At 57.7% G+C, this 51,080-nt stretch carries 60 protein-coding genes and 1 tRNA gene; 25 read left to right on the forward strand and 36 right to left on the reverse strand.

Going from position 1 to position 51,080, the window contains the following annotated elements; genetic code table 11:
• Nucleotides 1-278 precede the first annotated feature (278 nt).
• Nucleotides 279-551 (forward strand): sigma-70 family RNA polymerase sigma factor, encoded by a 273-nt coding sequence (locus HY308_08300; GenBank protein MBI3898284.1) that lies wholly within the window; start codon nt 279-281, stop codon nt 549-551.
• Between the two features lie 614 nt (nt 552-1,165).
• Here the strand turns inward: HY308_08300 and HY308_08305 are convergent.
• The 3 genes from HY308_08305 to HY308_08315 all read right to left on the reverse strand — a co-directional run bounded on the left by HY308_08305 (nt 1,166) and on the right by HY308_08315 (nt 2,155).
• Nucleotides 1,166-1,366, reverse strand: a complete 201-nt coding sequence (locus HY308_08305; GenBank protein MBI3898285.1) for a hypothetical protein — start codon at nt 1,364-1,366, stop codon at nt 1,166-1,168.
• A gap of 126 nt (nt 1,367-1,492) precedes the next feature.
• The gene (locus HY308_08310; protein MBI3898286.1) at nt 1,493-1,813 is read right to left on the reverse strand and encodes a transcriptional regulator; all 321 of its coding nucleotides are present in this window, start codon (nt 1,811-1,813) and stop codon (nt 1,493-1,495) included.
• Between the two features lie 3 nt (nt 1,814-1,816).
• Nucleotides 1,817-2,155 carry a type II toxin-antitoxin system RelE/ParE family toxin gene (locus tag HY308_08315; GenBank protein MBI3898287.1) on the reverse strand — a complete coding sequence of 113 codons (339 nt, stop codon included), beginning with the start codon at nt 2,153-2,155 and terminating at the stop codon, nt 1,817-1,819.
• A 167-nt stretch (nt 2,156-2,322) separates the two neighbouring features.
• On the opposite strand from HY308_08315, the gene HY308_08320 reads away from it, so the two are divergent.
• Nucleotides 2,323-2,823 (forward strand): tyrosine-type recombinase/integrase, encoded by a 501-nt coding sequence (locus tag HY308_08320; protein MBI3898288.1) that lies wholly within the window; start codon nt 2,323-2,325, stop codon nt 2,821-2,823.
• A 72-nt stretch (nt 2,824-2,895) separates the two neighbouring features.
• Here HY308_08320 and HY308_08325 read toward each other — a convergent pair.
• Nucleotides 2,896-2,971, reverse strand: a tRNA-Lys gene (locus tag HY308_08325).
• 743 nt (nt 2,972-3,714) lie between these two features.
• Here HY308_08325 and HY308_08330 point away from each other — a divergent pair.
• From HY308_08330 to HY308_08340, 3 genes are all read left to right on the forward strand, one after another.
• Complete coding sequence (locus HY308_08330; GenBank protein ID MBI3898289.1) at nt 3,715-5,247, forward strand: carbohydrate-binding protein; 1,533 nt, start codon at nt 3,715-3,717, stop codon at nt 5,245-5,247.
• Between the two features lie 236 nt (nt 5,248-5,483).
• On the forward strand, nt 5,484-7,061 hold the full coding sequence (locus HY308_08335; protein ID MBI3898290.1) for a carbohydrate-binding protein: 1,578 nt from the start codon (nt 5,484-5,486) through the stop codon (nt 7,059-7,061).
• Between the two features lie 510 nt (nt 7,062-7,571).
• Complete coding sequence (locus HY308_08340; GenBank protein ID MBI3898291.1) at nt 7,572-7,799, forward strand: hypothetical protein; 228 nt, start codon at nt 7,572-7,574, stop codon at nt 7,797-7,799.
• Between the two features lie 79 nt (nt 7,800-7,878).
• Here the strand turns inward: HY308_08340 and queC are convergent, their stop codons facing one another.
• The 14 genes from queC to HY308_08410 form a co-directional block, all read right to left on the reverse strand.
• Entirely contained in the window at nt 7,879-8,568 is a 690-nt protein-coding gene (gene queC, locus HY308_08345; GenBank protein MBI3898292.1) for a 7-cyano-7-deazaguanine synthase QueC, read from the reverse strand.
• Nucleotides 8,549-9,241 carry a 7-carboxy-7-deazaguanine synthase QueE gene (gene queE / locus HY308_08350; protein MBI3898293.1) on the reverse strand — a complete coding sequence of 231 codons (693 nt, stop codon included), beginning with the start codon at nt 9,239-9,241 and terminating at the stop codon, nt 8,549-8,551. Before queE ends, queC begins: the two co-directional genes overlap by 20 nt.
• A 106-nt stretch (nt 9,242-9,347) precedes the next feature.
• The gene (gene ybgF, locus HY308_08355; protein ID MBI3898294.1) at nt 9,348-10,154 is read right to left on the reverse strand and encodes a tol-pal system protein YbgF; all 807 of its coding nucleotides are present in this window, start codon (nt 10,152-10,154) and stop codon (nt 9,348-9,350) included.
• On the reverse strand, nt 10,155-10,682 hold the full coding sequence (pal, locus tag HY308_08360; GenBank protein ID MBI3898295.1) for a peptidoglycan-associated lipoprotein Pal: 528 nt from the start codon (nt 10,680-10,682) through the stop codon (nt 10,155-10,157).
• Between the two features lie 21 nt (nt 10,683-10,703).
• Nucleotides 10,704-12,005, reverse strand: coding sequence for a Tol-Pal system beta propeller repeat protein TolB (gene tolB, locus HY308_08365; GenBank protein ID MBI3898296.1), 1,302 nt, complete (start codon nt 12,003-12,005; stop codon nt 10,704-10,706).
• A 9-nt stretch (nt 12,006-12,014) separates the two neighbouring features.
• Entirely contained in the window at nt 12,015-12,770 is a 756-nt protein-coding gene (gene tolA / locus HY308_08370) for a cell envelope integrity protein TolA (GenBank protein MBI3898297.1), read from the reverse strand.
• Nucleotides 12,771-12,908: 138 nt separating this feature from the next.
• The gene (tolR, locus tag HY308_08375; GenBank protein MBI3898298.1) at nt 12,909-13,325 is read right to left on the reverse strand and encodes a protein TolR; all 417 of its coding nucleotides are present in this window, start codon (nt 13,323-13,325) and stop codon (nt 12,909-12,911) included.
• Between the two features lie 2 nt (nt 13,326-13,327).
• The gene (gene tolQ / locus HY308_08380; GenBank protein MBI3898299.1) at nt 13,328-14,026 is read right to left on the reverse strand and encodes a protein TolQ; all 699 of its coding nucleotides are present in this window, start codon (nt 14,024-14,026) and stop codon (nt 13,328-13,330) included.
• A complete protein-coding gene (ybgC, locus tag HY308_08385) occupies nt 14,027-14,455 on the reverse strand; it encodes a tol-pal system-associated acyl-CoA thioesterase (protein ID MBI3898300.1) in 429 nt (142 codons plus the stop codon).
• A gap of 13 nt (nt 14,456-14,468) precedes the next feature.
• A complete protein-coding gene (gene ruvB / locus HY308_08390; GenBank protein ID MBI3898301.1) occupies nt 14,469-15,515 on the reverse strand; it encodes a Holliday junction branch migration DNA helicase RuvB in 1,047 nt (348 codons plus the stop codon).
• A 206-nt stretch (nt 15,516-15,721) separates the two neighbouring features.
• A complete protein-coding gene (gene ruvA / locus HY308_08395) occupies nt 15,722-16,315 on the reverse strand; it encodes a Holliday junction branch migration protein RuvA (GenBank protein MBI3898302.1) in 594 nt (197 codons plus the stop codon).
• The gene (gene ruvC, locus HY308_08400; protein MBI3898303.1) at nt 16,312-16,827 is read right to left on the reverse strand and encodes a crossover junction endodeoxyribonuclease RuvC; all 516 of its coding nucleotides are present in this window, start codon (nt 16,825-16,827) and stop codon (nt 16,312-16,314) included. Before ruvC ends, ruvA begins: the two co-directional genes overlap by 4 nt.
• Before the next feature lie 175 nt (nt 16,828-17,002).
• On the reverse strand, nt 17,003-17,752 hold the full coding sequence (locus HY308_08405; protein ID MBI3898304.1) for a YebC/PmpR family DNA-binding transcriptional regulator: 750 nt from the start codon (nt 17,750-17,752) through the stop codon (nt 17,003-17,005).
• 192 nt (nt 17,753-17,944) lie between these two features.
• Complete coding sequence (locus HY308_08410; protein ID MBI3898305.1) at nt 17,945-18,223, reverse strand: hypothetical protein; 279 nt, start codon at nt 18,221-18,223, stop codon at nt 17,945-17,947.
• A 142-nt stretch (nt 18,224-18,365) separates the two neighbouring features.
• Here HY308_08410 and HY308_08415 point away from each other — a divergent pair, with 142 nt between their 5' ends.
• Entirely contained in the window at nt 18,366-19,079 is a 714-nt protein-coding gene (locus tag HY308_08415; protein MBI3898306.1) for a hypothetical protein, read from the forward strand.
• Nucleotides 19,080-19,141: 62 nt separating this feature from the next.
• On the opposite strand, the gene HY308_08420 is transcribed toward HY308_08415, so the two are convergent.
• Genes HY308_08420 through HY308_08430 form a run of 3 tightly spaced genes read right to left on the reverse strand, consistent with a single transcriptional unit; the run spans nt 19,142 to nt 21,674 of the window.
• On the reverse strand, nt 19,142-19,822 hold the full coding sequence (locus tag HY308_08420; protein MBI3898307.1) for an alpha/beta hydrolase: 681 nt from the start codon (nt 19,820-19,822) through the stop codon (nt 19,142-19,144).
• Entirely contained in the window at nt 19,807-20,259 is a 453-nt protein-coding gene (gene nudB, locus HY308_08425; GenBank protein MBI3898308.1) for a dihydroneopterin triphosphate diphosphatase, read from the reverse strand. The genes HY308_08420 and nudB overlap by 16 nt, the downstream gene beginning before the upstream one ends.
• The gene (locus tag HY308_08430; protein ID MBI3898309.1) at nt 20,256-21,674 is read right to left on the reverse strand and encodes a PLP-dependent aminotransferase family protein; all 1,419 of its coding nucleotides are present in this window, start codon (nt 21,672-21,674) and stop codon (nt 20,256-20,258) included. The genes nudB and HY308_08430 overlap by 4 nt, the downstream gene beginning before the upstream one ends.
• A gap of 192 nt (nt 21,675-21,866) precedes the next feature.
• Here HY308_08430 and HY308_08435 point away from each other — a divergent pair, with 192 nt between their 5' ends.
• From HY308_08435 to HY308_08450, 4 genes are all read left to right on the forward strand, one after another.
• Nucleotides 21,867-22,250: a DUF1127 domain-containing protein gene (locus tag HY308_08435; protein ID MBI3898310.1), complete on the forward strand. Its 384-nt coding sequence runs from the start codon at nt 21,867-21,869 to the stop codon at nt 22,248-22,250.
• Nucleotide 22,251: 1 nt separating this feature from the next.
• Entirely contained in the window at nt 22,252-23,172 is a 921-nt protein-coding gene (gene ilvE / locus HY308_08440; protein MBI3898311.1) for a branched-chain-amino-acid transaminase, read from the forward strand.
• Nucleotides 23,173-23,256: 84 nt separating this feature from the next.
• A complete protein-coding gene (locus tag HY308_08445) occupies nt 23,257-24,168 on the forward strand; it encodes an alpha/beta hydrolase (GenBank protein MBI3898312.1) in 912 nt (303 codons plus the stop codon).
• Nucleotides 24,169-24,268: 100 nt separating this feature from the next.
• Nucleotides 24,269-24,745, forward strand: a complete 477-nt coding sequence (locus tag HY308_08450; protein ID MBI3898313.1) for an SRPBCC family protein — start codon at nt 24,269-24,271, stop codon at nt 24,743-24,745.
• On the opposite strand, the gene HY308_08455 is transcribed toward HY308_08450, so the two are convergent.
• Complete coding sequence (locus HY308_08455; protein ID MBI3898314.1) at nt 24,742-25,194, reverse strand: hypothetical protein; 453 nt, start codon at nt 25,192-25,194, stop codon at nt 24,742-24,744. The genes HY308_08450 and HY308_08455 overlap by 4 nt on opposite strands.
• Before the next feature lie 45 nt (nt 25,195-25,239).
• A complete protein-coding gene (locus HY308_08460; protein ID MBI3898315.1) occupies nt 25,240-26,181 on the reverse strand; it encodes a LysR family transcriptional regulator in 942 nt (313 codons plus the stop codon).
• A gap of 118 nt (nt 26,182-26,299) precedes the next feature.
• Between HY308_08460 and HY308_08465 the strand changes: the two genes are divergently transcribed.
• The 3 genes from HY308_08465 to HY308_08475 all read left to right on the forward strand — a co-directional run bounded on the left by HY308_08465 (nt 26,300) and on the right by HY308_08475 (nt 27,955).
• Nucleotides 26,300-26,839: a peroxiredoxin gene (locus HY308_08465; GenBank protein MBI3898316.1), complete on the forward strand. Its 540-nt coding sequence runs from the start codon at nt 26,300-26,302 to the stop codon at nt 26,837-26,839.
• Between the two features lie 78 nt (nt 26,840-26,917).
• Complete coding sequence (locus HY308_08470) at nt 26,918-27,454, forward strand: carboxymuconolactone decarboxylase family protein (GenBank protein ID MBI3898317.1); 537 nt, start codon at nt 26,918-26,920, stop codon at nt 27,452-27,454.
• Between the two features lie 33 nt (nt 27,455-27,487).
• Nucleotides 27,488-27,955: a DNA starvation/stationary phase protection protein gene (locus HY308_08475; GenBank protein MBI3898318.1), complete on the forward strand. Its 468-nt coding sequence runs from the start codon at nt 27,488-27,490 to the stop codon at nt 27,953-27,955.
• 37 nt (nt 27,956-27,992) lie between these two features.
• On the opposite strand, the gene HY308_08480 is transcribed toward HY308_08475, so the two are convergent.
• Nucleotides 27,993-28,904: an AraC family transcriptional regulator gene (locus HY308_08480; protein MBI3898319.1), complete on the reverse strand. Its 912-nt coding sequence runs from the start codon at nt 28,902-28,904 to the stop codon at nt 27,993-27,995.
• A 157-nt stretch (nt 28,905-29,061) separates the two neighbouring features.
• Between HY308_08480 and HY308_08485 the strand changes: the two genes are divergently transcribed.
• Entirely contained in the window at nt 29,062-29,832 is a 771-nt protein-coding gene (locus tag HY308_08485; GenBank protein ID MBI3898320.1) for an SDR family oxidoreductase, read from the forward strand.
• Nucleotides 29,833-29,876: 44 nt separating this feature from the next.
• Here the strand turns inward: HY308_08485 and HY308_08490 are convergent, their stop codons facing one another.
• A complete protein-coding gene (locus HY308_08490) occupies nt 29,877-31,229 on the reverse strand; it encodes a DUF1835 domain-containing protein (protein MBI3898321.1) in 1,353 nt (450 codons plus the stop codon).
• A 280-nt stretch (nt 31,230-31,509) separates the two neighbouring features.
• Here HY308_08490 and HY308_08495 point away from each other — a divergent pair, with 280 nt between their 5' ends.
• Together HY308_08495 and HY308_08500 are read left to right on the forward strand one after the other, a co-directional pair.
• On the forward strand, nt 31,510-31,983 hold the full coding sequence (locus HY308_08495) for a tetratricopeptide repeat protein (protein MBI3898322.1): 474 nt from the start codon (nt 31,510-31,512) through the stop codon (nt 31,981-31,983).
• Between the two features lie 164 nt (nt 31,984-32,147).
• Nucleotides 32,148-32,567: a hypothetical protein gene (locus HY308_08500; protein MBI3898323.1), complete on the forward strand. Its 420-nt coding sequence runs from the start codon at nt 32,148-32,150 to the stop codon at nt 32,565-32,567.
• On the opposite strand, the gene HY308_08505 is transcribed toward HY308_08500, so the two are convergent.
• On the reverse strand, nt 32,558-33,109 hold the full coding sequence (locus HY308_08505) for a hypothetical protein (GenBank protein MBI3898324.1): 552 nt from the start codon (nt 33,107-33,109) through the stop codon (nt 32,558-32,560). The genes HY308_08500 and HY308_08505 overlap by 10 nt on opposite strands.
• 166 nt (nt 33,110-33,275) lie before the next feature.
• Here HY308_08505 and HY308_08510 point away from each other — a divergent pair, with 166 nt between their 5' ends.
• The gene (locus HY308_08510; protein ID MBI3898325.1) at nt 33,276-33,971 is read left to right on the forward strand and encodes a YafY family transcriptional regulator; all 696 of its coding nucleotides are present in this window, start codon (nt 33,276-33,278) and stop codon (nt 33,969-33,971) included.
• Here HY308_08510 and HY308_08515 read toward each other — a convergent pair.
• From HY308_08515 to HY308_08530, 4 genes are all read right to left on the reverse strand, one after another.
• On the reverse strand, nt 33,968-34,927 hold the full coding sequence (locus HY308_08515; protein MBI3898326.1) for a DMT family transporter: 960 nt from the start codon (nt 34,925-34,927) through the stop codon (nt 33,968-33,970). The genes HY308_08510 and HY308_08515 overlap by 4 nt on opposite strands.
• Before the next feature lie 714 nt (nt 34,928-35,641).
• Nucleotides 35,642-37,429, reverse strand: a complete 1,788-nt coding sequence (gene aspS, locus HY308_08520) for an aspartate--tRNA ligase (protein ID MBI3898327.1) — start codon at nt 37,427-37,429, stop codon at nt 35,642-35,644.
• 54 nt (nt 37,430-37,483) lie between these two features.
• Nucleotides 37,484-38,107 (reverse strand): DUF502 domain-containing protein, encoded by a 624-nt coding sequence (locus HY308_08525; GenBank protein ID MBI3898328.1) that lies wholly within the window; start codon nt 38,105-38,107, stop codon nt 37,484-37,486.
• Nucleotides 38,104-38,415 carry a zinc ribbon domain-containing protein gene (locus HY308_08530; protein MBI3898329.1) on the reverse strand — a complete coding sequence of 104 codons (312 nt, stop codon included), beginning with the start codon at nt 38,413-38,415 and terminating at the stop codon, nt 38,104-38,106. Before HY308_08530 ends, HY308_08525 begins: the two co-directional genes overlap by 4 nt.
• 386 nt (nt 38,416-38,801) lie before the next feature.
• Here HY308_08530 and HY308_08535 point away from each other — a divergent pair, with 386 nt between their 5' ends.
• The gene (locus HY308_08535) at nt 38,802-39,116 is read left to right on the forward strand and encodes an HU family DNA-binding protein (protein MBI3898330.1); all 315 of its coding nucleotides are present in this window, start codon (nt 38,802-38,804) and stop codon (nt 39,114-39,116) included.
• Nucleotides 39,117-39,252: 136 nt separating this feature from the next.
• Here the strand turns inward: HY308_08535 and HY308_08540 are convergent, their stop codons facing one another.
• Nucleotides 39,253-39,576 carry a hypothetical protein gene (locus HY308_08540; protein MBI3898331.1) on the reverse strand — a complete coding sequence of 108 codons (324 nt, stop codon included), beginning with the start codon at nt 39,574-39,576 and terminating at the stop codon, nt 39,253-39,255.
• A gap of 146 nt (nt 39,577-39,722) precedes the next feature.
• Here HY308_08540 and HY308_08545 point away from each other — a divergent pair, with 146 nt between their 5' ends.
• Both HY308_08545 and HY308_08550 read left to right on the forward strand, forming a co-directional pair.
• The gene (locus tag HY308_08545) at nt 39,723-40,070 is read left to right on the forward strand and encodes a histidine triad nucleotide-binding protein (protein MBI3898332.1); all 348 of its coding nucleotides are present in this window, start codon (nt 39,723-39,725) and stop codon (nt 40,068-40,070) included.
• Nucleotides 40,071-40,085: 15 nt separating this feature from the next.
• Nucleotides 40,086-40,886, forward strand: a complete 801-nt coding sequence (locus HY308_08550) for an ATP-binding cassette domain-containing protein (GenBank protein MBI3898333.1) — start codon at nt 40,086-40,088, stop codon at nt 40,884-40,886.
• Here the strand turns inward: HY308_08550 and HY308_08555 are convergent.
• From HY308_08555 to HY308_08565, 3 genes are all read right to left on the reverse strand, one after another.
• Nucleotides 40,883-42,790 (reverse strand): ATP-binding cassette domain-containing protein, encoded by a 1,908-nt coding sequence (locus HY308_08555; protein MBI3898334.1) that lies wholly within the window; start codon nt 42,788-42,790, stop codon nt 40,883-40,885. The two genes, HY308_08550 and HY308_08555, sit on opposite strands and share 4 nt — an antisense overlap.
• 93 nt (nt 42,791-42,883) lie before the next feature.
• Complete coding sequence (locus HY308_08560; GenBank protein ID MBI3898335.1) at nt 42,884-43,726, reverse strand: FTR1 family protein; 843 nt, start codon at nt 43,724-43,726, stop codon at nt 42,884-42,886.
• Between the two features lie 11 nt (nt 43,727-43,737).
• Entirely contained in the window at nt 43,738-44,073 is a 336-nt protein-coding gene (locus HY308_08565; GenBank protein ID MBI3898336.1) for a cupredoxin domain-containing protein, read from the reverse strand.
• Between the two features lie 189 nt (nt 44,074-44,262).
• Here HY308_08565 and HY308_08570 point away from each other — a divergent pair, with 189 nt between their 5' ends.
• From HY308_08570 to HY308_08585, 4 genes are read left to right on the forward strand one after another with little or no spacing between them, the layout of a single operon-like run.
• Nucleotides 44,263-44,862, forward strand: a complete 600-nt coding sequence (locus HY308_08570; protein ID MBI3898337.1) for a hypothetical protein — start codon at nt 44,263-44,265, stop codon at nt 44,860-44,862.
• A 30-nt stretch (nt 44,863-44,892) separates the two neighbouring features.
• Nucleotides 44,893-45,447, forward strand: a complete 555-nt coding sequence (locus HY308_08575) for a cytochrome b (GenBank protein MBI3898338.1) — start codon at nt 44,893-44,895, stop codon at nt 45,445-45,447.
• On the forward strand, nt 45,444-46,007 hold the full coding sequence (locus HY308_08580; protein ID MBI3898339.1) for a YceI family protein: 564 nt from the start codon (nt 45,444-45,446) through the stop codon (nt 46,005-46,007). The genes HY308_08575 and HY308_08580 overlap by 4 nt, the downstream gene beginning before the upstream one ends.
• Nucleotides 46,000-46,692 (forward strand): YceI family protein, encoded by a 693-nt coding sequence (locus HY308_08585; GenBank protein ID MBI3898340.1) that lies wholly within the window; start codon nt 46,000-46,002, stop codon nt 46,690-46,692. Before HY308_08580 ends, HY308_08585 begins: the two co-directional genes overlap by 8 nt.
• A gap of 702 nt (nt 46,693-47,394) precedes the next feature.
• Here the strand turns inward: HY308_08585 and HY308_08590 are convergent.
• Nucleotides 47,395-49,377: an InlB B-repeat-containing protein gene (locus HY308_08590; protein MBI3898341.1), complete on the reverse strand. Its 1,983-nt coding sequence runs from the start codon at nt 49,375-49,377 to the stop codon at nt 47,395-47,397.
• 384 nt (nt 49,378-49,761) lie between these two features.
• On the opposite strand from HY308_08590, the gene HY308_08595 reads away from it, so the two are divergent.
• Nucleotides 49,762-50,226 carry an N-acetyltransferase gene (locus HY308_08595; protein MBI3898342.1) on the forward strand — a complete coding sequence of 155 codons (465 nt, stop codon included), beginning with the start codon at nt 49,762-49,764 and terminating at the stop codon, nt 50,224-50,226.
• Nucleotides 50,227-50,235: 9 nt separating this feature from the next.
• On the opposite strand, the gene HY308_08600 is transcribed toward HY308_08595, so the two are convergent.
• Nucleotides 50,236-50,987 (reverse strand): IS5 family transposase gene (locus HY308_08600; GenBank protein MBI3898343.1). Its coding sequence is split into 2 segments (ribosomal slippage): nt 50,236-50,759 and nt 50,759-50,987, totalling 753 coding nucleotides; the frame shifts between segments, so codons are not numbered across the junction.
• Nucleotides 50,988-51,080 lie beyond the last annotated feature (93 nt).

Here is a 51,080-nt window from a genome sequence, read left to right on the forward strand (position 1 = left end):
AGGGCGATTCCGGGCATGGCGGTCAGCGTTCCGGACGAGACCCACAGTGGCCGCCATCGAATCGGAACGCTGACCGCCATGCGTCCGGAATGCTGACCGCCATCAAATCGGAAAGGTGGCCGGCTTGGGCCGGTGCGCGCAATGTACGCGCCGGAGCAAAAATGTACCCCTGAAGCGGCCGAATTCCTCGGTCGCGCCGGTGCAAAAGTGTACCGGCCAAACCGCCCTCATCTACGCTGGAGGATTCCAGAACGGACGGGGGTCGGAGGGTGTACAGCGTGGAAATATATCAACGCGTGCGACGTGCGTGTCACGTCGAGGGCATGAGTGTTCGCGAAGCCGCCCGGCAGTTCGGGCTGCATCGTAAGACCGTCAAGAAGATTCTGCAGTTCTCCCTTCCGCCGGGCTATCAGCGTTCTCGACCGGTTCGGTCGCCCAAGCTCGGCGGATTCACCGCGATCATCGACGCCATCCCGGCCGACGATAAACAGCGTCCGAAGAAACAACACCACAGCGCCAAGCGCATCCGCGTGCCGACGAATCCTCGATAAAGAGTACCGATTCTGTTCGAGGGCCGGATGCCGGTCCGATAACGAGATAGCCGGTTACACGGAATTTTTTACACCCTCCGATTTAGGCGTGCCGGTTTCAGGAACTGATCACGCGTTGGATTTCGCTGTGCTCAACCCGACCTACCACTGTCACGTTTATTAAGGTGCATCGTCATGACGTCGACAGCACGATCAACAATGAAACGTGCTGCTTGGATCGGTTCGCCGAGCGGCGTAGAGTTGATCGGTTAAAGCGGAACTTGTGTGACGTCAGGGATGGTCTCCGTGTCGCGCGTCGCGTTCCTGTATTTACACTTCGTCCCGTCTTAGCAAGGCGAAGGTCGGTAGATCTCAGTGTTAGCGGTACGGTTTCGTGAGGTAAATAGTCATGCGCAATATTCTTACAGTTTGTGTTTTTTGTTCTTCGGTCGGTGTCGCTGCAACATCCGTCGCAGGCGAGACGGCAAATGGACTGTCCATAAACGGCATTACTTACAACGGCACCAATTGGAACGGCACGAGTCTTCAGCCCGTGCCCTCTACTGCAGCTGCCATCAGCGACGAAACGCCAGTTTAGAGACAAAAGAGCGCGGTGGCTGAAGGCAGCACCGGGTTCACGCTCGAACGCGCAGAAGTTGTGGGAGGGCAGCTTTTTCGAGAGATGTTTTACCGGAGGAGGTTCGCCCAGCGATCACGATAAGCGAAGTGGGCTCCAACCCACCCGTTATGACATCTAAGCCAGTAAATCCGGTGGATGGCCCAGGAATACACTGTTCAGTGCGTACACGTTTATCTAGGTCTTCGATAAACTCCATAACGGAGTTGTAAAAGGCTCGGGGCTGGGATCCTCGGGTTCGGCGCTATTGCTGTCACCGTTGGAAATCATTCAACCCCCTGTCCATGATCCCAAGCTATTTAGCGGCCATCTCGGTTTCAGAAAACTAAGCTGCCTTCACCACTGTCCGGATGTCCACATGGAGCGTCTTTTTAAGCGCCACCAAAATGGCCGACAAATTCTCCATCGTGGGGTTGCCGGACTTGGAGAGCATGCGGTGCAGGCTCTTGCTTGATTTGTGAATCTTCTTAGAAAGTGCTTCAAATCCCACTGTGGCGTTTACGAGGTCACGTAGGATGAGCTTTGCTGTTTCCGGCTCACCGTTGAGAAAAAGCGTGAGCGCTTCATCGAGAAGCGCCTGCGCGAACGCTGGATCGCGATTCGCACGCGCGACCACCGATTCTTTAAAATCTCGGGTCAGTGCCATATATCACCTCGGTTTCGTTTCCTTCACTTTCCGTCGCTTGTAATCTTCCCAAAGCGCAATAGCGCGCTCGATATCTTTCTGCTGCCCCTTCTTTGTGCCGCCACCCAACAGAACGATTATCTTGAGACCATCCTTCGCTAGGTAGATCCGATAGCCAGGCCCCCAATCAATTCGATACTCGCCGATTCCGCGAAACCATTTCATGTTCGACAGATTGCCTTGTGCCATGCGCAGGTTGGCGACCGTCACCTTGGCAGCTGCCGCGGCATCCAGTCTTCCGAACCATTCAGCATACGGGCTCGTTCCGTCTTCGCGGAGAAGCTCGAGGACTTGAAAGGTCATAAATTTATAGTAACTTATATGTTACTTTTATTCAAGCGCAATGAACTCCTCAGTTGCGCTACTCCACATCTTTTCTAACTGTGCCGTAGACACGCAGCCTCTCTATGCCTAACACCGACCGACTAGGAGGGCACCATGTCAAAAAACTCGCACGCCCGGCATCACGGATGGTTCTTTTTGCGATAAACACCGGACTGCGGGATAGCTGCGTGTGCGGATTAATGTGGCAGTGGGAAATTGCCGTACCGGAAGTCGGCAGAAGCGTATTCGTGATACCACGAGAAGCGTTCAAGTCCAACCGATCGCACGTAGTGATACTGAACGACGTGGCATGGTCGATCGTGCGGACCCATCGCGGAAAGCATCCGATCTGGGTGTTTCCGTACCATGGGCGGCGAGTTAATCACATGAACAATACCGCGTGGAAGCTCATGCGCGCACACACGGGCTTACATGCCGTTCGCATCCATGACTTTCGCCATACGTTTGCCACCCGCCTGCGCGCCGCCGGCGTATCGGCGGAAGATAGGAATGCGCTGCTTGGGCATTCGAACAACTCCATGGCGGATCACTACGCCAGTGTCGATATCGGACATCTGTTGATGCAGGCGAATCGGATTTTGAATCGAGCGGCAACACGTACGGTGTTACGTGTCGCTAATGGCTAGTCGGACGAGCTGTGGATAAAGGGTCCCGCAGGCAGAAATTATGAATTTCTGTGGGTTGTAAGTCATTGAAAGTGGTGGGCCGTGCGTGAATCGAACACGCGACAAACTGGTTAAAAGCCAGCTGCTCTACCGACTGAGCTAACGGCCCATAGGGGATGGGCAACAAAAAGAGCGCGGATTATCCAGGGGGCATTAAGGGCTGTCAAACGGTAATCCTTTGCCTTTCGACAGGCGCGGGGCCCGTTTATGGCATTACCTCCGTGGAGTGCCAAAAAACCGCGATAATAGCGGCAAAAACAGCATCAGTGCCGAGCCGCCGCGCACCACAACACCTCCCTTCTTTGGGCCGGCAACTCATTGACTATTCCTCTCGATAAAAGAGCTCAGAGTACATGCCAGCGGGCCTGCCCCTCTTACTCCTCCTTCCAATACATTCGTTTTAAGGAAAACTACTCAGCGAAAAGCAATAGAAACTTAGCGGTCAAGTCGCGAACATCAAGTACATCAGTATCAAGCGTGCCGCGTCCTGCCCTTAAAATTTTCTCCTTAACCAGCGGGTAACTTTAGTCAAGACCAGCACTACTGGCCCTTTTTTTCGCCTCCCTTAAGGAAACCACTAACGCAAAAAAGGCAGCGGTCTCGCAACACGTGTCGATCAAACTATGTCAAGGCACGATCGTTCTAAGGCGTTTCCTTAAGGAAAGGCACTGAGCGAAATCAGGCTATAGCTGTTGTAGCATCGCGACGCTCTGACTCATCAATACAACTGCCCTTCTCGTTGATGAGGTATCAATTTTTCCGTCCACAGTCTGTGCCATTACATGGAGGTCGTTTGTTATGCCAAAAATATTAAGAACGTCTAGGGGGGTTGGGACTACCGCGCTACTTGCGGTGCTTGCGAGTCTACCGTCAGCTGCGTTCGCAAACCCATACATACAGTTCAATAACTTTATTCCGGGGATTGTCGAGGCGGAACGGTTTGAAGACGGCGGCGAAGGTGCCGCCTATCACGACCTCACTCCCACCAACGAACCGGGGGCCTTCCGTCCTGGCGGCGTCGATATCGAACAGACGTCGGATGTCGGAGGAGGTTATGACATCGGTTGGGTGAAACCCGGCGAATGGCTTAACTACAGCGTGATGGCTCACGTCGACGGGCGCTTTTCGATCGGTGTTCGGTATGCCGCGCAAGGAGACGGCGGCAAGATGCACATCGAGCTCGATGGCGTGAATATCACCGGCACACTCAATCTAACCGACACCGGCGGCTGGCAGAAATGGAAAACGTTGTGGGTTCACAATATTCCTATCACGACTTCTGCTAATTCCATGCGCCTCGTATTCGACAGCGGCAACACTCAAGGCTGGTTGGCGAATATTAATTACGTCGAGTTCCGTAATCCGAACGATCCGTATGTTCCCTATTCCGGCCACATACCTTTGGTTCCGGCCAGGGTACAAGCGGAAAACTTCACTCGAGGCGGCGAGGGCATCTCTTATCACGACAGCACGCGGAGAAACGAGCCGGGCCAATACCGCGTCAACGAAGGCGTGGATATCGAGCAGACAACCGACGCTGGTGGTGGTTACGACGTCGGCTGGGTGACTCCCGGTGAATGGCTACAGTACATCGTACGCCCGACTCGCTTTGGCTCTGTAACGGCCAAAATTCGTTACGCCGCCAAAGGCTTCGGTGGAATCATGCATATCGAGCAAGGCGGAGTTGACATAAGCGGCCCCATCCAGCTTCCAGACACCGGCGGCTGGCAGACATGGCGAACGGTGGAGACAAAACCGATGACCGGCCCGTGGGGTCCCATGCACCCTGACTACCCACACGAATTTCGTCTCGTCTTCGATAGCGGCAATCCAGAAGGTTGGCTCGCCAATATCAATTGGGTGCAATTTAATGACGCCCGTGACAGTTATCAAGGGGGTGATCACTTCCCTTATCTTCAAGGGCAGCACGAAGCGGAGCACTTCGACTGGGGCGGCGAAGGTGTTGCTTATCACGACACGACGGAAGCAAACGAGCCGGCCGGATTTCGAATCGCTGAAGGGCCGGATATCGAGTTCACGTCCGACGAGGGTGGCGGCTTCGATATCACTGGGATCAAACCTGGCGAGTGGCTGGAATACACCAAGCTCGTGTTTCCGACCAATAACTACGCCGGAATTTACACCTTCGAAATCCGCTACGCGTCCCTTGGCGACGGCGGCACCATGCATATTGAGTTCGATCGCGCCGACAAAACCGGGCCGATCCAGCTGACCAATACCGGCGGCTGGCAGACCTGGAAGACCATCACCATCCGCGACGTACACCTCCCCGCAGGTGCCGAAAAAATGAGGCTTGCGTTCGATCGCGGTAACACGCAGGGCCGGCTCGCCAACATCAATTGGGTGCGGATAACTGAACAATAGTGAAATTGCTTTGCGAAAGGCCAGCTGAATACTGGCCTTTCTTTTTTCGATCCGACAAGTACCCACAATATAAAGTGTGAGGAGTTTCCTTAAGGGAACCCACTAAGCGAAAAGCGGCGACAGTCGTTGTAATGTCGCGACGCTTGACGCGGGGACGCAACCGTCCTTCTTGTCCACGCGCCATTTTCACACCCTTCTCTTAAATTTTCCGTGGCACTCACATGGAGGTTATTGTCATGCCAGAGATTTCGAGAGCCGCCGGTCGAGTCGCGATTATCGCGCTACTTTTGACCGGCGTCCTTTCATCCACCGTTGCAATCGCTGCCCCTTATCTACGCCAACCCAATTACATTCCCGGGATTCTTCAAGCAGAACGATTCGATGAAGGTGGCGAAGGTGTCGCCTATCACGACAGCACGATCAAAAACGAACCCGGCCAATTTCGCGCAGAAAGCGTCGACATCGAGAAGACGGCGGATTGCGGTGGCGGTTACGACGTCGGCTGGGTAACGCCGGGTGAATGGTTGCAATACAGCGTGCGAATTGACGTCGACGGACAGTATGCGATCGGCGTGCGCTATGCCGCGAAAGGATACGGCGGGCAGATTCATATCGAAGCGGACGGTGCAAACGTCACCGGCCCAATTGATTTGCCGGATACCGGCGGCTGGCAAAGATGGCAGACGTTATGGGTGAATGACATTCCATTATCGCAATATAACCAGACGCTACGCGTCGTGTTCGATAAAGGCAGTGCCGAAGGTTGGCTAGCGAATTTCAACTTCATCGAAATTCGCAACCTGCACGATCCACAACCACCCTTCAGCGGCTACGCGCCACTGCTGCCCGCCAAGGTGCAAGCAGAAAAATTCGACAAAGGCGGCGAAGGCGTCGCCTATCACGACAGCACGCCGCAAAACGAGCCGGGTAAATATCGCGTCAAGGAGGGCGTCGATATCGAGCGCACCGCCGATAGCGGTGGCGGTTACGATGTCGGCTGGGTCACGCCCGGCGAATGGCTCGAATATACGTTACGCAACAATCGCAACGGCTTTATCACCGCGCAGATACGGTACGCGGCAAAAGGTCCGGGCGGAACGATGCACATCGAGCTCGACGATACCGACATCACCGGTCCCATTGAGTTAGCGGATACCGGCGGCTGGCAAACCTGGAAAACCGTCGAGGCCCGTTTGAATACCTTGTCACCGCTACACCCGGGCGGACTCATTACCCCGCGCCTGGTATTCGACAACGGCAACCCAGAAGGCTGGCTCGCCAATATCAACTTCGTGCAGATCAACAACGTGCGTGAAAATTATCCGGAGAATGAAAACACGCCCTACTTAGAAGCGCAGTTCGAGGCCGAGCATTTCGACTGGGGCGGCGAAGGCGTCGCCTATCACGATACGACCGAGGCGAACGAGCCGGGCGCATTCCGATCGTCCGAAGGCCCGGATATCGAAGTCACGCAAGATGAAGGTGGCGGCTTCGACGTCGGTTGGATCAAGCCCGGCGAGTGGTTGTTGTTCACGACGTACCACCCATTCGATGACGTTGAGCTTTATACCATCGAAGTCCGTTACGCCTGCCTTGGTGACGGCGGCACTATGCATATCGAATTCAATGGCGTTGATAAAACCGGACCCATCGAGCTGACGAACACCGGCAGTTGGAAAACATGGAAGACCATCACCATTCCAAACGTTCCGCTCGCCGTCGGTGCCGCCGACATGCGACTCGCTTTCGATCGCGGTAACGCGCAAGGCTTGTTGGCGAATATCAATTGGGTGCGGATAACCGGGCAACGATAAAAAATTTCGCGGCGCGTTAGCTCTTTCTTCGCCCGCCCTACTTACAGGGGAGAGCTGAAGATGGAAACGGTTGCAAGGATGGCTCATTGCGCCGATGTACCTCCTCACAAAGCAAAACCAATCTGCTTTGGCCACAAAAGGTGTGTGTACACGTGCGCAGTTTTGTATGCCGAGTCCACTCTCTGAGCAGCCCGTCTCTAGGTAATTATCCTTAGGCTAAATGTCTTAACAGCAAAGATGATTGATAGTTGTAGTTTGAATCCTGAGTATTCGCAGATAACGAAACATGACTCGAGTACTTAGCCTCGATTTCCGAAATAATACGGAGCAACAGAGTCAGCAATATTTACCGGACCGCTGGATAGCGGCCCGTTTTTTGATGATGCATTAACACCGGCAGTTGGCAAACATGGAGGTAGTTATGTACGAAGCTTCGCATATTAACTTACCCGACGATCAATCGGTCGCCCCCGAGCAATCAACAACCGTGCGACATCGCCGGCAATTACAATGGTAGTAAGCGGTTTCTTTTATAACGACAAAAAATTGATCACGCTTCAATATCCAGGCAGCAGATCCACCTACGTAACCGGCATTAACGACCATGGCACTATTGTCGGCTACGCGATTCTGTTCGACGAGTCGGTACAGGGCTTCATTGGGAAACCGCGCAAGGGCGACGGCGTCGAATGGTTTCACCAACGACGCAGCGTCCAAGCCGAACGCCGTGCATCATGACCAAACTGTAATAAATCAAAAGGCCAGCTCAACGCTGGCCTTTCTTTTTCTAAACAATCACAACAATTTTAATTTCACGTCACTGATACGGCGTCGGGTCCGGCACACCGGCGGCGGCAAAACCCTGCGCGCGTAGACGGCAGGAGTCGCACACGCCGCAAGCGCGCGCCGATACATCCGGGTTGTAGCACGAGAGCGTAAGCGCGAAGTTCACCCCTAACCGCGCACCGCTACGAATGATGTCGGCCTTGGGCAGGCTGACCAGCGGCGCACGCACGGCGATGCCGCGACCCTCGATGCCGGCACGGGTCGCAAGCGTCGCCATTTGTTGAAACGCTTGCAGATATTCCGGCCGGCAATCGGGGTAACCGGAATAATCGACGGCATTGGCGCCGATATAGATAGCCTCGGCATCGAGCACCTCGGCCCACGCCAACGCCAACGACAGAAAAATAGTATTGCGCGCCGGCACGTAGGTGACCGGAATACCGACACTCGGCGCATCGGGGACCGATATCGTCGGGTCGGTCAACGCCGAACCGCCGATCCACGACAAATCGAACCGCGCGACGCGATGCTCGACAGCACCGAGCGATTGCGCGGCGCGGCGCGCGGCGTCGAGCTCGAGGCGATGGCGTTGACCGTAATCGATTGTAAGCGCGAAACAGGCACCGACTTCCGCGCGGGCAATGGCCAAGGTCGTGGCGGAGTCGAGACCGCCGGACAACAGCACGACAGCACGACGATTGTCAGCGGCCACGTGCGTCACCCCAGAGTATCTTGTGCAACTGCAACTGCATCCGTACCGACAATCGATCGGCCAATATCCAATCGGCGAGGTCGCCTGGTTTGATTTGCCCGTACGATGGCGAGAACAATACTTCGCTGCGTTCGCTCAGATGATGCTGCTGTACCTGCGCGCGACTCCATTCGTAGTCGGCACGATCGCAAATGACGAACTTAACTTGGTCTTTGCGCTGCAACAGCGCGATATTGACGTAGCGATTGCGATCCTCTTCTTTCGAGCCCGGCGTTTTTAAATCCATGACGATGCTGACACGCGCATCGATGTCGGCGATGTCGAGCGCGCCGCTCGTTTCCAACGACACTTCGTAGCCCTGCGCCGCCAATTGCGCCAACAGCGGACGGCACGCGGGTTGCGCAAGCGGCTCGCCGCCGGTAACGGTCACGTATCGCGGTCCGTAGCTCGCGATTTGCGCCAGGATTTGGTCCAACGTCATCCACTCGCCGCCGTGAAAGGCGTACGCGGTATCGCAATATTGGCAACGCAACGGACACCCGGTGAGACGCACAAACACCGTCGGCAAGCCGACCGTACGCGCCTCGCCTTGTAGCGAGTAAAAAATTTCCGTGATACGCAACCGCGTATCGGCGGACGGCGCCGGTGAGTGGGTGGAATCAGCAGCGATCGTTGTCGTCATGGGTGTGCGCCGGGAGGTCGAAAACGGCGATTGATTATACCGGACTAGTGCGAGTTGCCGCTGCCATCGGCGAAGAAGTTAACGGCGGGAGCGCATTACCTACTAATTACCGACCCTCTTGGGTCAGCTTAGTGAGCCGAAGCTCGGCCGCTTTCGACGCGGTCGTATTGGGGTAGCGTTTGACCACGTCCTTCAGCGCCTCACGTGCCTTGCCATAAGCACCGAGCTCGTAATGCGTATACCCGATCTTGAGCAACGCATCGGCCGCCTTTGGGCTTTGCGGAAAATCGCTGACGACCTTACCGAAGCCATCGAGCGCGCCACGGAAGTCGCGCATGACGTAGGCGGTCTCGCCGACCCAGTACTGAGCGTTGGCGGTCAAGGGGCCTTGCGGGAAACGGCTGACATATTCGCGAAAGCTCTTACCGGCCTGCTCGTACATGCCTTGCTTCATCTGCGCAAATGCGGCGTCGTACTGCTGCTGCTCGGCAGCGCTTGGTGGGCTAGCCGGCGCCCGTGTCGCCGGCGGCGGTGTGCCGGCCACGGGTGCTGTCGGTTCCGATGTGTTTGCTGGATCGCTGCCGCGGCGTTCGAGCTCGCGCAAGCGCTTATCGAAATCGGTTAGCGAATCGCGATAACGAATCTTCAACCGATCGAGCTCATGCTCGGTCGTCTCCTGCTGATCGCGCATTTCACGCAGCTGCGTCTGCAACGCCTCGACCTCGGTATAGAGCTCGACCAGCTCTTGCCGTTGGGTGCGAGGCGGTGCCGCAGCCGGCGCCGGCACGTTATCGGCCGGCGCTGTCGGTGCTGGCGCCGGACGCCGATCCGGAAGATCGGCGGCGACAGCGGCACCAGCAACGACAATTGCGAACGTTAGGACAGCAACGCGTTGGCAGCGAAGCAAAAACATTTACTGATATATGAATTCCACGCGACGGTTGAACGCCCACGCTTGTTCGTCATGATCGGCGTTGAGCGGCTTTTCTTCGCCGAACGACACGACGTTAACGCGATTGCCGGTAACACCGAGCACACGCAGCAACTTCTCGACCGACTGCGCACGACGCTCGCCGAGCGCTAAGTTGTACTCGCGCGTTCCACGCTCGTCGCAATGGCCTTCGAGCTGAACCTTGACATTCGGGTTGGCAACGAGATAACGGCCATGGGCCTCGATGATCTTGCGCGCTTCTTCATCGAGCGTGCTGGAATCGAACGGGAAATGTACGCGCCACTCGGCCGGGCGCTCACTGCCGCCGGCCTGCGGAATCGATTCACCGACCGCTTCGTTCTGCGCTGGTGCAGAACCGGTATCGGCGCCGGAACCGGTGCTCCCGTCGGTGCCGTCCTGGCCCGGGGTGTCCGTCTTGGTACTGCTAGCGCAACCGCCGAGCCCGATCGCGGCCACCAATAAAACTACTAGTTCGAACTGTCGTTTCATGCTTCCTCCTAAAAATTGAAATTAACGGTTGTACGGTGACCATGCCGGCTCGCGGACGTCGGCCGTTTCGAGCCGAAAAGTTTGACGCACTCGACCGTCGATCGATACCGACGCGAGCGCCCCCTGCCCCCGGACTTCGGTAGCATACAGTATCATCCGGCCATTAGGCGCAAACGTTGGGGATTCGTCGAGCGGTGTGTCGGTCAAGACCTGCAGCGTCCGGTCGTCCAGGTTTAGGGTAGCAATATGAAACTTCCCTTGCACCCGGCTAACCAACGTCAGGCTGCGGCCGTCGACGGCATACGAGGGCCGCGCATTGTAATCGCCATCGAACGTCAGCCGCTGGACTTGACGACCGTCGGCGTTCATTCGGTAGATCTGCGGCCGGCCCGAGCGATCCGAGGTGAAAACGAGTTGGCGCCCGTCCGGCGACCACGACGGCTCGGTATCGATAGCCGGGTCGTTGGTCAGACGCGTCAGCTGTCGGGTGGCAAGGTCGAGCACGAAAATATCGGGATTGCCTTCCTTCGACAACTGCAGCGCCAACCGCCGACCATCCGGCGACCAGGCCGGCGCGCTGTTGATGCCTTTGAATTCGGCCAGCAACTCGCGCCGCTGATTGGCGACATTCTGCACGTAAACCTTCGAACGCTTATCCTCGAACGAGACATAAGCGATACGCTCGCCATCCGGCGCCCACGCCGGCGACATCAACGGCTCGGCCGAGCGAACGATGGAGATGGGATTGTAACCGTCGGAATCCGCCACCTGCAGCCGGTAGATCGACTTCTTCGGCCCGGCGTTCTCGCGCGTGATGTAGGCGATGCGCGTATTGAACGCGCCGGGTTCGCCGGTCAACTTTTCGTAGATGACGTCGGATATTTGATGACCGACGGTGCGCAGCATCGAGGCGTTGACGGTGTACTGCAAACCGGCAAGCTCTTTCTGCTTGAACACGTCGAACAACTGGAACCGCACTAGATAACGCCCGGGCCCAGCGGGCGCGACGCTACCAATGACTAACGCCTCAGCTTTGACAAAGCGCCAATCTTTATAGACAACTTCACGCTCTTCGATCGGACGCGAGGCGAACTCCTTGCGATCCAAGGTGGCGAACCGACCACTGCGTCCAAGATCGGCCTCGACCACATCCGACACGACCTGCGGCGGCGCGGTTAGACCGGCCCAACCGAATGGGACAATGGCGATCGGGATGCCGCTCTCTTCGCTCTTGGTGAGCTCAAGGGTAAGAATTGCATGCGCCGGCATCGAGCAAGCCAGCAGCAGCGCCATCGAAATTAAGACTCTAAATTTTTTCATCATAGTGGCGTTCTACCGGTTTTTTGGTTTAACCATTTTCAATTTAAACTCGCGAAATTCGTTAAAAACTTTCACGTCCGAAGACACGGGCAGCGGTGAGGACTTTTTGATCGCCGATTCGGCCGAACGATCAAACACGGGATTGCCACTGGATTCAACCACAGTGGCGTCGACGACTTCGCCGTCCGGCAACAATTGGATTCTCACCACACAACTTGTGCCTTCTGGCGTACCAAACGGAACGTTCCAGCTCGTATGAATTCGCTTCTTCATTAGTGCCTGATAGCGATCGACCTCGGTTCCTACGCGAGCGGCATCTTCCTCCTCGGCGCGCTCCTTCTCTTCCGCTTCAAGTTGCTGTTTGAGCGAATCTTCCGCCACCTTCTGCCGCGCCGTATCATCCTTCTTCTTCGCCTCGTCCTTGCGCCGCTTCTCGTCCTTTTCCTGCTTCGCTTTGAGGTCGGCCTGGCGTTTTCGTTCCGCTTCGGCCTTCTTGCTTTCCTCTTCCTTGCGTTTCTGCGCCTCGACGAGTTTCTTCTCGTCGAGCTTCTTTTGCTCCTCGAGTTTCTGCTGTTCGAGCTTCTGCTGCTCCTCTTTCTTGTGCTTCTCTTCCAGTTGATGGCGCTCTTCTTCTTGCTTGCGTTCTTGCTCGAGGCGTTCGCGTTCGACTTGTTGCTTGCGCTTCGTGTCCTCTTCAACCTTCTTTTGTTGGTCTTCGTGCGCCTGTTGGTGGATCTTCGGATCTTCGACCACGACTGCCTTGATCATCGCCGGCGGCGGCGTCGGTGCTTTGCTGAAGCGCACGCCGATTACGAGCACTGCGACCACCGCCGCGTGCACAAAGATGGCATAGACGACCGCGCTAAAACGGCCAGGAGTTCGATGAGACTGCTTGTCCACTGCGGCTTAGCGTTTCGTCGGTGGTTCGGTGATCAGGCCTACGCTCGGGGCACCGGCCGACTGTAGCAACGTCATCGCCTTTACCACTTCGCCGTAGTCGACACTGCGATCGCCGCGGATCAACACCGGCGTCTGCGGACGCGCATGCAACAGCGACGACACTTTGTGCCGAAGCTCATCCGCCGAGATCTGACGATCGTCTAAAAAGTAGTGGCCGTTGCGATCGACGGTGACGATCAAGCTTTCGTTGTCGGTCGAGTCGATCGGTTTCGATGACGCTTGCGGCAAATCGACTTTTACCCCCTGCTGCAATAACGGCGCGGTAATCATAAAGATGACAAGCAATACCAACATCACGTCGATGTACGGCACGACGTTGATCTCGCTCATTAAGGGTTTGCGCCGGCGGCGATACGACTCCATCGTCAACTCCGAGCAGCGAATGCCTGCCGATGCAGGATACTAGAGAATTCGTCCATGAAAATTTCGTAACGCGTCACCATCCGCTCGACATCGTGCGAAAAACGGTTGTAGGCGATCACCGCCGGAATCGCCGCGAATAAGCCGATGGCGGTTGCGATCAGCGCCTCGGCGATGCCGGGGGCGACGTGCCCGATCGTCGCTTGCTGAACCGTGCCGAGAGCGCGGAACGAATTCATGATGCCCCAGACCGTGCCGAACAGACCCACGTAAGGACTGGTCGAGCCGACGGTGGCGAGAAACGGCAAATGCATTTCCAAAAAATCGGTCTCGCGCGACAGCGCCACTCGCATCGCCCGCTGCACGCCTTCGAGGACTTCCGCCGGCTGAATATTGCCTTGCCCGTGCAACCGTTTGTATTCACGAAAGCCGACGACAAACAAGCTCTCCATCCCGGTCGGCGTCGTGTTCTTGGCGGCGAACTCGGCATGCATCTGCATCAGGCTGCCGCCGGACCAGAAGCGCTGTTCGAAGCGATCGGCCGTGCGCCGCGCCGCTTTCAGCGTCGCCCATTTACGGAAGATCATGACCCAAGAAATAAACGAGGCCAGCAACAGCATTCCCATAACCAACTGCACCGGCAAGCTGGCGTTGGCGATGAGCGACAACATGGCCAAGCCATCGTCAGAGGCAACAACATTCATTTAGTTCGCTCCATCAAGGCGCGCCGCCACAGCATCGGGCAGCGGACGCGGGGTAAAACTAGAAACGTCGAGACAGACGATGCGGATCTCGCCTTCGCATAACGGCTCATCGGCACGCCGAATTTGTTGCATGAGAGTAAAGCTAGCGCTACGACGCTTACTGAGCGTGACCGTTACGTTGACCAACTCGTTAAAGCGCGCCGGCCGCAGAAATTCGACATTGGCCGAACGCACGACGAAGAGCGCACCTTCACGCTGCGCTAATTCATCCAACTCGAAGCCGAGCGAACGCAGCCACTCCGTTCGTGCACGCTCCATAAATTTGAGATAGTTCGAATGATAAACTACGCCGCCGGCATCGGTGTCTTCGTAATAGACTCGGACCGGCAGTATAAACGCCGGCAATGTTATCGTTTTTAGGTCGAGCATCCTGTGCCGCTCACTAACCTTCGAATATGCCGCGCTGCAGCGGCTCGCTACCCGGCGGCGGCGTTAAACCAAAATGGCGCCATGCCGTCGCCGTTGCCAAGCGACCGCGCGGCGTGCGCATCAGGAAGCCCTGCTGAATCAAGAACGGCTCGATCACATCTTCCAACGTGCCGCGCTCTTCGCCGATAGCGGCGGCAAGGCTGTCGATACCGACCGGTCCGCCGCCAAATCTATCGAGCATCGCGCGCAATAATTTTCGGTCCATCACATCGAGACCGAGCGGATCTACCTCTAACATGCGCAACGCCCCTTCGACAACGTCAGCGGTCAGAATACCGTTGCCTTTGATCTCGGCGAAATCGCGCGCACGCCGCAATAATCGATTAGCAATGCGTGGCGTACCGCGCGAACGGCGAGCGATGGCGGCGATCGCTGCCGGCTCGCTCGGTACGCCGAGAATACCGGCGGAGCGAGTGACGATGCGCTCGAGCTCGGCGGCGGTATAGAACTCGAGCCGTAAAACGATGCCGAAACGATCGCGCAGCGGCGAGGTCAACAAACCGGCGCGCGTGGTCGCACCGACCAATGTGAACGGCGGCAAATCGAGCTTGATAGAGCGCGCCGCTGGCCCTTCGCCGATAACGATATCGAGCTGATAATCCTCCAACGCCGGATACAACACTTCTTCCACCACCGGGCTTAAGCGATGGATCTCGTCGATGAACAGCACGTCGTTGGCCTGCAAATTCGTCAACAGTGCCGCCAAATCGCCGGCGCGTTCCAGCACGGGACCCGAGGTTTGCCGCAGGCCGACGCCCATTTCGTGGGCGACGATGTGTGCCAGTGTGGTTTTGCCGAGGCCGGGCGGGCCGAACAGCAGCACATGATCCAACGCCTCGGCACGACCGCGGGCGGCCGCAATGAAGATATCGAGCTGACCGCGGATCGGCTCTTGGCCGACGTATTCCGCCAGCCGCGTCGGCCGCAGCCGATTCGCCTCGACAACTTCTTCGGGCACATCGACAGCGGTAGCGGATACTAGTCGGTCGGTCTCGATCATATATATAGATGTTGCCCTACTCTCCCTCTCCCTTCGGGAGAGAGATGGGGTGAGGGATGTTTAGTTCGCCTGTTGTAATAACAAAGCCAAGACAAGAGATAGCCCTTTTTGCAACGTGCTGCACCTGTTGCATCCCTCACCCTCATTCCCTCTCCCGGAGGGAGAGGGAGGCGAGTCGTTGCGCGCCCCGAAGCGCGCATTTTGTTCTATCGTGCCATGGCCCGGAGCGCCTGGCGAATAATTTCCTCAGTACTAAGCCCCTGATTAGCGAGACCGCGAACCGCGCGGGACGCCTCCGGTGCTTTGTATCCCAGCGCAATCAAGGCGCTAACCGCCTCGCCGACCGGATCGCGCGGCGCACCGGCGGCCGCATTAAAAGCCGCGTTTCCCGTAGGCTCACTGGGCAATTTATCGCGCAATTCGACGATCAACCGCTCGGCGGTCTTGCGGCCGATACCGGGGACCTGCGTTAAACGGGCAATATCGTTATCGGCGATGCAACGGGCCAACTCGTCTTCCGTCAAGCCGGACAGAATGGCCAGCGCTACCCGCGGGCCGACGCCGTTGATTTTGAGCAAGGCGCGAAATTGTCGCCGCTGCGATTCGCGCACGAAGCCGAACAACAGATGCGCATCCTCGCGCACTACCAAATGCGTATGCAGGGTCACCGGCTCGCCGATCGCCGGCAGATCGTAGAACGTGGTCATCGGCGCTTCGAGCTCGTAACCGACGCCGCCGACCTCGACCAATAGCGCCGGCGGTTCTTTACGAATGAGTGTACCGCGCAGACGGCCGATCATGCGGCACCGCCGACAACGCGACCGCGACGCAAGGCGAGCAAACCGGCAGCATGATGCGCATGGCAAATCGCGCAGGCCAATGCATCGGCCGCGTCTGCCGGCGGCGCGCGATTGAGATCGAGCAAGGTTTTCACCATATGTTGGACTTGTTCTTTAGCGGCGCCGCCACGACCGACAACGGCGCTCTTGATTTGCCGCGCCGAATATTCGCTGACATCGAGCCCGCCGTTAACGCCGGCGCAGATCGCAACGCCGCGCGCTTGCCCGAGCTTCAACGCCGAGTCGGCGTTGCGGGCGAGGAATACCTTTTCGGCGGCGAGCACGGTTGGCTGATAGGTCTCGATGATTTCGATCACGCCGTCGTAAATCGATTTCAAGCGGCCGGCCAGTTCGCCCGCCGGCGTGCGCACGCAGCCGCTGGCAATGTATTGCAGCTTGCCGTTGCGCAACACCTGCACCACGCCGAAGCCGGTAATGCGCGAACCGGGGTCGATACCTAATACTCGCATCAGCGCACCGACTCCCGCATCCCTTCAAACAAAAATGCCGACACTCCCCTCTCCCTCCGGGAGAGGGGTCGGGAGTGAGGGGAATTGACGCGGGGTGAACCTTCGCCTCCCTCACCCCATCCCTCTCCCGGGAGGAGAGGGGGAGTTGGTGCGCTGATGCGACTTATAAGAGCGCGCATCAACTGGCGTGCTGCGCCAACACGGTTTCTGGAAAATCGGCGTTGGTGTAGACGTTCTGCACATCGTCGAGATCCTCCAACACCTCAAGCAGCTTGAGCACGTGCTCGGCGTCATCGCCGTCGAGCGACACCGCCGTCGCCGGCCGCTCGATTATTTCGGCACCTTCCGGTTTTAAACCGACCTTGGCCAACGCGTCGCGTACGCCGTGCAGCGCCTCGAAGCCGGTCAGCACGGTGAGTGAGCCGTCGGCTTCGGTAACGACATCGTCGGCACCGGCATCGAGCGCGGCTTCCACGACCGCGTCTTCGTTGGTGCCGGGAGCATAACTGATGATGCCGACTTTCTTGAACAAGTAGGCGACCGAACCGTCCGTGCCGAGATTACCGCCGTATTTGGCGAAGGCATGGCGCACTTCACCGGCGGTGCGGTTGCGATTGTCGGTTTGGCAATCGACGATGACAGCGACACCGCTCGGCCCATAACCTTCATAGCGAACTTCTTCGTAGTGTGCGCCTTCGAGCTCACCGGTGCCGCGTTGGATGGCGCGCTCGATGTTGTCCTTCGGCATGTTTTGCCCAAGCGCCTTATCGATGGCATGGCGCAAACGCGCATTCATCGCCGGATCGCCGCCGCCCATGCGGGCGGCAACCATGATTTCACGAATAAATTTGGTAAAGGTTTTGCCGCGCTTGGCGTCCTGAGCGCCTTTGCGGATGCGAATGTTGGCCCATTTACTGTGTCCGGCCATGGGGACCTCGGTGTTAACAGGAACTCGATAACGGGGCAGTACCCGCGTTGGCAACCGAGTTTAGCATCCACCACTAGGCTTCCCCAACCGCTAAAAAGCCTTCTTCCAGCAACTCGTTTACCGCCTCACTGGCGTTCTCGGTCGTATCAAACAAGCCTACTACCATCTTGTTGCTCATGTTGATGCACAACTTTATTGACGTGCACGACGGTCTCGAGCGCGCTTGCGCACTTCCAACGTTTCTTCAATAGCGGGGACTGTGAGGGTTTGAACCGGGCGCACAGAAAAATCGCGAAAGCGGGCGCCCAGCAAATAAGAGACGTCGCCTTGTGGATGCAACGCGGCGCTCGGAATCAGTATGCGCCGCCCTTCGGGTAATAACACCGATGCCTGTGTTGATGATCGTGGATCGGATTCCAACGTAGCGCGCACGCCGTCGCTGTCGATCACAATAAGTTTCGCTGTCTTCATTAATGATGCCCTCGCTCACGGTTCGACGAAAGCGCTTCCGTTAGGTTCAGAGACGTAGAGGGATTCCCCATTACGTTGAGCATGCCGATGGGCGGCTGTTATGCTTCGGCTCGACCCTAAAAATTATGGAGCTATCTACATTATGAAGCGCTCGACACTGGCGTTTTGTCTCACCACTCTTCCGCTGGTAGCAACGGCGGCCGATGACATCGAGCACATCGATAACCTCAATCAAACACAATTTCGGCAAATCACCGAAGACCTCGGCGCGGCCTTGAGCTACAAGGCGATCGCACCGGCAGAAGCGCTCGGCGTCACCGGATTCGATCTTGGCTTCGAAACGAGCGCCACTCGGGTAGAAAACTCAGCGGCGTGGGAAGTCGCGACGGGCGACTCCGTCAGCACACTTTATGTGTCGCGATTACATTTGCACAAAGGATTGCCTCTGGGGATCGACGTGGGCGCCTTCATCGGTCAAGTCCCAGGTAGCAACGTAAGCTTCGCCGGCGCGGAGCTGCGCTACGCCATCATTAAGGGCGGCATCGCCACACCGGCAGTTGGCGCACGCGCGACGTATACGAAATTATCGGGGGTTAACCAACTCGATTTTTCGACGACCGGCGTTGAGCTCACGGTGTCGAAGGGCTTCGCCGTGTTTACGCCGTATGCAGGTATTGGCGAAGTCTGGGCCAGCGCCGATCCGCAGAACGTGGCAAACGTCACGTCAGAAGATGTCAGCCTGACGAAGTACTACGTCGGTACGAATATCAACGTCGCCGTCATCAACGTCGCCATCGAAGCCGATCGCACCGGCGATGCCACGAGTTACAGCGCAAAATTTGGCTGGCGGTTTTAATTAAACGCAGGGCGGGCAACTTATGGCCCGCCCTGCAGGTTTATTGCCACTGCACCAAATCCCTAACGTCGCTCCACAACAGTAGCAGCCGCTACAAAGCCACCGTGTCTCAAAAAATCGCCCACGCACTCCGCCGCCCGTGCCGATAGCAACATGCCGCTGTGCGCGACGTGCAGCGTAATTTCATCGGCGGCGCCGGGAAGATGCATTTCGTCGAACGTCAGCACGCCATCGTTCGGCCGGCGCAAATCGGGAAATAACACGCGTCCGAATCCCGCCGACATATCGCCCTTAATCACACCGACGCTCCGATCGCCGAGCTCGCCAATCGGCGGCTCGCCGTCGAGCAGACTGGCGATGCTGTGGCCGAGAATGCGCTTACCCCAACGCCGGCGCCACAATCGGCGAGCAATGCCACTACCGCTATGCGGCGCTGCCAACGTTACGATACGGCCGGGACGCGGCGGCGGACAATAACTGAGCATCGCACAGATGAGCACACCGCCGAGGCTGTGACCGACGTAATGCACGACATCGGCGTCAATCGCATCGCTGAATACGCGCAGTGCTGCGGCATTGTCGCGCAACGATTTACGTACCGTCGGATAAGAAAACAGATAGGTGCGAAAGCCGCGACGACGCAGTCGCCAAGCGATCAGCGCCATGCTCCAGCCACCGAGCCAAAGGCCGTTGACCAACACAACCGCCTCGGCGCGCGCCGCCGCGCTCATGCGGCCGGCCATTCTTTATATATGCGCTCGATCGCTACTCGATTGGTCCAGGAGGTGACCCTGGCTATGCCTTCGGCAAAATCGACCCAGACGTATTCGGTATGCTCTTTCGGCGCCAACATCGGCGGCACTTCGGCAGCAAGCTCAAAGGCAAACGCGCGCTCGACGTTTTCCGCAACACCGGGCGCGTAACGATGACGCCAGTGCGGCAGGATCGTGTAAGTCTGGGTCAGCTCGAGATCGCGCAACGTCGGCAGCATGGCCACAAAGCCGGTCTCTTCGCCGAGCTCGCGCGCCGCTGTCACCCGTGGATCGGTCTCGTGCCAATCCATCGCGCCGGTCACGGATTGCCAGAAATCCGGGTGATCGGCGCGCTTCATGAGCAACACTTTGCCGGTGCGCGCATAGATCACGATCAACACCGATTCCGGACGCTTATATGGCTTCACGCCATCTCCTTTGCTAAATGACCGAGTGCGAACAAACCTTGCTCGACACGATCGTTCCAACTCAGAGCGAATGTTAATCGGATAAAATTTTTGTATTTTTGCTTGGCTGAAAACAGCGCGCCCGGCGCGACACTGATACCACGATCCAGCGCGCGTTTATAGAGCTCGAGGCCGTTAACCTTCGCCGGCAACTCGAGCCACAAGACGATGCCGCCGGACGGTTGAGCGACGCGCGTACCTTCGGGAAAATAGCGCGCGATCGCCTGCACCATACGCTCGGCGTTTTGCGCATAAATCGGCCGGACGTTGCGCAGATGGCGCTCGTAACCGCCGTGCTCGAGAAATTCGGCAATCGCCATTTCCGACAGCGTCGCCGTCGCCTGTGTGTTGACGTACTTCAGATGTTCGATCTGCTCCTGAAAACGCCCGGGCACGGTCCAACCGACGCGCAATCCCGGCGAAATCGTCTTCGAGAACGACGAGCAGTAAAACACCAACCCCTTACGATCGAACGCCTTCGCCGCCTTCGGCCGCGGCGCGTTGAACGCGAGGTCGGCGTAGATATCGTCCTCGATCAACGGAATGCCGTGCTCCGCCAACAATCGCACCAACCGCCGCTTACTGTCGTCGGACATGCAAGCACCGAGCGGATTGCTGAAGCTCGGGCCAACGACGCAAGCACGCACACTGTAACGATCGAGCGCCAACTCCAACGCTTCGACGCTGATGCCATCGCGCGGATGCGTCGGAATCTCGAGCACTTTCATGCCGAGCGTTTCGATCAATTGCAGCGCGCCATAGTACGTCGGCGACTCGACGGCAATGACATCGCCCGGACGCGCAACCGCACGTAGACAAAGATTCAACGCTTCCTGGCAACCGCTGGTGATGACGATTTCGTCTGGTGAAATTTCGCAGCCGGTCTCGACCATGCGCCGGGCAATCTGCTGGCGCAACGCCGGCAACCCCGGTGGAAAATCGTAACGATGCGCTACGCCTTGGTCGTCGCGCAAAATGGCGGTGGTAATGCGATTCAATTTACGCGTCGGCAGAAAGCCCGCTTGCGGTGAAGCAACGCCGAACTGAACGATGTCGGCGCTGCGCGTGTTCTTCAACACTTTCATCGCCAGCTCAGTAACGCTCACCGTCGTTGGCGAACCTTCGGGTCGCGACACCTCCGGTTCCGCCGGCGGTTGCCAACGCTGTTGCCGCACGTAATAGCCCGATTGCGGCCGTGCTTCGAGCACGCCTTCGTCTTCGAGTCGACGATAAGCTTCGATGACAGTGGCAACACTGACCTTGAGCTGATCACTCAGTTGCCGCACCGACGGTACGCGCTGGCCCGGACGATAAATTCCCTTATTTACTTGTTCGGCAATCCGCTGAGCGACGCGTTCGTATAGATTGCCGGTAATAGACTCGGTTCGTACGCGTGATTTCGTCTTCGATACCTGCACAGCTGCCCTCCCGTTTACCAGTACAGATAGCCTGTGCTGGAAACTGTTACGCCTCAATTTAACGTATTCTGAATCTGTACTGGTCGAAGTATCCGGGATAGGCTTCGTAGCGTCAATCAACGAGAAAAGAGAGAGAAAAGGAGTACTGCTATGACGACTGGACAACAACGAATCCGTGATACCCAGAAGCTGCGTGTGTGGCCGGTTCGGCCCAACGGGCCGGCGGCGCCGCAAACACTGACGCGCGCTATTAGCCGGTTCGTCCGCCAAAGCTTCAACAGCGTCGCCACTTATTTGCAACGGCAAAGCGTCTATGAAGAGCTCGCTACTCTAAGCGATCGCGAGCTGCGCGACATCGGCATCTCGCCGGCCGACTTCAACGCCATTGCCAACGGCACCATTGCCGACGACATCAGCCGCCGGCCGCGGTATTGGCGAGCGCCGGAAGAAGCGCGCTTGGTGCTAGAAGCGCGTAATTACGCGCAGCAAGCGGAGCGTAAACCGTGGATGCGGGTGACCGCGAACCACTCGTAATATGGGTCCATTAACGCAACAACGTCAGACAACAACGCCGGGGCAAAATGCCCCGGCCCAAGGACCGGTGTGTTGGCTGAACGGCGACATTATGCCGCTGGCCGACGCGAAAATTCCCGTGCTCGATCACGGTCTGTTGTACGGTGATGGCGTATTCGAGGGTATTCGTTTTTATCATGGCCGGGCGTTTCGCCTGGACATTCATTTGGCGCGGCTGGCGGCATCGGCCGCCGCTATTCGTTTGACGTTGCCGTACGACCTCGCGGCGTTCACGCAGGCGGTACAAACAACGATCGCCGCTTTCGGCCGTGCCGACGGTTATTTGCGCCTAGTTGTCACCCGCGGTGTCGGCAAGCTCGGCATCGATCCGAGCTCGTGCGCTCGGCCTAACGTGTTCATCGTCGCCGACGACATCTCCGTCGTTCCGGAGCGCGTTCGCGAACAAGGCGCACGCGTCATCATCGCCGCTACCCGGCGCTTACCGGCCGACGGCCTCGATCCACGCGTCAAATCACTTAACTACCTCAACCATGTGCTCGCGCGCCTGGAAGCGGTGAATGCCGCCGCCGACGAGGCGATCTTGCTGAACGCCGCCGGTCGCGTAACCGAAGGCTCGGTCGACAACGTCTTCATCGTCCGCGCCGGCGAGCTGCTGACACCGCCGGTGAGCGACGGTGCACTCGACGGCGTGACCCGCGATGCTGTGCTCAAACTTGCACCAAGTCTTGGGCTGCCGGCGCGCGCCACGTCGCTCACGCCGTACGATCTCTACACCGCCGACGAATGTTTTCTTACCGGTACGGCCGCCGAATTGATACCGGTGCGCGAAATCGACGCACGACCGTTGCGGGCATGCCCGGGACCGGTGTACGAGCAAATCGGCGCCGCTTTCAAAAAATTGGTCGAGCAGGAAACCGCCTAACCGAACCCCAAGAACCAGCGCGTCGGCTCGCGGCACTAATGTTATAGTCAGCGCGCTCACCAACTAATTAAAAGGATTTTGCCCATGCCACTTCATCGTTCCTGGATTGGTACCGTTGCCGTAGTGACACTACTGGTCGCTGCCTGCCAAACGACACCGACGACGACCACAACGAGCGCACTCACCGCGCCAATTGCGGCGGCTGATAGCGTCGCCTCAATCGATGGCACCACGATCAAATACGACGTCGCCGGCCAGGGTGACACGGCGCTGGTATTCGTGCACTGCTGGACCTGCAATCGTAGTTTCTGGGATGCGCAGGTGCCGTACTTCGCGCCGAACTATAAAGTCGTGCGCGTCGATCTCGCCGGTCACGGCGAATCCGGCAAACAACGCAAGACCTACAGCATTCCAGCCTTCGGCGCCGACGTCGCCGCCGTCGTCGATAAGCTCGATCTCAAGCACGTGATCCTGGTTGGTCACTCCATGGGCGGGCCGGTGGCGTTGGAAGCCGCCAAGCGACTCGGCGATCGAGTGATCGGCGTGGTCGGTATCGATACGTTCTATACGGCTTTTAGCTTTCCTAAGGAAAAGCAGGCGTCGAACGAAATGGCGGCTAAATTTATTCAGCCGCTGGAAGAAAATTTCCCCGCCAACGCCGACAAACTCATGCGCTCGATCTTCGCGCCGGGCGCCGATCCGGCATTGGTCGATCGCATCGCCAAAAATGCCGGCGCGGCCGACAAAGCCGTAGCGCTGAGTGCCATGCGCAAGATGTTCGACTGGTACGTACAGGACGCCAACATGGCGTTCCTAAACATCGACGGCCGCCTGCGCAATATTAACGGCGATCCCAAGGGCGAGAACAAGCCGTTGCATGAGAGCGTGGTGTTGATTGCCGGCGCCGGCCACTTCCCAGCGCAGGAAAAGCCGACAGCGTTCAATCAGACGCTCGGGCAAATTGCTCGACAGTTGGTCGACAACGCTAAAAAATAACTGGCGCCAACGGCGCCCGCCGCCCGGCGGGCGCCGCATCCAACGGCTGGCTCGGTTGCGTATAGACTGACGCAACCACCCACTCGGAGGGATCGCGCCGATGACGCAATTCGAACTGCTCACCCGCTGGCTCGTCCCTGCCCCGATCAATGTCGTCTGGGACGCGCTGCACGACGTCGGTAAATGGCCGAGCTGGTGGCGTTATGTTAAGCAAGTACAACAAATTGAAGCCGGCGATACCGACGGCATCGGTTCGATTCAACGTTTCGTTTGGGCAACGCGTCTGCCGTATCGCGTTAGCTTTGACATGCGCACTACCCAGCTACAACGACCGTTCTTGATCGAAGGCCATGCCAACGGTGATCTCGACGGAACCGGGCGCTGGCAACTGCGCACGGTAGAAGGCAGCACGCTAGTGCGCTACGAATGGCGGGTGAAGGCGGATAAAGCGTGGATGAAGGCATTGGCGCCGTTGCTGCGACCGCTCTACGTTTGGAACCACAATGGCGTAATGGCGGCGGGCGAGGAAGGTTTGCGGAATTATCTTCGAAGTCGTCGTGCTAGCGGCGCACGCTAACAACGCCCGATCAGCGCGCGCTCGCACCATACTTGCTTAGCGCCGATGGCGTAGCACAACCCGTAAACCAGACAGATCAACGAACTCCATAGCAAGAACGGGTCGGCATCATCCGCTGTCGCGAACCATGCCGGAATAATCGCCAAGCCGCGCAACAGATAGATAAACGCGATGCCGACCAACGCCGTTCGGAGCAACGGTAACCGACGAATCAAACCGGCGCCGGAAAAAGCGTACAACGCCCAAACGAATAACAAGAGGGCGATCGCAAAGGTAACGATATTAGGAATCGCCGAGCCTTCCTCGGCAAGCGCAATCAACTGCTCGCCGGCACCGAAGAAGCGATACCAAGCGGGACCGCCGACGATGATGCCGATATGGAGCAGGCTGCCGATCAGGCTCAACACGCCGCCGATCACAAGAAATGGATTGCGCTTTTTTTGGCTCACGCGTTACTCCCTTCCTTAATTCGCGGCTGGCAGTGTAGCGCAAACTCACGAAGCCGCGGTCACCGTCAATTTTTCGATCGACGTTTTCGGTAGATGCCGGCGGATGAAATCGGCCAGCGCCAACACATCGCGTTTGCGCGAAAAGCGTTCGCGGCAAACGAGCACGATCGTACGGCCGGCCTCTTTACCGCCGAGCCGACGATAACGCACCAATCCCTTGAGACGTTCATCCTGGTTCACCGCCAGCATCGGCATGAGCGTATAGCCGGCGCCAGACGCGACCAAATGGCGCAGCGTTTCCAAGCTAGTCGCATGGAATTCCTTAATATGTCCGCGACTATTTGCCGGACAAAACGCGAGTGTTTCATCGCGTAAACAATGACCATCCTCAAGCAGAACCATATCGGCAGCGCGCAGGTCGTGCACGGTCAGCGGGTTCTTGCCGGCCAATGGATGATTCTTCGGTGCGGTTAACAGAAACGGCTCTTTGAACAACGGGATGACCGTCAGCCCGTCTTCGTCGAACGTGCGCGCCGCCAGCATGGCATCGAGGTTGCCGGCGCGCAGCTGCGCCAGTAGCCCATCAGTCAGCCCCTCCTTCAAAATTAGCTCCAACTGCGGAAACGCCTGGCGCAATGGGCTAAGCAGGTACGGCATAAGATACGGCCCGAGCGTGGCAATGGCACCGAGCCGAAGCGGACCGGCCAACGGCTCGGTCGTCGTCTTAGCGAGACTGAAAATCTTCTCCGCTTCTTCAAGCACGATGCGCGCCTGTTGCACGATCGCATGGCCGACATCGCTGACGGCGACGCTGCGATTGCTGCGCTCGAAGATCGTCACGCCGAGCAGCTCCTCGATCTTCTTGATCTGACTGCTCAGCGCCGGCTGGCTGACGTAACAAGCTTTGGCCGCTTTACCAAAGTGACCGTGCTGCGCTACCGCAACGACGTAGGTTAAATCCCGTAAATTGAGTCCGGCGATATTCATAAGCAGTTCCTATCAATCTTATAGCTTTAATCACTTGGATTAATCAAGCGCCGTAGCCCATGATTCAGGCGTCAATGCTAATCAACCTCAGTCAGTAAGGAGCTTATCGATGTCACGTATTCTTGGAGTTGGAGCGAAGTTTCCCGAGTTCTCGGTGCCGGCCTGCGTCTCGATCGAGAGCGGCAAGGAATTCAAAACCATCGGCAGTGCCGATCTCGCCGGCAAGTGGGCGGTCGTGTTCTTCTGGCCGCTGGATTTCACTTTCGTTTGCCCGACCGAAATCGCCGAATTCAACAAAGAACTGAAGGCATTCCGCGAACGCGATACCGAAGTTTATGGCGTCAGTACCGATAGCCAATACGTCCATTTGGCATGGCGGCAACACCATCCGGACCTGAAGTCGCTGGGCTACCCGATGTTGGCCGACAACAAAAAGGAATTGAGCGAGGCGCTCGGCGTGCTGCACCCGACCGACAAGATCCCGTTGCGTGCGACCTACATCGTCGATCCGGACGGCGTGATCCGCTGGGTTAGCGTCAACGATCTGAGTGTCGGCCGCAACGTTAAAGAAGTATTGCGCACGCTGGATGCGCTACAGACCGACGAGCTGTGCCCGTGCAATTGGCAGAAAGGGCAAGACACGTTGAAGGTCGCTTAATAAAAATTCTTTTCTTCCAACTTCCCCTCCCCCTCAGGGGGAGGGGAAAGGGTGGGGGTGGGTTCAAACGGAGCGAAAATGGAAACGGCCACGCAAAGTTACGACTTAGACACGGTGCTACCCGCATCGCAAACCACGATCGCGCGCGATCTAAAGCTGAACCTTAAACGCCTCCTCGAAGAAGGCGCGTTGACACGCGAAGAGGTGTTGCTGGCACTGCTCGCCACCGCCAGCTCGGTACAAGACGCGTTGCTCATCGGCTTCGCCCGCGAGCAATTGCGGCAACTCGAACTGACGCCGGAGCAGATACAGGAAGCGGCCGAAAGCGCCGCCATCATGGCGATGCTCAACACGTACTACCGCTTCCGCCATATGCTCGGCAAGGACGACGACTACCGCACCGCCGGCCTGCGCATGACGTCGTTGTCGAAGCCGGTACTCGGCAAGGAACGTTTTGAAATGCTGGCATTCGCCGTATCGGTGTTGAACGGCTGCGAAAATTGCATCCGCTCGCACGAGCAAGTGTTGCGCAACGCCGGCGTCAGCGCCGACAAAATTCACGACCTGGCGCGCTTAGCGGCGACCGTGAAGGGCCTCGGCACATTAGCCGGCTAATCGAGTGATCTCCCGAGTGGGAAGGAGGCAGTAATGGATATCAACATCGGCATCAATGAAAACGACCGTCGCCAAATCGCCGACGGCCTCGGTAAGTTACTGGCGGATACGTACACGCTTTACTTGAAGACGCACAACTTTCACTGGAACGTGACCGGTCCGATGTTCGAAACATTGCACCTCATGTTCGAAAAGCAGTACACCGAGTTGGCACTGGCGGTGGATCAAATCGCCGAACGCATTCGCGCTCTCGGCTTCCCGGCGCCCGGGACCTACGGTGAGTTCGCGCGGCTAAGCTCAATCAAGGAAGAAACCGGCGTACCGAACGCGGACACGATGATTCGCAAGTTGGTCGAAGGCCAAGAGGCGGTAGTGCGGACCGCGCGCTCGCTGTTCCCGGCGGTAGATCGAGTCAGCGATGAACCGACGGCGGATTTGTTGACGCAGCGCATGCAAGTGCACGAAAAAACGGCGTGGATGTTGCGCAGTTTATTAGGATAACGAAGGTCCCCGCTCCCGTGCGGGAGCGGGGAATTTGTTAATTGCTGTTGCGCCGATATTCGCCTGGCGTCACTCCTAACACCCGCTTGAACGCTTTATTGAACGCACCCTCGGAGTCATAACCCACCGCGTTCGCTACGCGGGCGAGTTTCATATCGCTCTCGTGCAACAACCGCCCCGCTTTATACATACGCCAACGCGTTAAGTATTCGATCGGTGCTTCGCCGACCCATTGCTTGAAGCGCAAGGCGAACGCCGAGCGCGACATGCCGACGGCGGCAGCCAGCGACTCCATGGTCCACGGCTGCTCGGTTTGTTCGTGCAACAGCCGCAGCGCCGCACCGATGTGGTGATCGGCCAAGGCGCCGAGCCAACCGCTATCCTCACGCTCATCGGACTCGACATACGCTCGAATCGCTTGCACGAACAGAATATCCGCCAAGCGGTTGATCACCAGCTTCGATCCGAGTGTCGGTGCCCGCGCCTCTATTTCTAAAAATTGCAGCGTCGTTGCCAAGGCGCGCGTACGGCGCTCGCTCGCGCGGATGTGAATCAACGGCGGCAGCAAGCTCGTCACCGATTTGCTGCTTGGGCCTTCCAGAATAAAACGGCCACCGATAATTACCGTCGGCGCACCACCGCCGCCGCAGCGAACTACCTCGCCGGTGTTCTGCCGTAGCACGTCGCCAAAGCGACGGGTGCGTGTACGCGGTTGATCGCGCAAAGTGAAAGCGTTACCGCGCGTCAACAAATAGCAATCGCCTTGCACCAACTGCACCGGCTGCGCCACACCATCCACCGCCAGCCAACAACTTCCCTGCAATACCAAACCAAACTTCGCATGCTGAAACGCAATGAAACTCAAGCCCCAAGGCGCGCTCGCTTCGACACGCGCGTAGCCAGCGGACTCGACGCGCAAAGCGGTAAAGAGATCGGTCAGTGGATCCATGCACGTTTCAGCTCTGTGGACGGATAGACCATAAACATGGACGGTGCGTCATTGTGTGTGCTCGCGCTTATTTCTATTGTCGTTGGCGTGCGCGACAACGGCTTTCAGTGAGCGTGCCGCGGAGCAAATTAAATTGCAACTCAAAAAAGGATAAACCATGAATCTCAAGCTCAAGGGCAAGAAGGCAATCGTCACCGGCGCGACCCGCGGCATCGGCCGCGCCATTGCCGAAACACTGGCGGCCGAAGGCGCGAGCGTCGGCATCTGCGCGCGCGATCCGAATCAAGTCGGCGAAACGGTGGCCGCGCTGAAACGCACAGGTGTTGACGCCGTCGGCGGCGTTATCGACGTCGCCGACGGTGCCGCACTGACGGGCTGGATCACCAGCGCCGGCGAGGCGCTCGGTGGTATCGACATCCTGGTGGCCAACGCCACCGCGTTCGGGGTATTGAATAGCGAACAAGATTGGCAGGGCAGCATCGACGTCGATCTCATGGGCACGGTACGGTCGGTCGAGGCGGCGACACCGTTCCTCGAACGTGCCGCCAGCGCATCGGGCGATGCCGCGATCGTGATCATTTCCTCGGCGGCGGCCAGCTATGCCGAACATGAGTCGGCCTATGGCGCGTTGAAGGCGGCGCTGGTTCATTACGCTAAAGGCGTCGCCCGCCGCCAAGCGGCAAAACATATCCGCGCCAACGTGATTTCACCGGGGACGATTTACTTCAAAGAAGGTTTTTGGCACAACGTCGAGCGTTATATGCCGGACATGTACGCGAAATACTTCGCGCAGAATCCGACCGGACGCATGGGCACGGCGCAAGAGATCGCCGATGCTGCCGTATTCTTGGCGAGCCCGGCATCGTCGTTTACGACCGGCGCTAACTTAGTGGTCGACGGGGCGTTTACTGGGCGGGTAAATTTTTAATCGGTAAAAGTTCCCAATAGATCTGTTGTATTCGGCATGTGGCATTACTGGCGACTACCAGCAACTCGCCGTACCACATTGCCGACCGCATCGCAGCGCCAGTGCGCCGGTTCGCGCGGATCTATCTTGATACCACCGACCCAGCACTGCACCGGATTGAGCGCGAGCCAATCGGCGCGATGATGCAAGAGATCTTGTGCCAGCGGCGTCAATTCCACTTGCCAATTTTTCGGCCCGTCGCCCTGCTCGTCGATGATCAACGCCGGCTGCGGTGCTTTGGCCAAACCGGAAATCACTCGCCAGTAACTCGTATCGCCCATGAACGGCAGTGGCTCATAGTGATTGCAGTACCAACCGAACAAGCGGGCGGCGTTCATCGCGCCCTTGTCGGCCACTATTTGCAGCGTCAATTGTTCGGTCAAGTTCAAACCGTTTTCAACCGAGGGCAATTGCCGAAGATGACGAACGAGCGCCTTGGCCATGGTCGGTAGTGCCGGCGTGCCGGTGTTGATCAGCGCCGCCAACAGCTCCGGCGTCGGCGATGTGATGGCGTCCCAGGCGCGGCGTCCCAACTCGAACTGGGCATCGGTGACGTCGGTGAACTGATCCCAAAGCACGCGCAGGGCTTCCGGCGGCAGCTGACCGATACCGTTGAATATTCTGACGCCGGGAAAATGCGTAACGCTGATAAGCCGCAGCCGCGGCGGCCGGCGATCGATCTCGCTGAAATAATCGAGCAGCCGCGCGAGGATGAGTTGATCGTACGAGTCGTGCTCGAACCACAAGTTCACAAACGAATACTCCTTCGCCCGATCGAGTACGGTGAAGTCGGCATTAATACGATCGAAGAAATACTCCGCGGACTCGCTGGCGAATTCCGCCAAATACTGCGATCGAACGCGCACGAATACCTCGCGCGATTCCGTCTTCGGTACCGGTCCTTCGATATAGGGATCCGGAAAAGCGAGAAAGTCGCCGGAGAACCCGCCGATCGCCAGCGCGTGCGTGATATCGCTGCCGCAACGAATGTGGAGCGTGCGCTCGTCATCGAGCGAGGTTGGCGTACCGGTTGCTACCGCCGCGCGCGCGATCTGCGTTTGTTCGATGTGCGCCTTGAATCCGGTCCATTGGCTGAAACCATGCTCGCGGGCGATGACGAGCTGCGCGTCGCTCAATCGAGCACGCTCGGCGTTGGCTTGCGCTCCTAATACGCCGGCGGCGCGTACCAGCGCCGGCGGATCGCCGGCATGCAGCTGGCGCAGCAATTCCTTAGCGCGTTTCTTCTGTTGCTCGAGCGAAAGATGATCCAACCGCCGCGGATCGTCCGCGGCAAATTCATAGAAAAACTGGGATAACGACGTGCGCTGCTCGCGCAGCGCGGCAAGATTGAACAACATACGACCTCCTTGAGGATCCCGAGCCCGCTCTTCAGGATGCAAGGAAATCGTTCGATTGCAGCGACGTTTGTTGGGCGCAGCCCTTCCCGCGGGCGGGACGCTGACAAACCAGCGTGGCGTACAGAATAAACCGGGCCGCACCCACAAGGCAATCGTTGCGGTTTGCGCTCAACCGATGGCGGCGCTCCCCTTAGTCTTCTGCGGACATTAAGTTGAATCCTTTTGCCACGGTACTTCGTATGTTCGGTTGTCACTCACTGAAACCCAACCTGGAGGATTTATGTCTATCGTTACTCGCTCTACCGTTGTTGCCCTGGCCATGGGACTTACGTTGCTCGCACCGATACTGGCGACAGCTTCCAGCGGCGAAGGAAAATATGACGCGCAGCCGTCCGACCCGGATTACGCCAATGCCTTGAAAGCGATCCAAGTCAAAGATTGGGACAAGGCCGTAACGCTGCTCAATACCGCCGTCGCCAAAGACGAAAAGAATGCCGACATCCACAACCTGCTCGGGTATAGCGAACGCAACCGTAAAAATATGGATGCCGCCTTCAAACACTACGATCGCGCATTGGCGCTTAATCCCAAACACCGCGGCGCGCACGAATACGTCGGCGAAGCCTATTTAATGGTTGGCAACGTGGCAAAGGCGGAGGAGCAACTGGCGGCGCTGGATAAACTTTGCTTCTTTCCATGCAACGAATATTCCGAGCTGAAAGAAAAGATTGCGGAGTACAAGAACAGGCCGTAATTGTTGCGCCCACCTTGACCTCTCCCCGTTCGGCGGGGAGAGACTTTCCCACCTCCACCGCGTCGCAAAACCGTCACCTAGACCTCGGAATGGAAGCATTCGCAGTAATCGGCTTGACCGCCCATAGATTCGGGTTAGTTGTTATTAATTAAGGAGCGATGCGCGTGCACCCAGACATATATATGGCGTTACGCCCGCAACTGCGCGCGGCTGTGCTGAGCTGGTTCAGCCTCGGCGCGTCGGCACTTGCTATGTTTGCTTACGCCCTGCCGACATTGCTCGATATGCTCGGATTCTCCACCCAAGCTACGTCGCTGTCATCGACGTTGCCGCTACTCAAACCTTCGCGTATCGACAAGAACGCCGCCTTCATCAGTTCCGGCGCACTACTCGCCGTGGCGACATGGCTGGTCTGGTGCGCCCGCCGACCACGGGCGCTGGATCCGGCACTAGCCCGTCGTTGCCGGCGAATTCGTTTTTGGAACCGGCGAGCGCTGCGCGCTTCCGCTGGTTTTTGGTTTGCGGCAGTCCTGATCGCCTACATCGGCTTGTCGATTTACATCGGTTGCGGGTTTTACGGATAACTCGGCGTTGCCGATGCCGGTTGTCGTGCCGCCGATTTCGCGGTCAACCGACGGCGCCAGTTTGGATCGGTGGCTTTGATGTTGACCGAAAAACGATCGCCGACCGCTCCGTTCTCTATCGGCTTCACTTCCACCGGCACATCGGCTCTAGGATAAAACACGATGGTGCCGTCCTTGCGCTCGAACGGCATGACCTGTCGCAGGTCTTCCCAATTCTTGGCCGCCATTATCTGCTCGCGTGCACTAGTGACCGCCTCCTGCCCTTTCTTGGCGGTAACCGCCTCGGCGATCGCCGGTTCTTTCTCGACCGCTTCGGCCGCCGCCGCCTTGGCGACGCCGAGATCGAACTGAAAACCTTCGGCGCTGACTTTTAAAGCCGTGAGATTGGGCGCAAACAGTGCCGCCAACATCAAAATGATCGGCGGGAACAACATCGCCGTAATCTGCGGGGCGGTCGCGCCTTGAATGCGCTTGAACACGAAGAACAGCAGCATACCTGCGCCGACCGCAAATACCGCCCAGCTCATTACCAGAAAGTTCATTCCCTTCCTCCTTGTGTTGTCGGCGTTAGCATCGCCCGGTAACGGCGCCGGAAGCAATAGTCGGTAAGTATGTTTGCGAGGACGTCTATATGGCCGGTCTAACGGGCGCCTCGGCGAGATATCACCTTTGCCTCGAGGCGACGGCCATGCAATGCTCGACGGTGCTATGCGTCGCGCTGACCGCCTGTTTCAAATCGTGACCTACCTCCGTGGCCGGCGGTTGGCGACGGCACGGCAATTGGCCGAATGGCTGGAGGTGTCCGAACGTACGATCTATCGCGACATCCAGGACTTATCGCTCTCGGGGGTACCGATCTTGGGTGAAGCCGGCGTCGGTTATACGCTGAAGCGTGGCTTCGATATGCCGCCGCTGATGTTTACCCATCCGGAAATCGAAGCGCTGGTGTTCGGCGCGCGCATGGTCGAAGCCTGGGTCGGTGGTGCGCTCGGCGATTCAGCGCGCGATGCATTGGCACGCATCGCCGCCGCGCTACCAGCGACAATGCAGCGAACGCTCGAGCATACACCGCTGTTCGTCCCCGATTTCCACTTCGACCCAAGCACATTGCAACGGCTCGACGAGCTCCGCCGCGCCATTGCCGATCAGCGCCTGCTGCGTATGGACTACCTCGACGTCGAACAAAAAACCAGTACCCGTAAAATACGGCCGCTCGGCCTGTGTTACTGGGGCAAGGTGTGGTCGCTGATCGCCTGGTGCGAGTTACGTAATGACTTCCGCAACTTTCGCATCGATCGCATTCAGAACCTCCAGGCCGAAGATCAACGCTTTGCGCCGGAAGTGGGCAAACGCTTGAACGATTTTTTTGAAACCGTCGGCACACCGCAATACGCCCAACCTTAGGTCGCCACTTCCTTCGGCAACTTTACGCGCTCGTCGCGCTTCATGCTCGACACCACCACCCCACTCAGTACTAACACCGCACCGATAAGCTGCAACAGCGTTAACGCCTCGTCGAGCAACCAATGCGCGAACACTAAAGCAGCGATCGGGCCGACAGCACCGACGATTGACGTACGCGCGGCGCCCAACCGCCGAATTCCAGCGGTCATAAAAAACACCGGCAATACTGTCGAGAACAACGCCATCGTCGCCAGCACTCCGTACACGTACGCATCGACATGCATCAGCACGGCGACGTCATGCGCCACAGCAAAATGCGCCAATGTTGCACCGCAAGCGGCGATCATTGCGTACGCGGTATAACGCAACGAACCAAGGCGCACGATCAATCGGCCACTGCGTACCATAAATACGGCGAAGGTAGCCGCGCTGGCTAATACCAATGCCGTTCCTAGCAGGAGATGACGGCTCGCGAGCGTCACTTCACCGCCGACGGCAACACCGATGCCGGCATAGCTCAGCACCAACGCACCGACATCGGCACCCCGTATCGGCCGGCGCTCGAGCAGCGCCGATAACAGCACCACCATGGTCGGATAGAGATACAACACCAACCGCTCCAAGCTTGCCGACAAATACCGCAAGCCCCAAAAATCGAGGAATGAAGCAACGTAGTAACCGAGCATGCCAAGCACGATGACTCGAATCCATTCGCCGCCGGTCAACGTCATCGCCCGCTGCCCACGGCCGACATACCAAGCGATCACCACGAACAGCGGCAATGAGAACAACATGCGCAGGCTGATGACGGTAATGGCATCGATCGCCGGATCGTGCGCATAAATCAGCTTGGCCAATATACCCTTGGCCGAGAAACCGACGGCCGCAAACGCTGCCAGCGCTACGCCCAGGGTAATGTCACGCGAAGTTGTTCGATGTCGGTCAGGTGATGTCACGGAATCCTCCGGTTTTGTAGGCGGATCCCGAACATCGGCAACACAGTGCACCGCGCGAGATCCGCGGTTGCTCTGGTTGATGGTTGAAAAACTAAATCAGCACAGACAGCCGCGGCCGAAGAATTTTCAGCCACAGCCACGAGGAATTAATAAATGCGGAATAATCGGGCAACATGACCGCACTGTGCCCGGCGCCATTGAGGGTGTCAAGCATTTCGCCGCTCGGTTCGTTACAACTGCATTGCCTTTAGTCGTACTCGCCTTGATAGCACCAACAACGGCTTCATCGCAACCAGCGGCCATGAATATGCAAGTTCTCGGCGCACTTACGTAAAGCGCATTCCCTCCCCCGCCCTAGCGGGGAGGGTTAGGGTGGGGGGTGAGTGAAATGGGCTTTTGCCGTTGTAGTTGTAGTTGCGGTTGCCGTTGCCGTTGCTGTTAATCCCCGTGTGGCGCATTCCGAGCATCGGAGCTTTTGGCCTCGAGCGCGCAGGAGGCGCGCGTCTGGCTCAACACAGGGATGTGTTGTGCCAGACATAGTTAGCCGCCAAAAGTGAGAAGCGCAGGAAGGTTTTGCGCCACCCCGGGGGGTGCTTTCTTTTGGTTCCTTTTCTTTGCACAAGCAAAGAAAAGTCACCCTGGGCTGCGGGGCGGAGCATCCCGCTGATTGGAATTTATTACATCGACCAGCATCGCCCCTACGGGGCGATTCATCTACGACGCCGGCTTGTCCCCCACCGGCAACCGCGTCCGAATATGCAACTCACGCAACTGCACATCGTCGACCACACTCGGCGCCGACGTCATCAAGCATGACGCCTTCTGCGTCTTCGGGAACGCAATCACATCGCGAATCGATTCGACGCCCGCCATCAGCGCAACGATGCGATCGATACCGAAAGCGATACCGCCATGCGGCGGCGCGCCGAACTTGAGCGCCTCGAGCAAGAAGCCGAACTTGGCATGCGCCTCTTCCGAGCCGATACCGAGCGCGGCGAACACGCGCTCTTGCAGATCGGTGCGGTGAATACGAATAGACCCGCCACCGATCTCCGAACCGTTCAGCACCATGTCATAAGCACGCGCGATCATGGCACCGGGATTTTGCTCGAGCAGCGCTTCGTCGTCAGCCTTCGGCGCGGTGAATGGATGGTGCAACGCCACCCAGCGCTTGGCATCGGCGTCGTACTCGAACATCGGGAAATCGACGACCCACAACGGCCGCCAACCGGCCTCGACCAGGCCGAGATCTTGACCGAGCTTCAAGCGCAACGCGCCGAGCGCATCGTTCACCACCTTGGCGGTATCGGCGCCGAAGAAAATAAGATCGCCGTTGGCGGCGGCGGTGCGCTGCAGAATACCGGCGACGGCGTCATCCGACAGAAACTTGATGATCGGCGATTGCAGACCATCGCGACCCTTGGCAATTTCGTTGACCTTGATATACGCCAACCCCTTCGCGCCGTATTGAGCGACGAAGGCGGTATAGCCGTCGATCTGACTACGCGGCAACTCGCCGCCTTTCGGTAGGCGCAACGCCGCCACGCGACCGGTCGGTGAATTCGCCGGACCGGCAAAGACTTTGAAGTCACAACCTTTGACGAGATCGGCGACGTCGACCAGCTCCAATGGAATGCGCAGGTCGGGCTTGTCGGAAGCAAAGCGCCGCATCGCCTCGGCATACGGCAACCGCAGAAACGGCTTCGGTAACTCGACGCCCAATGCACTCTTGAAGAGCTGTCGAATCATCTCTTCCATCAACTCAGTCACGCCCTGCTCGTCGAGGAACGACGTCTCGATATCGAGCTGGGTGAATTCCGGCTGGCGATCGGCGCGCAAGTCTTCATCGCGGAAGCAACGCGCGAACTGATAGTAACGCTCGAAGCCGGCCATCATCAGAATCTGTTTGAACAATTGCGGCGACTGCGGCAACGCGAAGAAATGGCCGGGATGCGTGCGCGACGGTACCAAATAGTCGCGCGCGCCTTCGGGCGTGGACTTGGTGAGCATCGGCGTTTCCATTTCCGTGAAGTCGCGCGCTTCCAGATACTGGCGCAACGTGCGCACAACCTTGGCGCGCAGCAGCAAGTTCTTTTGCATGAACTCGCGCCGCAGATCGAGGTAGCGATAACGCAACCGCACTTGCTCGCCGACATCGGTTTCATCGAGCTGGAACGGCAACGCCTCGGAGCGATTGAGGATCTCGATCGAGCTCACCGCCACTTCGATCTGACCGGTGCGCAAATTCGTATTTTCGGTGCCGGCCGGCCGCTTGCGCACCGTACCCACGACCCGCAATACGTACTCGCTACGCACGCCTTCGGCGCTGGCGAATACCGGCGCATTTTCGGGATTGAATACCGACTGGACCAAACCGGTACGATCACGTAGGTCGATAAAAATCACGCCACCGTGATCGCGACGACGATGGGTCCAACCACACAGAGCCACTTGTTGGCCGATGAGCGACTGGTCGATTTCTCCACAAAAATGAGTGCGCATGGGTAAATGTAATGACAATGATAAAATACGTTGAAAGGAAAGGCGCCTAAACGATTAAACGATGGCGTCGGCGCGCTTATTATCCGGCGTGACCACACCGATCGACAGGATCAGTTTTAAGCCTTCGTCTACCGACATGTCGAGCTCGATGACTTCCTCGAGCGGTACTACCAATACAAAACCGGAGGTGGGGTTAGGCGTGGTCGGAATGAACACGTTCACCATCTGTTTGCCGGTCAAGCGTTCCAACTCCTGAACGCCGGGACCGGTTTGGAACGCGAAGCTCCACATGCCCTTACGCGGATATTCGACCAACACCACCTTGCGAAACGACTTGCCGCTGCCGCTGAACAGCGTCTCGGTCAGCTTCTTCACCGACCCGTAAATAGTACGCACCAGCGGAATGCGACCCAACAGGGTCTCGCCCCAATCGAGCATCTGCTTGCCGAACAGATTGGCAACGATCACGCCAGTGCCGATGATAACGAATGCTGCCAACACGATACCCAGCCCGGGGATGTGAACCCCGAGCAACGCCGCTGGCCGTAGATGCTCCGGCAACAGCAGCAACGTCTGGTCCATCGTGTCGACCAGCAACTTAATGATGAGGAGTGTAACCCCCAATGGCACCCAAATTAGCAGGCCGGCGATCAGATACCGCCGCAGCGCCTGCATCAAGGGGACTCGCCGCCACCGCCGCATGCCTTCTTCTCCGGGGCGCTACTGCCGCCCTCGCTCGAGGATGAAGAAGACGATTCGTCTTTTTTCTTGTCGGCCTTCTGTTCCTTCTTACCGCTCTTACCACTATTCTTGAAATCGGTCGCGTACCAACCGCTGCCCTTCAATTGAAATCCAGCGGCCGATAGCAACCGCTTCAGCGCCGGCTTGCCACACTCGGGGCAATCCGTCAGCGGTTCATCACTAATCTTTTGGATGGACTCGAGTTGGTGGCCACAGTCGGCACATTTGTACTCATAGATCGGCATAAATTTGGTACTCCCGAAAGCTTCTGGGATTGGGCTCGTCGAGCCCAAAGCAGCGCGCATTATAGCGGTTCCCGTATAAAACTAGTGTATATCGCCTAAAATCGTCGGCGACCGTCGTCGCCAAATATACGTCGGTCGGTTCCTGGACCGGCATCACACCACACCTCCGTCCGTGTTCTAACAGGGAGCCCATCCGGGAGAAATTTTTTTTAATTCCGCGAATTAGTTTCGTTCGAGCACCCTTCGATCGGCACCCTAGCAACCGGTCGGACGACTCGTAGCCGCTCTTGTAAAACGAGGCATACACCTTAAAAGACGCTATTTTTTTCGGTAAATTACTGCTAGGTTAATGCACCTTTTCCAACTGCCACTTAGGAGTGCAATACATGGCAACAGCCGGACAAAAGCCAACCACCAAATCTGAGATCTTGAACTACATCTCCGAGAAGACCAGTCTTAAGCGCAAAGACGTCGCCGCCGTCTTCGATTCGCTGGCCGATTTGATGGCACGCGATCTGAAAAAAGGCCCGGGCATCGTCAATGTCGTCGGTCTGATGAAAGTCAAGGTTGTCAGAAAGCCTGCGGTTCCCGCACGCAAGGGCATCAACCCTTTCACCAAAGAAGAAGTCATGTTCAAGGCCAAACCGGCGCGTAACGTCGTGAAGGTACAGCCGCTCAAGACATTGAAGGATATGGTCTGACCAACTGGATTTAGCGGGGAGGAGGCGGCTCGCTCCTCCCCAGTCAGAATTTCCCCGTCGTACTTTTCGTTTTTTTTATATACCCGGTACTTGCTGTCCCGCCGCCTGGCGGCGGGCGCGTTGTGACTAGCGATCCTTACTCCTGCTCACCGTTTTCGTTGTCGGTATCCTCATCGAAGTCGTCGTCATCATCTTCGTCTTCGGCCTTTCCGCGCGCCGGCTTTTCCTCTTCCTCCTCCTCTTCTTCCGCTTCGTCCTCGTCGGCGTTCTTCCAAGCACCGGGCTTCAACGGCTCTAGATCCAACTCATACCAGGCATCGATATCGATCTCATCGACATCGCCGTCTTCGTACTGAATTTCGATCAAGCCTTCATCTTCATTAAACGACAGAATCTCGAAGGCGAGGCCTTCCGAATCTTGATACATCGCCCCCACTACGGGGTCTTCTTCCATCGGCATCTCTACAACCTCCAACTCGTTTTTTAGGAATGGCCTCGCCCTATTTTAAACCACGATCGTCGGAATGACGCCTCCGGCTTCCACGTCCACCGCCGAGGCACTATCCTCTCGGCAACCCGTTCTGCCGGTCCAACGAGGAGCCTACTATGGCCAACGATTGCCTCTTTTGTAAGATGGTTTCCGGTGCCATTAAACCGGACATCGTTTACCAAGACGATGCCATGCTAGCGTTTCGCGACATCAATCCGCAGGCGCCGGTCCATGTGCTTGTTATTCCCAAGCGCCATGTCGCTACGTTGAACGATCTACAGCCGCAAGACGCGGCGCTCATCGGCCAATTAACCTTGACCGCGCAGCGCCTCGCCCGTGAGCTCGGCGTGGCCGACGGCGGATACCGTACCGTCATGAACTGCAATCTCGACGCCGGCCAATCCGTATTCCACATTCATCTACACCTGCTCGGCGGACGCCGCTTGCAATGGCCGCCGGGATAACGCGGTCGTATATCCATCGTGCAAAAAATCATCGAATTCAAAAACGTCTCGGCCTATCGCGACGAGACGCAGGTGTTCGACAAACTGTCGCTGGAAATGGTTCGGGGGCGCAATACCGTCATCCTCGGCCCCAACGGGGCCGGCAAGACAACGCTGTTGAAGTTATTGGCACGCGAGCTTTATCCACGACCGAACGAGGACAGTTATATCCGACTGTTCGGACAAGAGACCTGGAACGTCTGGGAACTGCGCGCGCATCTCGGCATCGTCTCGCACGATCTCCAGCAGCACTACGCCGGACATGCACGCGGCATCAATGTGATCTTGTCCGGCTACTACGCCAGCATTGATACCTGGCCGCATCAACAATTCAGCCCTGACCAGCGCGCCCGTGCGGAACACGTCATGCGCATGCTCGGTATCGATGCGCTCAAGGATAAATTTTTTGCAACGATGTCGACCGGCGAGCAGCGCCGGTTCCTGCTCGGTCGGGCACTGGTGAACGATCCGGAAACGCTGCTACTGGACGAACCTACTAGCGGCCTCGACATCAAAGGATGTTTTCAATATCTGCAGATCATTCGCGATCTGATGCGCGCCGGCAAAACACTGATTCTCGTCACGCACCATATCCACGAGATACCGCCGGAAGTAACGCACGTGCTGATGTTGAAGCGCGGCGTGATTATTGGCGAAGGCGCGAAGCAGGAAATTCTGACTCGCAAAAATCTCAGCGAGTTATTCGATACGCCGATTGAGTTAGTACAGGCAAACGGCTTTTATCAAGTCATCCCCGGCACCGTGCGCGCGCCTTAGCTGCCGGGCGCGGCAATCTGCGATTCTAAAATTTCCCAACGGCTATAGCAGAACTCCAGCTCGCTGGTAATCGCCTCTAGCCGTGTCAATGTCGCTGCAATTTTTTCGCCGGACTGTTGATAAAACCCGGCATCAGCGACCGCCGCGTGCAGCCGAACCTGCTCGGCTTCGAGCGACTCGATTTTCGCCGGCAAGGTCTCCAACTCGCGCTGTTCTTTGTAAGACAGCTTGCGCGGCTTGCTCGGTGATGCCGATGCGGTAACCACCGCGGTAACACTCGCCGACCGTGGCGCTTGTGCGCGCGCCGATGGACGCGACGCCTTGTAACGCTGCCAATCTTCGTAACCGCCGACGTATTCGCCAACGCGGCCGTCACCCTCAAAAACTAGGGTGCTGGTGACGACATTGTCGAGAAACGTACGATCATGACTCACCAACAGCAACGTACCCTCGTAGTCCGCCAACAAATCTTCCAACAGCTCGAGCGTATCGACATCCAGATCGTTGGTCGGCTCGTCCAGCACCATCATGTTGGCCGATTGGGTAAAAATCTTTGCCAACAGCAAACGGTTGCGCTCACCGCCGGACAGCGCCTTCACCGGCGAATCGATGCGCTCCGGCGGGAATAAAAAGTCCTTGAGATAGCCGACCACATGACGCGAGCGGCCCTTGACCGAGATGTAATCCTGCCCCTCGCTCAAGTTTTGCCGTACCGTTTTATTCGGGTCGAGCTGGCCGCGGTGCTGATCAAAATAAGCCAGCTGTAAGCGCGTCCCCATCACCACTTCGCCGGCGGTCGGCGCTAAATCACCTAGGATGAGTTTCAATAACGTACTCTTACCGGAACCGTTCGGACCGACGATGCCGATGCGATCGCCGCGCAGGATGTGGGTCGAAAAGTCCCCAATGATGTGGTGATCGTTGTAGCGAAAACTGACATTACGCAAATCCACTACCAGCTTGCCGGATTGCGCGCCGCTATCGAGCTCGAAGCTAGCCTTACCCTGGACATCGAGACGCTGACTGCGCGCACGTCGCAGTGCTTGCAACGCCCGTACCCGACCTTCGTTACGCGTGCGCCGCGCCTTGACGCCGCGCCGGATCCATACCTCTTCGTCCGCCAGCTTCTTGTCGAACTTGGCGAACGCGCGCGCCTCGATCTCCAGCATCTCTTCTTTCTTGCGCAAGTAATGATCGAAGTCGCCGGGGAACGAGCTGAGGTTGCCGCGATCGAGCTCGATGATACGAGTCGCCAGGTTCTTTAAGAAAGTACGATCGTGGGTAATGAAGATCAGTGCGCCGTGATACGACAGCAGAAATTCTTCGAGCCAGGTAATCGCGGCGATATCTAAATGGTTGGTCGGCTCGTCCAGCAACAACAAGTCGGGCTCGAACACCAACGCCCGTGCCAACATCACCTGCCGACGAATGCCGCCGGAGCAATCGGCCAGGCGCTTGTCGGCCGGCAAGTTCAGTCGGCTCAGCACGGTTTCCACTTTCTGGCTGATGTTCCAACCGTCGAGCGCCTCGATGCGCGTTTGCAACGTCGCCAGGTGATCGAGCGACGCGCTAGTGCTGCCGACGTGATGGGTCGCATTGTGGTACTCGGTCAATAGCGTGCCGAGCTCGCCCAAGCCGGTGGCCACCACTTGATACACGGTTTGATCGGTATCAGGCGGTACCTCCTGCTCGAGATGGGCCACCCGCAACGGATCGCGTCGCCAAATCTCGCCGTCGTCGGGCGTGGCGATGCCGGTGATGGCGCGAAACAACGTGGACTTGCCGGTGCCATTACGGCCGACCAAACAAACCCGCTCGCCGGCGTCGATTTGAAAATCGACGTGCGCCAGCAGCGGATGATGGCCATAAGCCAGCGAGACCTTAGTCAGTGAAAGCAGTGTCATGAATGGCGTGCGGTGTGGCGGCCGGTGATCGACGAGCCGCGCATTGTAGCGCTGCTGGAAAATAACCGCAGGAGCGGCAGACTGCCCTACCCGCTAGGCAGCGCGTTCGGTGGAGGAAGTGCGTGCCTGCCGGCGCGCCGAGCCGCCGAATAGACGCGTAAGCACCAGGATAGTGAATAACGTAACGATATAGAAAACCAGCTGAATACCCGACGGCCGATCGTTGTAACCGATCAGCACATGCAGGAACTGACCGACGACACTGTCCTGGCTCAGGATGTGCGAGGTGTCCCACACTTCCGGGGCCAGCACCGGTAACACGTCTGCCTGTGCGAGAAAGCCGGCCGCGTTGAGCGCCAACCCGGCGGCAAGCAATAACACGATCCAGCCGGTGACGCTAAAGAAGTGCCGCAACGGCACGTGCAACAAACCGCGATAAATCATTACACCGAGGATCGCACCGGCGACCAGACCGAGCATACCGCCGATAAAGAGCGAGGTGCCGCCAGTGCCGCTGGCAAGCAGGCCGTAAAGAAACAACACCGTCTCCGACCCCTCGCGCAATACCGCCAGCGCCGTCACGATCAGCATTGCCGATAGCGGTTTCACGCCGACGCTAACATCATGCCCTAAACGCCGCATATCGCCGGCGAGCTGGCGGGCATGGGCGCTCATCCAAACGTTGTGCCACGCCAACATCGCGACCGCTACCAGCAACACCACACCGTTGAAGATTTCCTGACCGCTGCCTTCGACCGCTTCGGAAATCGCACCGGCGAATATCGCCACCACCACCGCACCGGCAAGACCTAAGCCGATGCCGCCGCCGACCCAACGACCACGATGGGCAACGCCGCGGCTGGCACCCATCACAATAGCGATGATGAGCGCCGCCTCGAGCACTTCACGGAAAACGATGATGGCGGAACCGAACATGGCGGACTCGCTTATTGCGCGACGATCTTGCCCTTGGCGGTATCTTCGTTGTACTCACCGACGAAGTCGTAGCTGCCGGCTTTGAGCGGGCCAATGGCGATGGTTGCCTTGGTGTTGCCGGCGATCACCTTCTCGCGCTTCAGATCGTGGCTCTCGAATTCTTCCGGGGTGGCGTCTTGGTTATCGACAACCAGCTTCACTTTCTTGCCGGCCGGCACGGTGACTTCAGCAGGCTCGAAGCGGTGATTCTTGATGACAATCGTGAACTCGGTCGCCGGCGCATCCGCCGCGGACACCGACAGGCTCAAGGCAAATCCGGCAAACAACACAGCAAGCTTCGACTTCATGAGAACTCCTCTTTTGTAATCAGGACGGCCTCGGCGACCGAGGAGGGTAAATGATAATAGTTCTCATTTCGGAACTCAATAGTCCTGCTTTCTCGGCGATTTATCGGCCGATAGCCATAAGTTTAGCGATTGGTGGCGCCCTATTTCGCTTCGGATAATACGTTTGGACCTCTTCGAACCGGAATCGATATGCGCGTCATTAACCGCCGTTTCCTCGCCGTCGTCGCTCTGCTGATAGCAGCACCGATAACGACCCAGGAGTCCGGCGACGCGGTCGTGGTCCATGGGACGGTCCATGAAGATACTTACCTCGCCGGCGGCACGGTAACGATCGCGCAACAAATCGCATCGATCCATGCCGCTCGCGTCATTGATGGCAATGTTTGGAAATCGATCGGTCTCGGCACGGCGCTATTCGCCGCAACACCGTTGGTGATTGCCTTGCTGTTCGCCACGCTGTTCGGCGTCTGGCTAGCGCTGACCGTACTCGCGCTTTATCTGGTATTGCTGTTGTTCGGTTTCTTGATAGGGATTTTTTATATCAGCGAGCTGGCGTTGAAAGCCATCGGCAAGCACCGTGTGGCCACGACCGGCTGGCGTATTGCCGCCGTCGCTGTCGCGGTAGTCGCACTCTGGGTTATCACATTTATTCCCGTGCTCGGCCGGCTGGTAATAGTTGCGCTGTTGCTACTCGGCGTCGGTGCGCTCGCGCTTTATCTCTGGCGCCGGTACGCCGCAACGAGCCGTTTCGAAAAAAGTTGGGCGGTCCCGACGATCCAGGTAACCTAACGGGACAATAACATCGAGCGTAACCGTCGCATGCTACGCAATACCCGCTACTCTTGGGGAGCGATCGCCAAACTGTTGCATTGGTCGATGGCAGCGTTGATCTTCGCGCAATTCGCTCTCGGCTGGCTCGCCGTCAGCTGGCGACTGTCGCCGACCAAACTCGACCTCTACGTCTGGCACAAGTCGCTCGGCATTCTGTTACTCGTACTCGTCGTGCTACGCCTACTTTGGCGCTGGCTCAATCCGACACCGGCCGCCCCGGCTTTCGCGCCGCGCTGGGAACATGCGGCGGCGAGTGCCAATCATTTCCTGCTGTACGCGTTGATGCTGGCATTACCCGTCACCGGCTGGATCATCAACTCCGCCGCTAACGTTCCCTTTCGTATCTTCTGGCAATGGCCGCTGCCGGCCATTGTCGCCCCCGACAAAGCACTCGAGCACTTGGCCAAACAAGCGCACCTGACGCTATTTATCGCGATATCGATCGTGCTCGTGCTACACATCGCCGCCGCCCTGCGGCATCATTTTGTGAAGCACAACGATATTCTCCTGCGCATGTCGCCGTTCCGAGGACGAAAACTATGAAGCACCAAGCCCGTTGGTTGTGCCTATTTCTAGTAATGGCGGCGGCAACGACCGAGGCCGCCGATTGGAACATGGATCCGGCAACCAGCCGGCTGGAATTCATTCCGACTTATGAAAGCCAACCGGCACCGGGTGTGTTCAAACAATTCGACACGCAATTGACCCAGTTCGAACCTGAGCAGCCGGCGGGCGGACAACTCCAAGTCAACGTCACCATCGGCAGTGCCGACATGGCGAGTGGCGAAGTGAACGAAGCGGTCCAGGGAACGGAATGGTTCGATAGCAAGCGCTTCCCGCAGGCACAGTTCAAGAGCCGGCAAGTGCGCCGAGTGGCGCCGGGACGTTATGTCGCAAAAGGCACGTTGAATCTCAAAGGCGTGCAAAAAGACGTGGAGGTACCGTTCAATTGGAAAGCGACTGCCGACGGCGCAACGATGGATGGCGAGTTGACGCTCAATCGCAACGCCTTCAACGTCGGTACCGGCGAATGGGCCGCGGGCGATGTGATCGGCCAGAACATCAAGCTCAAGTTTAAAATAGGGCTGCGCAAACATGGTTGACCGGCGCAAAGCGGGCGCGATCGTACTGTTCGCAACGCTAGCCGCGGCCTGCGCCAAGCCGACGGTCGTACCGATCGAGCAGCCGGCAACCGCACCGCTGCCGGAAGCGTTTTATCAAGAAGCGATCGCCCGCGGCGAACCGGTACTGGCGATCGACAGCGCGCAGTCGCAGGCCGTGGTCCACGTGTATCGCGGCGGTTCACTCGCGCGCTTCGGCCACAACCACGTTGTCGCCAGTCGCGATCTGCACGGTTATGTGTTGCTGCGTAATTCCAATCCGCAGCAAGCCGATCTGTATCTGCCGCTGGCATCGCTGACCGTCGACGAGCCGGCATTGCGCGCGGAAGCGGGCTTCGACTCTACCCCATCGCAAAACGATATCGACGGTACGCGACGTAACATGTTGGACAAGGTACTGGAAGCGGATCGCTATCCGTACCTGAGCTTTCACGTCACGCCGAATGACGATCGCACGTTAAATGCGGAAATCACCTTGCATGGCGTCACCCGAACGTTACAAATTCCCGTCGAGATTGAAACAACCACCGGCCACCTGCGTGTCAGCGGCCATTTCTCCGTCAATCAAACCGACTTCGGCATTACACCGTTCAGCGCGGTTGGCGGCGCCTTGAAGGTGCAAGACCGTATCGATCTGCAATTCGTCGTCTACGCGCGACGGCCCTAAAAAATACGGAGCGGTCCGGCACGACGCCGGACCGCTCCGCATGCCTACTTCGCGGTCTACAACAACCGGCCTGCCCTTGTGCCCAACACGCGCGCCATAGGCCGTTACCCTCGACCACGTACACCGGTTTACGGCGGTAGGCATCGATCGTCGCTTGATAATGCGACGCCGAATCGACCGCCACAGCGCCGCCGCGATTGCCGAAATAACCGTGATTCTCGATGCCGGCGAAACTGAACTTGGCATCGTCGTAGTAATGCTGCTGCGGGTACTCATCGTGGTACGTGGTTAGCCACTCTGTGAAAGTGGGTGCATGCTAATGGCGACAAAGACCACGGTGATTACAGTTGATAAGAGCACAGCCACCGCGTGTCCGCGTCGAATGGAAGCTGGCAACAGACGAGCGGGCCAAAGCGGAAGGAACGAATAAGCTGTTGGTTTTGGTCGATGAACGCGATAAAAAAGGCGGACCGCATCGCTATAGCGGCGGGCTAGTATCTCCTCGTTACTTCGCCCATGAACTCATCCAACACGTCTCCCTCTCCCCTTGCGGAAGAAGAAACAAGGAGAGGGGAACACCATACAGACTGTTTTGTATGACCACCCCTCTCCCCCGGCCCCTCTCCCGCAAGGGGAGAGGGGAGTGGCTTAGGGTTACGTTATTCACCAATTAACGGGGAAACATTAGCGTCCGCCGCATCGTTAAGGTTGATAGCTCGGCAACTCGATGACATAGCTATCGACACTCTGACCTCCGCCCCAATCGCTACCGAACAACAGACGCGTACCGCGTGGGCTAATGACAACGTGTGGCTCAGCCCAATAATCGCGCGGCCCAGCCTTGCCGTACGACCGATGATGCGCCACGCGACACACTTGCCCGCCGGCATTGGTATTGGCGAGCAAGATCTCATTGTTGAGCGCCGTCTGGCCGTTGGTATTGCCGACGATGGAAACACCGACCCAACCCGGGTTCTTAAACGCTATCGCCGAGATGTGATGCCCGCTCGGTGGATACGGATACCCGGTCGCCGGTCCGACAATGACGCGCGCCGCGCCGTTGGTCATATCGCTCGTCACCAGCGAACCGACATAGCTGCCGTCGAACGAAACGCCGTTGTGCGTATCCATCCCGCTCGCCAACCGACCGAGCGACGCATGATCTTCGCCGCTGACGGGCAAGCCGCGCAGGTAGTTCATGTTGAGATCGCGCACTTCAGCGCTGCCATTGCTAAAGAACGTCAGCGCGCCGCTGGCAGATGCCTGCGGTGCGGTGTCGCCGCCGTTACTCAGTGCAGTACCGACCGTATTGGTGCTGATGCGATAGGTAAACACATAGCCACTGCTGCAACGCAGCGCGATCACATCGGAGTTCCACGACATGAACATTGGATCGGAACCGCCGCTGACACTGCCGCCGCACGCGAATGTCTTGACGACGTCTTTCGCACCGCTGCTGACGTGGTACCGAATCAGCGAGTTGCCGTTGACGTAGAACAACACATCCGGGTCGGTCGTATGCCAATAGAATTGTTCGAGGTCGGCCGGCGAAATATCGAGCGGCTTGATGTGTTGGTAGGTCTTGCCGTTGTACAGATGATGGCCGCTGTCGCTCGTACCCGTGTGGTACAAGATCAGGTACGACTCATCCGCGTTCCACGCCGGAATCGTCGAGTACGCCGGCTTGATAACGCCGGAGCCGCTGACAGCGGTAATACGACGGATCGTTGTACCGAATTGCGGATCGACCACCGTTTGTCCCAGCGCCGGTTTGGTCAGGGCTGTCATCGGATGGTTACTCTTGTCGATGACGAGACCGTCGCAGAGATTGGCCGAACTACTGGTCGATGTGAACGTCGCCGTAACACTGCGGGCGGCGCTCATTGCCATTGCGCAAGTACCGGTGCCCAGGCACGAAATACCATTGCCGTTCCAACCGCTGAAGGTGGAACCCGTTGCTGGTGTCGCCGTTAGCGTGACCGAGGTACCAGGCGCATACAATTCGCTACAATCGCTGCCACAATTAATTCCCACCGGCGCTGACGTGACCGTACCCGATCCGGTCTTGCTGACCGAGAGCAAGTAACTGGTCGGCGTGCCTTGGCTGAAGGTGGCGGTGACCGAACGTGCGGCCGACATCGTCACGACACAGCTGCCGGTGCCGCTGCACGAGCCACTCCAACCGGCGAAGGTATAGCCCGTTGCCGGTGCCGGCGTTAGGGTTACCGCGGTGCCCGACGCGTAGGCTTCAGAACAATCGGTGCCGCAGCTAATGCCGGCGGGACTTGATGTCACCGTACCGGTGCCGGTCACGGCAACCGTCAATGTGTACGTCGTCGTCGGGATCCGCTCAAACACCGCGCCGATCGTAGCGGAGCTATTTAGCGTTCGCGTACAGGTTGCGGTCGTACATGACGTGCCGGTCCAACGCGCGAAGCGATAACCGGCGGCGGCTGTCGCCGTTCCCGTGATCGGCGTACCGGCCGGATAGGATTCGGTACAGTCGGGTTGGCAATTAATGCCGGGAGGGCTCGTAGTGACTTTGCCCGAGCCGGTCGTGGTAACCGTCAATTGATAATTGACAGCATGCGCTACACCGCCCATTGCGAACAACAAAACGCCAACCATCAATGACGGCAGCGATCGGCTGAACTTGCCGAGAAAATTCCTTTTCGGCTTTTGCATGTCGAGCCTCCTAACGCAAAATAGAATTGACCCCTGTCGTAGCTCCCTATGAATTTGCTGTAATGGCTACTGCAGATTGTTGTGCGCGGCGTCGGTGAGGCTTAGCGGTAGGATGGTAATGAGTAAGACTTTTCGCGCCGCTCGTGACTATAGAAGCGGTTTGCGCGTGGCTAAATCCGTTAAAGCATGGTAGTTACCGCGGGTGTTGCTGTAGTGCAACGACCGCGTGTCGGCTAGGCGCGCAGGGCGAACTCAGGTGATACCCCGGCCACAAGCTGGTTAAGTAGGGGTTCTGCGCTTATTGCCTGTATAACTAGAGGATAATTTTAAGTGACCAAAACGTTACACACCGCATTCCGGGTTCGCTCGGCCGGCGATGACGACATGATAGGCATCAGCGCCATCTACACACATCATGTCCTCAACGGCACTGCCTCTTTTGAAGAATCACCTCCCGACGTCGCAGAGATGCGTCAACGTTATCGCGTGATCGTCGACGCTGGCCTGCCTTATCTGGTAGCGGAAAAGGACGGGCGTATTGTCGGTTACAGTTATGTTGGACCGTATCGAACCCGTTCCGCCTACCGATATACCGTCGAGGATTCGGTCTATGTCGATCCGGCGCAGGTAGGTAACGGCATCGGCACGGCGCTGATCACAGCCCTGTTCGAGCCGACCAGACGCCTAGGAATGAAACAGATAATCGCCGTGATCGGTGGCAGTACCAACATTGCTTCTCAGCGCCTGCATGAACGCCAAGGCTTTGTCCATGTGGGTACGCTGACAGCAGTCGGATTTAAGTTTGGTCGCTGGGTCGATTCGGTAGTGATGCAGAAGGCGCTCGACTAGGGCGTGTCCTCATTTCAGTTTGAGCCAAATAAAAGAGCAAGCGAGAAAGACCATGGCCCTGAAGTTGCGGGCCAGCTTCTCGAAGCGAGTAGCAATGCTTCGAAAGTGCTTGAGCCTGGCAAATAAATTCTCGACCAAGTGACGAAGCTTGTAGAGATGCGCATCAAACTCCGGATTGGGCCTCTTGCTGTTTGATTTTCGCGGGATCACCGGCGTCATGCCAGCTTCTCTGGCCCGCTCTCGAATGGCTTCAGAATCGTAGGCCTTGTCAGCAATAAAATTATCCGCCTCGCCGACCTTCTCAATTATCTGGTTTGCAACTTGAGAGTCGTGAACTTCACCCCCAGTGATTTCAAAATCAATCGGATTTCCATGCGCATCGGCGGCAAGATGAAGCTTGGTGGTAGGGCCTCCTCGGGAGGTACCGATGGCTCGCTCGTGACCCTGCCTAGCTCCGCTTGCATGCTGATGCACGCGGACGTAGCTTCCATCGGTGAATACCCACTCTGAATCAATTTCGCCTCGTAGCTCAAAAAAAATTCCGCCCACAGACCTTTCAAGGCCCAACGATTAAAACGGTTGTACGCGGTCTTCCAGGGACAAAATTCGTTAGGAACATCACGCCACGGCGCACCGGTACGCAGCTTCCATAAAATCGCTTCCATCACGGCACGATCATTTTTCCAGCGATGACAACCTTTGGATTTTAAGGTGACTTGAAGTTGATCCCACAATCCATCGTCCAATACTTTTCTGACCATTTACAAAATCCCTCCATCTCAAGCAAAGGGTCTCATAAATCGACCAGAAATCAGCTAAAACAGAGCGCTAACGCAGAATGAGGACACGCCCTA

This window comes from Gammaproteobacteria bacterium (assembly GCA_016199745.1).
In the GTDB taxonomy this organism is placed as follows: Bacteria; Pseudomonadota; Gammaproteobacteria; order Acidiferrobacterales; family Sulfurifustaceae; genus JACQFZ01.

Bases quoted from the DNA above. Each gene is read 5' to 3' on its own strand.
- HY308_08560 (MBI3898335.1), bottom strand. From the start codon at position 43,726: ATGTTCGGTTCCGCCATCATCGTTTTCCGTGAAGTGCTCGAGGCGGCG.
- HY308_08590 (MBI3898341.1), bottom strand. From the start codon at position 49,377: ATGCAAAAGCCGAAAAGGAATTTTCTCGGCAAGTTCAGCCGATCGCTG.
- tolB (MBI3898296.1), bottom strand. From the start codon at position 12,005: ATGATGAAAAAATTTAGAGTCTTAATTTCGATGGCGCTGCTGCTGGCT.
- ybgC (MBI3898300.1), bottom strand. From the start codon at position 14,455: ATGCTCGACCTAAAAACGATAACATTGCCGGCGTTTATACTGCCGGTC.
- HY308_08415 (MBI3898306.1), top strand. From the start codon at position 18,366: ATGAAGCGCTCGACACTGGCGTTTTGTCTCACCACTCTTCCGCTGGTA.
- HY308_08485 (MBI3898320.1), top strand. From the start codon at position 29,062: ATGAATCTCAAGCTCAAGGGCAAGAAGGCAATCGTCACCGGCGCGACC.
- HY308_08450 (MBI3898313.1), top strand. From the start codon at position 24,269: ATGACGCAATTCGAACTGCTCACCCGCTGGCTCGTCCCTGCCCCGATC.
- HY308_08575 (MBI3898338.1), top strand. From the start codon at position 44,893: ATGCTACGCAATACCCGCTACTCTTGGGGAGCGATCGCCAAACTGTTG.
- HY308_08555 (MBI3898334.1), bottom strand. From the start codon at position 42,790: ATGACACTGCTTTCACTGACTAAGGTCTCGCTGGCTTATGGCCATCAT.
- tolA (MBI3898297.1), bottom strand. From the start codon at position 12,770: ATGATCAAGGCAGTCGTGGTCGAAGATCCGAAGATCCACCAACAGGCG.
- HY308_08545 (MBI3898332.1), top strand. From the start codon at position 39,723: ATGGCCAACGATTGCCTCTTTTGTAAGATGGTTTCCGGTGCCATTAAA.
- HY308_08335 (MBI3898290.1), top strand. From the start codon at position 5,484: ATGCCAGAGATTTCGAGAGCCGCCGGTCGAGTCGCGATTATCGCGCTA.
- HY308_08470 (MBI3898317.1), top strand. From the start codon at position 26,918: ATGGAAACGGCCACGCAAAGTTACGACTTAGACACGGTGCTACCCGCA.
- ilvE (MBI3898311.1), top strand. From the start codon at position 22,252: ATGGGTCCATTAACGCAACAACGTCAGACAACAACGCCGGGGCAAAAT.
- HY308_08435 (MBI3898310.1), top strand. From the start codon at position 21,867: ATGACGACTGGACAACAACGAATCCGTGATACCCAGAAGCTGCGTGTG.
- HY308_08505 (MBI3898324.1), bottom strand. From the start codon at position 33,109: ATGAACTTTCTGGTAATGAGCTGGGCGGTATTTGCGGTCGGCGCAGGT.
- HY308_08410 (MBI3898305.1), bottom strand. From the start codon at position 18,223: ATGAAGACAGCGAAACTTATTGTGATCGACAGCGACGGCGTGCGCGCT.
- HY308_08305 (MBI3898285.1), bottom strand. From the start codon at position 1,366: ATGGAGTTTATCGAAGACCTAGATAAACGTGTACGCACTGAACAGTGT.
- HY308_08420 (MBI3898307.1), bottom strand. From the start codon at position 19,822: ATGGCCGGCCGCATGAGCGCGGCGGCGCGCGCCGAGGCGGTTGTGTTG.
- aspS (MBI3898327.1), bottom strand. From the start codon at position 37,429: ATGCGCACTCATTTTTGTGGAGAAATCGACCAGTCGCTCATCGGCCAA.
- HY308_08570 (MBI3898337.1), top strand. From the start codon at position 44,263: ATGCGCGTCATTAACCGCCGTTTCCTCGCCGTCGTCGCTCTGCTGATA.
- HY308_08595 (MBI3898342.1), top strand. From the start codon at position 49,762: ATGATAGGCATCAGCGCCATCTACACACATCATGTCCTCAACGGCACT.
- ruvB (MBI3898301.1), bottom strand. From the start codon at position 15,515: ATGATCGAGACCGACCGACTAGTATCCGCTACCGCTGTCGATGTGCCC.
- queE (MBI3898293.1), bottom strand. From the start codon at position 9,241: ATGACGACAACGATCGCTGCTGATTCCACCCACTCACCGGCGCCGTCC.
- ruvA (MBI3898302.1), bottom strand. From the start codon at position 16,315: ATGATCGGCCGTCTGCGCGGTACACTCATTCGTAAAGAACCGCCGGCG.
- pal (MBI3898295.1), bottom strand. From the start codon at position 10,682: ATGAAACGACAGTTCGAACTAGTAGTTTTATTGGTGGCCGCGATCGGG.
- HY308_08535 (MBI3898330.1), top strand. From the start codon at position 38,802: ATGGCAACAGCCGGACAAAAGCCAACCACCAAATCTGAGATCTTGAAC.
- HY308_08490 (MBI3898321.1), bottom strand. From the start codon at position 31,229: ATGTTGTTCAATCTTGCCGCGCTGCGCGAGCAGCGCACGTCGTTATCC.
- HY308_08445 (MBI3898312.1), top strand. From the start codon at position 23,257: ATGCCACTTCATCGTTCCTGGATTGGTACCGTTGCCGTAGTGACACTA.
- HY308_08580 (MBI3898339.1), top strand. From the start codon at position 45,444: ATGAAGCACCAAGCCCGTTGGTTGTGCCTATTTCTAGTAATGGCGGCG.
- HY308_08460 (MBI3898315.1), bottom strand. From the start codon at position 26,181: ATGAATATCGCCGGACTCAATTTACGGGATTTAACCTACGTCGTTGCG.
- HY308_08565 (MBI3898336.1), bottom strand. From the start codon at position 44,073: ATGAAGTCGAAGCTTGCTGTGTTGTTTGCCGGATTTGCCTTGAGCCTG.
- HY308_08310 (MBI3898286.1), bottom strand. From the start codon at position 1,813: ATGGCACTGACCCGAGATTTTAAAGAATCGGTGGTCGCGCGTGCGAAT.
- HY308_08405 (MBI3898304.1), bottom strand. From the start codon at position 17,752: ATGGCCGGACACAGTAAATGGGCCAACATTCGCATCCGCAAAGGCGCT.
- HY308_08315 (MBI3898287.1), bottom strand. From the start codon at position 2,155: ATGACCTTTCAAGTCCTCGAGCTTCTCCGCGAAGACGGAACGAGCCCG.
- tolQ (MBI3898299.1), bottom strand. From the start codon at position 14,026: ATGAATGTTGTTGCCTCTGACGATGGCTTGGCCATGTTGTCGCTCATC.
- HY308_08530 (MBI3898329.1), bottom strand. From the start codon at position 38,415: ATGCCGATCTATGAGTACAAATGTGCCGACTGTGGCCACCAACTCGAG.
- HY308_08585 (MBI3898340.1), top strand. From the start codon at position 46,000: ATGGTTGACCGGCGCAAAGCGGGCGCGATCGTACTGTTCGCAACGCTA.
- HY308_08320 (MBI3898288.1), top strand. From the start codon at position 2,323: ATGGTTCTTTTTGCGATAAACACCGGACTGCGGGATAGCTGCGTGTGC.
- HY308_08510 (MBI3898325.1), top strand. From the start codon at position 33,276: ATGCGTCGCGCTGACCGCCTGTTTCAAATCGTGACCTACCTCCGTGGC.
- HY308_08540 (MBI3898331.1), bottom strand. From the start codon at position 39,576: ATGCCGATGGAAGAAGACCCCGTAGTGGGGGCGATGTATCAAGATTCG.
- HY308_08495 (MBI3898322.1), top strand. From the start codon at position 31,510: ATGTCTATCGTTACTCGCTCTACCGTTGTTGCCCTGGCCATGGGACTT.
- HY308_08480 (MBI3898319.1), bottom strand. From the start codon at position 28,904: ATGGATCCACTGACCGATCTCTTTACCGCTTTGCGCGTCGAGTCCGCT.
- tolR (MBI3898298.1), bottom strand. From the start codon at position 13,325: ATGGAGTCGTATCGCCGCCGGCGCAAACCCTTAATGAGCGAGATCAAC.
- HY308_08475 (MBI3898318.1), top strand. From the start codon at position 27,488: ATGGATATCAACATCGGCATCAATGAAAACGACCGTCGCCAAATCGCC.
- HY308_08340 (MBI3898291.1), top strand. From the start codon at position 7,572: ATGGTAGTAAGCGGTTTCTTTTATAACGACAAAAAATTGATCACGCTT.
- ybgF (MBI3898294.1), bottom strand. From the start codon at position 10,154: ATGTTTTTGCTTCGCTGCCAACGCGTTGCTGTCCTAACGTTCGCAATT.